63 protein-coding genes and 1 pseudogene (1 of these 64 only partly in view) are annotated in these 55,191 nt (G+C 61.4%); 48 read left to right on the plus strand and 16 right to left on the minus strand.

All coding sequences use genetic code 11. The features are described from left to right. The first annotated feature begins 382 nt into the window (after positions 1–382). From rplJ to HMPREF3145_RS07925, 5 genes are all read left to right on the plus strand, one after another. Complete coding sequence (rplJ, locus tag HMPREF3145_RS07905; protein ID WP_070422696.1) at positions 383–904, plus strand: 50S ribosomal protein L10; 522 nt, start codon at positions 383–385, stop codon at positions 902–904. Positions 905–956: 52 nt separating this feature from the next. Continuing rightward, the gene (gene rplL, locus HMPREF3145_RS07910; protein WP_070422697.1) at positions 957–1,343 is read left to right on the plus strand and encodes a 50S ribosomal protein L7/L12; all 387 of its coding nucleotides are present in this window, start codon (positions 957–959) and stop codon (positions 1,341–1,343) included. Between the two features lie 90 nt (positions 1,344–1,433). Next, positions 1,434–2,348: a cell envelope lipid trafficking protein PgfA gene (locus HMPREF3145_RS07915; protein ID WP_070422698.1), complete on the plus strand. Its 915-nt coding sequence runs from the start codon at positions 1,434–1,436 to the stop codon at positions 2,346–2,348. Positions 2,349–2,682: 334 nt separating this feature from the next. Next, positions 2,683–6,180 (plus strand): DNA-directed RNA polymerase subunit beta, encoded by a 3,498-nt coding sequence (locus HMPREF3145_RS07920; RefSeq protein ID WP_070422699.1) that lies wholly within the window; start codon positions 2,683–2,685, stop codon positions 6,178–6,180. An 86-nt stretch (positions 6,181–6,266) separates the two neighbouring features. Beyond that, positions 6,267–10,265 carry a DNA-directed RNA polymerase subunit beta' gene (locus HMPREF3145_RS07925; protein ID WP_070422700.1) on the plus strand — a complete coding sequence of 1,333 codons (3,999 nt, stop codon included), beginning with the start codon at positions 6,267–6,269 and terminating at the stop codon, positions 10,263–10,265. A gap of 89 nt (positions 10,266–10,354) precedes the next feature. Here the strand turns inward: HMPREF3145_RS07925 and HMPREF3145_RS07930 are convergent, their stop codons facing one another. Beyond that, entirely contained in the window at positions 10,355–10,984 is a 630-nt protein-coding gene (locus tag HMPREF3145_RS07930) for a DUF1707 SHOCT-like domain-containing protein (RefSeq protein WP_070422701.1), read from the minus strand. A 211-nt stretch (positions 10,985–11,195) separates the two neighbouring features. Here HMPREF3145_RS07930 and rpsL point away from each other — a divergent pair, with 211 nt between their 5' ends. From rpsL to HMPREF3145_RS07955, 5 genes are all read left to right on the plus strand, one after another. Further along, positions 11,196–11,567, plus strand: a complete 372-nt coding sequence (rpsL, locus tag HMPREF3145_RS07935; protein WP_070422702.1) for a 30S ribosomal protein S12 — start codon at positions 11,196–11,198, stop codon at positions 11,565–11,567. 3 nt (positions 11,568–11,570) lie between these two features. After that, on the plus strand, positions 11,571–12,038 hold the full coding sequence (rpsG, locus tag HMPREF3145_RS07940; RefSeq protein ID WP_070422703.1) for a 30S ribosomal protein S7: 468 nt from the start codon (positions 11,571–11,573) through the stop codon (positions 12,036–12,038). Positions 12,039–12,236: 198 nt separating this feature from the next. After that, complete coding sequence (gene fusA / locus HMPREF3145_RS07945) at positions 12,237–14,357, plus strand: elongation factor G (protein ID WP_070422704.1); 2,121 nt, start codon at positions 12,237–12,239, stop codon at positions 14,355–14,357. A 305-nt stretch (positions 14,358–14,662) separates the two neighbouring features. After that, complete coding sequence (gene tuf, locus HMPREF3145_RS07950; RefSeq protein ID WP_070422705.1) at positions 14,663–15,853, plus strand: elongation factor Tu; 1,191 nt, start codon at positions 14,663–14,665, stop codon at positions 15,851–15,853. 104 nt (positions 15,854–15,957) lie between these two features. After that, positions 15,958–16,653, plus strand: coding sequence for a hypothetical protein (locus HMPREF3145_RS07955; RefSeq protein ID WP_070422706.1), 696 nt, complete (start codon positions 15,958–15,960; stop codon positions 16,651–16,653). 18 nt (positions 16,654–16,671) lie between these two features. On the opposite strand, the gene HMPREF3145_RS07960 is transcribed toward HMPREF3145_RS07955, so the two are convergent. Genes HMPREF3145_RS07960 through HMPREF3145_RS07985 form a run of 6 tightly spaced genes read right to left on the minus strand, consistent with a single transcriptional unit; the run spans position 16,672 to position 19,867 of the window. Then, positions 16,672–17,232, minus strand: a complete 561-nt coding sequence (locus tag HMPREF3145_RS07960; RefSeq protein ID WP_070422707.1) for a hypothetical protein — start codon at positions 17,230–17,232, stop codon at positions 16,672–16,674. Beyond that, positions 17,229–17,870, minus strand: coding sequence for an Asp23/Gls24 family envelope stress response protein (locus tag HMPREF3145_RS07965; protein WP_070422708.1), 642 nt, complete (start codon positions 17,868–17,870; stop codon positions 17,229–17,231). The genes HMPREF3145_RS07960 and HMPREF3145_RS07965 overlap by 4 nt, the downstream gene beginning before the upstream one ends. Beyond that, entirely contained in the window at positions 17,854–18,741 is an 888-nt protein-coding gene (locus HMPREF3145_RS07970; RefSeq protein WP_070422709.1) for an Asp23/Gls24 family envelope stress response protein, read from the minus strand. The genes HMPREF3145_RS07965 and HMPREF3145_RS07970 overlap by 17 nt, the downstream gene beginning before the upstream one ends. Beyond that, positions 18,741–18,941: a hypothetical protein gene (locus tag HMPREF3145_RS07975; RefSeq protein ID WP_070422710.1), complete on the minus strand. Its 201-nt coding sequence runs from the start codon at positions 18,939–18,941 to the stop codon at positions 18,741–18,743. Before HMPREF3145_RS07975 ends, HMPREF3145_RS07970 begins: the two co-directional genes overlap by 1 nt. 57 nt (positions 18,942–18,998) lie before the next feature. After that, on the minus strand, positions 18,999–19,301 hold the full coding sequence (locus HMPREF3145_RS07980) for a hypothetical protein (protein ID WP_070422711.1): 303 nt from the start codon (positions 19,299–19,301) through the stop codon (positions 18,999–19,001). A 2-nt stretch (positions 19,302–19,303) separates the two neighbouring features. Next, the gene (locus HMPREF3145_RS07985; protein WP_246817556.1) at positions 19,304–19,867 is read right to left on the minus strand and encodes an Asp23/Gls24 family envelope stress response protein; all 564 of its coding nucleotides are present in this window, start codon (positions 19,865–19,867) and stop codon (positions 19,304–19,306) included. Positions 19,868–20,387: 520 nt separating this feature from the next. Here HMPREF3145_RS07985 and rpsJ point away from each other — a divergent pair. From rpsJ to glmS, 12 genes are all read left to right on the plus strand, one after another. Next, the gene (gene rpsJ / locus HMPREF3145_RS07990) at positions 20,388–20,693 is read left to right on the plus strand and encodes a 30S ribosomal protein S10 (RefSeq protein ID WP_034997227.1); all 306 of its coding nucleotides are present in this window, start codon (positions 20,388–20,390) and stop codon (positions 20,691–20,693) included. A 35-nt stretch (positions 20,694–20,728) separates the two neighbouring features. Then, positions 20,729–21,385, plus strand: a complete 657-nt coding sequence (gene rplC, locus HMPREF3145_RS07995) for a 50S ribosomal protein L3 (RefSeq protein ID WP_070422712.1) — start codon at positions 20,729–20,731, stop codon at positions 21,383–21,385. Continuing rightward, positions 21,382–22,044, plus strand: coding sequence for a 50S ribosomal protein L4 (rplD, locus tag HMPREF3145_RS08000; protein ID WP_070422713.1), 663 nt, complete (start codon positions 21,382–21,384; stop codon positions 22,042–22,044). The genes rplC and rplD overlap by 4 nt, the downstream gene beginning before the upstream one ends. Then, positions 22,045–22,350 (plus strand): 50S ribosomal protein L23, encoded by a 306-nt coding sequence (gene rplW / locus HMPREF3145_RS08005; RefSeq protein ID WP_070422714.1) that lies wholly within the window; start codon positions 22,045–22,047, stop codon positions 22,348–22,350. It begins immediately after the preceding gene. A gap of 39 nt (positions 22,351–22,389) precedes the next feature. Then, positions 22,390–23,223, plus strand: coding sequence for a 50S ribosomal protein L2 (gene rplB / locus HMPREF3145_RS08010; protein WP_070422715.1), 834 nt, complete (start codon positions 22,390–22,392; stop codon positions 23,221–23,223). A 16-nt stretch (positions 23,224–23,239) separates the two neighbouring features. After that, positions 23,240–23,515: a 30S ribosomal protein S19 gene (rpsS, locus tag HMPREF3145_RS08015; RefSeq protein WP_018017481.1), complete on the plus strand. Its 276-nt coding sequence runs from the start codon at positions 23,240–23,242 to the stop codon at positions 23,513–23,515. 3 nt (positions 23,516–23,518) lie between these two features. Then, complete coding sequence (gene rplV / locus HMPREF3145_RS08020) at positions 23,519–23,878, plus strand: 50S ribosomal protein L22 (protein ID WP_070422716.1); 360 nt, start codon at positions 23,519–23,521, stop codon at positions 23,876–23,878. Continuing rightward, positions 23,878–24,621: a 30S ribosomal protein S3 gene (gene rpsC / locus HMPREF3145_RS08025; protein ID WP_070422717.1), complete on the plus strand. Its 744-nt coding sequence runs from the start codon at positions 23,878–23,880 to the stop codon at positions 24,619–24,621. Before rplV ends, rpsC begins: the two co-directional genes overlap by 1 nt. Positions 24,622–24,624: 3 nt before the next feature. After that, positions 24,625–25,041, plus strand: a complete 417-nt coding sequence (gene rplP / locus HMPREF3145_RS08030) for a 50S ribosomal protein L16 (protein ID WP_070422718.1) — start codon at positions 24,625–24,627, stop codon at positions 25,039–25,041. Next, on the plus strand, positions 25,041–25,280 hold the full coding sequence (rpmC, locus tag HMPREF3145_RS08035; RefSeq protein WP_070422719.1) for a 50S ribosomal protein L29: 240 nt from the start codon (positions 25,041–25,043) through the stop codon (positions 25,278–25,280). The genes rplP and rpmC overlap by 1 nt, the downstream gene beginning before the upstream one ends. Positions 25,281–25,282: 2 nt before the next feature. Further along, complete coding sequence (gene rpsQ, locus HMPREF3145_RS08040) at positions 25,283–25,567, plus strand: 30S ribosomal protein S17 (protein ID WP_070422720.1); 285 nt, start codon at positions 25,283–25,285, stop codon at positions 25,565–25,567. Between the two features lie 110 nt (positions 25,568–25,677). Further along, complete coding sequence (gene glmS / locus HMPREF3145_RS08045; RefSeq protein WP_070422721.1) at positions 25,678–27,543, plus strand: glutamine--fructose-6-phosphate transaminase (isomerizing); 1,866 nt, start codon at positions 25,678–25,680, stop codon at positions 27,541–27,543. 164 nt (positions 27,544–27,707) lie between these two features. On the opposite strand, the gene HMPREF3145_RS12040 is transcribed toward glmS, so the two are convergent. From HMPREF3145_RS12040 to HMPREF3145_RS08075, 7 genes and pseudogenes are all read right to left on the minus strand, one after another. Next, the gene (locus HMPREF3145_RS12040; protein ID WP_371325705.1) at positions 27,708–28,055 is read right to left on the minus strand and encodes a Fic family protein; all 348 of its coding nucleotides are present in this window, start codon (positions 28,053–28,055) and stop codon (positions 27,708–27,710) included. A 3-nt stretch (positions 28,056–28,058) separates the two neighbouring features. After that, complete coding sequence (locus tag HMPREF3145_RS12045; RefSeq protein ID WP_246817559.1) at positions 28,059–28,235, minus strand: hypothetical protein; 177 nt, start codon at positions 28,233–28,235, stop codon at positions 28,059–28,061. 5 nt (positions 28,236–28,240) lie between these two features. Then, positions 28,241–28,462 carry an antitoxin VbhA family protein gene (locus HMPREF3145_RS08055; RefSeq protein WP_070422723.1) on the minus strand — a complete coding sequence of 74 codons (222 nt, stop codon included), beginning with the start codon at positions 28,460–28,462 and terminating at the stop codon, positions 28,241–28,243. A gap of 5 nt (positions 28,463–28,467) precedes the next feature. Then, positions 28,468–29,292 (minus strand): annotated as a pseudogene (gene thiD, locus HMPREF3145_RS08060) (bifunctional hydroxymethylpyrimidine kinase/phosphomethylpyrimidine kinase); the annotation flags it as partial. 21 nt (positions 29,293–29,313) lie between these two features. After that, positions 29,314–30,912: a GTPase gene (locus tag HMPREF3145_RS08065; protein WP_210384180.1), complete on the minus strand. Its 1,599-nt coding sequence runs from the start codon at positions 30,910–30,912 to the stop codon at positions 29,314–29,316. Continuing rightward, entirely contained in the window at positions 30,899–32,737 is a 1,839-nt protein-coding gene (locus HMPREF3145_RS08070; protein ID WP_246817561.1) for a GTPase, read from the minus strand. Before HMPREF3145_RS08070 ends, HMPREF3145_RS08065 begins: the two co-directional genes overlap by 14 nt. A 52-nt stretch (positions 32,738–32,789) precedes the next feature. Further along, positions 32,790–33,581: a formate/nitrite transporter family protein gene (locus HMPREF3145_RS08075; RefSeq protein ID WP_070422867.1), complete on the minus strand. Its 792-nt coding sequence runs from the start codon at positions 33,579–33,581 to the stop codon at positions 32,790–32,792. Between the two features lie 197 nt (positions 33,582–33,778). Between HMPREF3145_RS08075 and HMPREF3145_RS08080 the strand changes: the two genes are divergently transcribed. From HMPREF3145_RS08080 to HMPREF3145_RS08105, 6 genes are all read left to right on the plus strand, one after another. Next, a complete protein-coding gene (locus HMPREF3145_RS08080; RefSeq protein ID WP_070422725.1) occupies positions 33,779–34,006 on the plus strand; it encodes a hypothetical protein in 228 nt (75 codons plus the stop codon). Positions 34,007–34,045: 39 nt separating this feature from the next. Continuing rightward, positions 34,046–34,300, plus strand: coding sequence for a hypothetical protein (locus tag HMPREF3145_RS08085; protein WP_070422726.1), 255 nt, complete (start codon positions 34,046–34,048; stop codon positions 34,298–34,300). 326 nt (positions 34,301–34,626) lie between these two features. Continuing rightward, on the plus strand, positions 34,627–34,995 hold the full coding sequence (rplN, locus tag HMPREF3145_RS08090) for a 50S ribosomal protein L14 (protein ID WP_070422727.1): 369 nt from the start codon (positions 34,627–34,629) through the stop codon (positions 34,993–34,995). Between the two features lie 2 nt (positions 34,996–34,997). After that, positions 34,998–35,312, plus strand: coding sequence for a 50S ribosomal protein L24 (rplX, locus tag HMPREF3145_RS08095; protein ID WP_070422728.1), 315 nt, complete (start codon positions 34,998–35,000; stop codon positions 35,310–35,312). Beyond that, positions 35,312–35,899 (plus strand): 50S ribosomal protein L5, encoded by a 588-nt coding sequence (gene rplE, locus HMPREF3145_RS08100; RefSeq protein WP_070422729.1) that lies wholly within the window; start codon positions 35,312–35,314, stop codon positions 35,897–35,899. The genes rplX and rplE overlap by 1 nt, the downstream gene beginning before the upstream one ends. A 168-nt stretch (positions 35,900–36,067) precedes the next feature. Beyond that, entirely contained in the window at positions 36,068–37,591 is a 1,524-nt protein-coding gene (locus tag HMPREF3145_RS08105) for an L-lactate MFS transporter (RefSeq protein ID WP_070422730.1), read from the plus strand. On the opposite strand, the gene HMPREF3145_RS08110 is transcribed toward HMPREF3145_RS08105, so the two are convergent. Beyond that, the gene (locus tag HMPREF3145_RS08110) at positions 37,588–38,346 is read right to left on the minus strand and encodes a formate dehydrogenase accessory sulfurtransferase FdhD (RefSeq protein WP_070422731.1); all 759 of its coding nucleotides are present in this window, start codon (positions 38,344–38,346) and stop codon (positions 37,588–37,590) included. The genes HMPREF3145_RS08105 and HMPREF3145_RS08110 overlap by 4 nt on opposite strands. 192 nt (positions 38,347–38,538) lie before the next feature. Here HMPREF3145_RS08110 and HMPREF3145_RS08115 point away from each other — a divergent pair, with 192 nt between their 5' ends. The 20 genes from HMPREF3145_RS08115 to eccB all read left to right on the plus strand — a co-directional run bounded on the left by HMPREF3145_RS08115 (position 38,539) and on the right by eccB (position 54,155). Continuing rightward, entirely contained in the window at positions 38,539–39,255 is a 717-nt protein-coding gene (locus HMPREF3145_RS08115) for a DUF2786 domain-containing protein (protein ID WP_141740849.1), read from the plus strand. Between the two features lie 324 nt (positions 39,256–39,579). Then, the gene (rpsH, locus tag HMPREF3145_RS08120) at positions 39,580–39,978 is read left to right on the plus strand and encodes a 30S ribosomal protein S8 (protein WP_070422733.1); all 399 of its coding nucleotides are present in this window, start codon (positions 39,580–39,582) and stop codon (positions 39,976–39,978) included. Positions 39,979–39,996: 18 nt separating this feature from the next. Beyond that, a complete protein-coding gene (gene rplF, locus HMPREF3145_RS08125) occupies positions 39,997–40,533 on the plus strand; it encodes a 50S ribosomal protein L6 (protein ID WP_070422734.1) in 537 nt (178 codons plus the stop codon). 2 nt (positions 40,534–40,535) lie between these two features. Next, on the plus strand, positions 40,536–40,940 hold the full coding sequence (gene rplR, locus HMPREF3145_RS08130) for a 50S ribosomal protein L18 (protein ID WP_070422735.1): 405 nt from the start codon (positions 40,536–40,538) through the stop codon (positions 40,938–40,940). Positions 40,941–40,980: 40 nt separating this feature from the next. Then, complete coding sequence (gene rpsE, locus HMPREF3145_RS08135; RefSeq protein ID WP_070422736.1) at positions 40,981–41,613, plus strand: 30S ribosomal protein S5; 633 nt, start codon at positions 40,981–40,983, stop codon at positions 41,611–41,613. 5 nt (positions 41,614–41,618) lie between these two features. Next, positions 41,619–41,804 (plus strand): 50S ribosomal protein L30, encoded by a 186-nt coding sequence (gene rpmD / locus HMPREF3145_RS08140; RefSeq protein ID WP_034997282.1) that lies wholly within the window; start codon positions 41,619–41,621, stop codon positions 41,802–41,804. Positions 41,805–41,811: 7 nt separating this feature from the next. Further along, on the plus strand, positions 41,812–42,288 hold the full coding sequence (rplO, locus tag HMPREF3145_RS08145) for a 50S ribosomal protein L15 (RefSeq protein WP_070422737.1): 477 nt from the start codon (positions 41,812–41,814) through the stop codon (positions 42,286–42,288). 246 nt (positions 42,289–42,534) lie between these two features. After that, the gene (gene secY, locus HMPREF3145_RS08150) at positions 42,535–43,863 is read left to right on the plus strand and encodes a preprotein translocase subunit SecY (RefSeq protein WP_070422738.1); all 1,329 of its coding nucleotides are present in this window, start codon (positions 42,535–42,537) and stop codon (positions 43,861–43,863) included. Next, positions 43,863–44,408 (plus strand): adenylate kinase, encoded by a 546-nt coding sequence (locus tag HMPREF3145_RS08155; protein ID WP_070422739.1) that lies wholly within the window; start codon positions 43,863–43,865, stop codon positions 44,406–44,408. Before secY ends, HMPREF3145_RS08155 begins: the two co-directional genes overlap by 1 nt. Positions 44,409–44,488: 80 nt before the next feature. Next, entirely contained in the window at positions 44,489–45,280 is a 792-nt protein-coding gene (gene map, locus HMPREF3145_RS08160) for a type I methionyl aminopeptidase (protein WP_070422740.1), read from the plus strand. 51 nt (positions 45,281–45,331) lie between these two features. Next, a complete protein-coding gene (locus HMPREF3145_RS08165) occupies positions 45,332–46,129 on the plus strand; it encodes a L,D-transpeptidase (protein ID WP_070422741.1) in 798 nt (265 codons plus the stop codon). Between the two features lie 172 nt (positions 46,130–46,301). Then, complete coding sequence (gene infA, locus HMPREF3145_RS08170) at positions 46,302–46,520, plus strand: translation initiation factor IF-1 (protein WP_070422742.1); 219 nt, start codon at positions 46,302–46,304, stop codon at positions 46,518–46,520. Positions 46,521–46,693: 173 nt separating this feature from the next. Beyond that, positions 46,694–47,062, plus strand: a complete 369-nt coding sequence (rpsM, locus tag HMPREF3145_RS08175) for a 30S ribosomal protein S13 (protein ID WP_070422743.1) — start codon at positions 46,694–46,696, stop codon at positions 47,060–47,062. A 3-nt stretch (positions 47,063–47,065) separates the two neighbouring features. Continuing rightward, on the plus strand, positions 47,066–47,467 hold the full coding sequence (gene rpsK, locus HMPREF3145_RS08180; RefSeq protein WP_070422744.1) for a 30S ribosomal protein S11: 402 nt from the start codon (positions 47,066–47,068) through the stop codon (positions 47,465–47,467). 27 nt (positions 47,468–47,494) lie between these two features. Beyond that, positions 47,495–48,100, plus strand: a complete 606-nt coding sequence (gene rpsD / locus HMPREF3145_RS08185) for a 30S ribosomal protein S4 (protein WP_070422745.1) — start codon at positions 47,495–47,497, stop codon at positions 48,098–48,100. Between the two features lie 102 nt (positions 48,101–48,202). After that, entirely contained in the window at positions 48,203–49,216 is a 1,014-nt protein-coding gene (locus HMPREF3145_RS08190; RefSeq protein WP_070422746.1) for a DNA-directed RNA polymerase subunit alpha, read from the plus strand. Positions 49,217–49,262: 46 nt separating this feature from the next. After that, entirely contained in the window at positions 49,263–49,757 is a 495-nt protein-coding gene (gene rplQ, locus HMPREF3145_RS08195; protein WP_070422747.1) for a 50S ribosomal protein L17, read from the plus strand. Between the two features lie 79 nt (positions 49,758–49,836). Further along, positions 49,837–50,667, plus strand: coding sequence for a tRNA pseudouridine(38-40) synthase TruA (truA, locus tag HMPREF3145_RS08200; RefSeq protein WP_070422748.1), 831 nt, complete (start codon positions 49,837–49,839; stop codon positions 50,665–50,667). Between the two features lie 33 nt (positions 50,668–50,700). Next, positions 50,701–52,806, plus strand: a complete 2,106-nt coding sequence (locus tag HMPREF3145_RS08205) for a DUF6541 family protein (protein ID WP_070422749.1) — start codon at positions 50,701–50,703, stop codon at positions 52,804–52,806. A gap of 71 nt (positions 52,807–52,877) precedes the next feature. Continuing rightward, positions 52,878–54,155 carry a type VII secretion protein EccB gene (eccB, locus tag HMPREF3145_RS08210; protein WP_246817564.1) on the plus strand — a complete coding sequence of 426 codons (1,278 nt, stop codon included), beginning with the start codon at positions 52,878–52,880 and terminating at the stop codon, positions 54,153–54,155. On the opposite strand, the gene HMPREF3145_RS08215 is transcribed toward eccB, so the two are convergent. Continuing rightward, positions 54,094–55,191, minus strand: partial view of a S8 family serine peptidase gene (locus tag HMPREF3145_RS08215; RefSeq protein ID WP_141740850.1) — the 3' portion only. 99 nt of this gene lie beyond the right edge of the window; 1,098 of the gene's 1,197 nt are visible here — the last part of the coding sequence; the start codon falls outside the window, past its right edge; its stop codon occupies positions 54,094–54,096. The two genes, eccB and HMPREF3145_RS08215, sit on opposite strands and share 62 nt — an antisense overlap.

The raw sequence follows: 55,191 nt of genomic DNA on the forward strand, positions 1-55,191 counted from the left end.
CACTAACACCTCGAACGAATTCATACCCAAAACGCTAAACGCCCGGCGCAGAAATTGCACCTGGCCTGTGGATAACTGGGCGTGGAATCGTCGAAAAGCAGTCGAAAAGCAATGGCTTATCCACAGGCAATTTGACCTCGCGGCGAAACCCGCTAAGATACCCAACCGAAGTTTGAGCGATCCGTAAGGGGCGCGCTCAAGTTTCACCGAAGACCGTCGGTCACTTCCGTAAGGGAGTCGAAGGTATCCCATTCCAGGGATCGACCCACGCAGGAGAAACGAGGCTGGACTTGCGTCTGCCCCGTGCCTTCTGCACGGGGCATTTTTCATTGGTGCTCCGGGCGGATTGAAGGACATGAAGTATCGGAAGGAGGCGTGTGTCATGGCAAACCCGAAGAATGTTGCGGAACTTGCAGCTCTGAAGGAGAAGTTCGCTGAGGCGGACTCCATCGTGCTGACTGAGTACCGTGGCCTGACCGTCGGCCAGCTCCAGCAGCTGCGCGGCGATATGGGCTTTGATGTCGAGTACCACGTCGCCAAGAACACTCTCATCAAGATCGCTGCTAATGAGCAGGGCATTGAGGGTCTCGACGATCTTCTCACCGGCCCGACCGCTGTTGCGTTCATCAAGGGCGACGCGGCTGTTGATGCTGCGAAGGTGATGAAGAAGTTCAACAAGGACCACGACGCGTTCGTGATCAAGGGCGGCTTCATGGACGGTAACGTCCTGGACGCTTCCCAGATCGACGCTCTGGCTGAGATGGACAACCGCGAGACCACCCTTGCGAAGCTCGCTGGTGCGTTCGAGGGTTCTCTGGCAAAGGCTGCCGGCCTGTTCCAGGCTCCGGCCTCCAAGACGGCTCGTCTTGTCGCTGCGCTGCAGGACAAGCAGGAAGCCGCGTAAGCAAACTTTTACATCTGGGCTGCAGACGCCCACCTAAAGAAAGGAAGCCATCATGGCTAAGCTCACCAAGGACGAGCTCATTGAGCAGTTCAAGGAAATGACCCTCATCGAACTTTCCGAGTTCCTGAAGGAATTCGAGGAGGTCTTCGACGTGACCGCTGCTGCTCCGGTTGCAGTTGCTGCTGCTCCGGGCGCTGCTGGCGATGCTCCGGCTGCTGAGGAGAAGGACGAGTTCGACGTTGTTCTCGAGGACGCTGGCGACAAGAAGATCGGTGTCATTAAGGCTGTCCGCGAGCTCGTTCCGGGCCTGGGCCTGAAGGACGCTAAGGAAATGGTTGAGGGCACCCCGAAGGCCATCTTGGAAGGCGCTTCCAAGGACGATGCTGAGGCTGCTAAGGCTAAGCTCGAGGAGGCTGGCGCAAAGGTCACCCTCAAGTAAGAGCCTTTCGCTTTTCGACGACACCCCCGCCCACCGGTACGTTTACCGGCTGGCGGGGGTTTCGCTTGTCCTGCGCTAAGATTTCGGACCATGCTGCGTTTTTCCCGTTCCTTGGCCGCGTTGGTTGCTGGTGTGGGTATTGCGCTGGTGGTTGCTGGGATGTTGGCGCCGCGGGTGTTGTTGTCAGGGGAGCGGTTGCCGTTGGCGTTGGGGGATGCGACGTGGACGATTACGGATCCGGATGGCATGCGTGCGGGGGAGTCGGCGCCGGTGACGCGTCAGTTGCATTTGGAGGTGATGGAGCCTTCGGGGGATGAGCGGGCGGCTATTCGTGTGGGGGATTCGGTGCGAGCGGGTGAGGCTCCGGGGGATTTTGAGAATTTGGTGTCTGCGACGACGTGGTCGTATGAGTTGGATCGGGTGTCGGGTGAGGCGTTGTCGCCGGCGCAGGCGCAGGTAATTTTTGCGATGCCTGCTGCTCAGGTGGCGGTGAATGGTGTGTGGCTGAAATTCCCGTCGCCCGCGCCTGCGTCGGACGTGGACGTGTTTGATCCGGTGTTGCGTGGTTCGGCGGTGGCGCGGTTCGTCGATACGCAAGAGATCGGCGGACGCACCGTCAACCGCTACCAGCAGACGGTCGCGCCGACGAATATCGCGCAGCGCTACGCCGATCCGCGTAACACGCTCACGATCGACGGTGAACGTACGTTCTTTACTCATGCGGCGGAGCGCGAGTTGCTTGTCGACGAGCAAACGGGCGTTGTTGTGGGCATCAACGAGCGTGTCGACGACTACTATGCCGACGCCGAGGGTAACGGCGTGCAGAACGTGCTGACCTATGACGGACGTATGGACGAGGCGCAGGTCACGGAACTTGTGCAGCGGGTTGGTCAGGCGCAGCCGAAGGCGGCCAATCCGTTGTTGTGGTGGATTGTCACCGGTGTCGGTGCGGTGTTGGCCCTGGTGGGGCTGATTGGTTCGGTTGTTTCGGCGCGTCGCAATTGACGAGTCGCGCGGGTGGGGTGGTAGGCTGCCCTCCAGCAACTTGGACAACGGCACCAGACGGCACGGGTGCGTGAGGGTTGTAACGCGGGGGGTTGAGTGCCCGATAGGGCCCTTTACAATTTGTTAGCTTTTGTATAAGCTCGCTCGTTGCGCTGGAAGCCGTCTCCAGTACGTCATTGAAGCCTTGTGCATACGGATGAGAATTTCCTATTTGACAAGGTGATTTTGTTGTCTCTGGGGGCGGGTCTTCCGAAGCAGACCAAATGCTAACTTATCCTGCGGAAATGCCGCTGGACCGCGAAGCCAGACGCGGGCCGGTGAGCATCCGCCAGAGGTGCTGGAAGGACCCAACTTGGCAGTCTCAGACCAGACCATGAATATGGCTGAAATCCCGGGGGCTCCGGAACGTTATTCGTTCGCGAAGATTAACGAGCCCATTACCGTCCCGGGCTTGCTCGATGTGCAGCTCGAATCGTTCGCGTGGCTCGTCGGTACGTCGGAGTGGCGTGAGAATGAGCAGGCGAGCCGTGGCGACGATGCACGCGTCACCTCGGGCCTTGAGGACATTCTTGAGGAGATCTCCCCGATCGAGGACTACTCGGGCAACATGAGCCTGACGTTGTCCGAGCCGCGCTTCGAAGACGTGAAGTACACGATCGACGAGTGCAAGGACAAGGACATCAACTACTCCGCGCCGCTCTATGTGACCGCGGAGTTCATTAACAACGACACGCAGGAGATTAAGTCCCAGACCGTGTTCATTGGCGATTTCCCGCTGATGACCGACAAGGGCACCTTCATTGTCAACGGCACCGAGCGTGTCGTTGTCTCCCAGCTGGTGCGCTCCCCGGGCGTGTACTTCGACGAGTCGATTGATAAGTCCACGGAGCGCCCGCTGCACTCCGTGAAGGTTATCCCGTCTCGCGGCGCTTGGCTCGAGTTCGACGTGGACAAGCGTGACACCGTTGGTGTGCGTATTGACCGTAAGCGTCGCCAGCCGGTTACCGTCCTGCTGAAGGCTCTGGGTTGGACCACGGAACAGATCACGGAGCGCTTCGGCTTCTCCGAGATCATGATGTCCACCCTGGAAAACGACGGTGTGAACAACACCGACGAGGCTCTGCTGGAGATTTACCGCAAGCAGCGTCCGGGCGAGCAGCCGACGCGTGACCTTGCGCAGTCCCTGCTGGAGAACTCGTTCTTCAAGGCGAAGCGTTACGACCTGGCTCGCGTGGGCCGTTACAAGGTCAACCGCAAGCTTGGTCTCGGCGGCGATCACGACGGTTTGATGACGCTGACCGAAGAGGACATTGCTACCACCCTCGAGTACCTGGTGCGTCTGCACGCAGGTGAGTCGGAGATGACCTCCCCGTCGGGCGAGATCATCCCGATCAGCACTGATGACATTGACCACTTTGGTAACCGTCGTCTGCGTACCGTGGGTGAGCTGATCCAAAACCAGGTCCGCGTGGGTCTGTCCCGTATGGAGCGTGTTGTGCGTGAGCGTATGACCACGCAGGATGCTGAGTCGATTACGCCGACGTCGCTGATTAACGTGCGTCCGGTCTCCGCTGCGATTCGCGAGTTCTTCGGTACCTCGCAGCTGTCGCAGTTCATGGACCAGAACAACTCTCTGTCTGGCCTGACCCACAAGCGTCGTCTGTCTGCGCTTGGCCCGGGTGGTCTGTCGCGTGAGCGCGCCGGCATCGAGGTGCGAGATGTGCACCCGTCGCACTACGGCCGTATGTGCCCGATTGAGACCCCGGAAGGCCCGAACATTGGTCTGATTGGTGCGCTGTCCTCGTACGCGCGCGTCAACCCGTTCGGTTTCATTGAGACGCCGTACCAGAAGGTCAATGACGGCAAGCTGACCGACCAGATTGATTACCTCACCGCTGACGAGGAGGACCGCTACGCCATTGCGCAGGCGGCCACCCCGATGGATAAGGACGGCAACCTCACCGGTGAGCGTATCGAGGTCCGCCTCAAGGAAGGCGACATCGGCGTCGTCGGCCCGAAGGGTGTTGACTACCTGGATATTTCTCCGCGTCAGATGGTGTCTGTGGCAACGGCGATGATTCCGTTCCTCGAGCACGACGATGCGAACCGTGCCCTCATGGGTGCGAACATGCAGAAGCAGGCTGTGCCGCTGCTGCGCGCCGAGTCCGCGTACGTGGCTACCGGTATGGAGCAGCGTGCTGCGTACGACGCCGGCGATACCGTCATTTCCAAGAAGGCCGGCGTGATTGAGAACGTCACGGGCGACTACATCACCGTCATGGATGATGAGGGTGGCCGCGACACCTACATGCTGCGCACCTTCGAGCGTACGAACCAGGGCACCTGCTACAACCAGACCCCGATCGTGAACGCGGGCGACCGCGTCGAGGCTGGTCAGGTTATCGCTGACGGCCCGGGCACCAAGGACGGCGAGATGGCTCTCGGCCGTAACCTGCTGGTTGCGTTCATGCCGTGGGAAGGCCACAACTACGAGGACGCCATCATCCTCAACCAGCGCGTGGTGGAGGAGGACATCCTCACCTCCGTGCACATCGAGGAGCACGAGATTGATGCCCGCGACACCAAGCTCGGTGCCGAGGAGATCACTCGTGAGATCCCGAACGTGTCCGAGGATGTGCTGAAGGATCTGGACGAGCGCGGCATCATCCGTATCGGTGCTGACGTGCGTGACGGCGACATCCTCGTCGGTAAGGTCACCCCGAAGGGTGAGACTGAGCTGACCCCGGAGGAGCGCCTGCTGCGTGCCATCTTCGGTGAGAAGGCCCGCGAGGTCCGCGACACCTCCCTGAAGGTGCCCCACGGTGAGCAGGGCAAGGTCATTGCTGTGCGTCGCTTCTCCCGTGAGGACGACGACGATCTGTCCCCGGGCGTGAACGAGATGATCCGCGTGTACGTGGCTCAGAAGCGCAAGATCCAGGACGGCGACAAGATGGCTGGCCGCCACGGCAACAAGGGTGTCGTGGGCAAGATCCTGCCTCAGGAAGACATGCCGTTCATGGCTGACGGCACCCCGGTGGACATCATCCTGAACACCCACGGTGTGCCGCGTCGTATGAACATTGGTCAGGTGCTTGAGGTTCACTTGGGCTGGCTGGCGAAGGCCGGTTGGACGGTGAACCCGGACGATCCGGCGAACGCCAAGTTGCTGGAGACCCTGCCGGAGCACCTGTATGACGTCCCGCCGGAGTCGCTGACCGCAACCCCGGTGTTCGACGGTGCGACCAACGACGAGATCGCTGGCCTGCTTGCGAACTCCAAGCCGAACCGCGACGGTGACGTCATGGTGGACGGCGACGGTAAGACCGTCCTGTTCGACGGCCGTTCCGGTGAGCCGTACAAGTACCCGATTTCGGTCGGTTACATGTACATGCTGAAGCTGCACCACCTGGTGGACGAGAAGATTCACGCTCGTTCCACTGGTCCGTACTCGATGATTACGCAGCAGCCGCTGGGCGGTAAGGCTCAGTTCGGTGGCCAGCGTTTCGGCGAGATGGAGGTGTGGGCAATGCAGGCTTACGGCGCTGCCTACACGCTGCAGGAGCTGCTGACCATTAAGTCGGATGACGTGGTCGGCCGTGTGAAGGTTTACGAGGCGATTGTCAAGGGCGACAACATCCCGGATCCGGGTATTCCGGAGTCTTTCAAGGTGTTGCTCAAGGAGTTGCAGTCCCTGTGCTTGAACGTGGAGGTTCTCTCTACTGATGGCACGCCGATGGAGCTCGACGGCGATGACGACGAGTTTGATCAGGCTGGCTCCTCGCTCGGCATTAACCTGTCCCGCGATGAGGGTGCAGCGGCGGATACCGCTTAGGCGCCAGGTGGTCGTCGTCAAGCAATTGCTTGTCGACGATCAAACGAACGCAATAGCCAACCACTTAAAAGAAAAGGAATTTTTACGTGTTTGACGTAAACCTCTTCGATGAGCTTCGCATCGGCCTGGCCACCGCCGACGACATTCGCCGTTGGTCCCACGGCGAGGTGAAGAAGCCTGAAACCATTAACTACCGCACGCTCAAGCCGGAAAAGGACGGCCTGTTCTGCGAGCGCATCTTCGGTCCGACCCGCGACTGGGAGTGTGCCTGCGGTAAGTACAAGCGTGTCCGCTACAAGGGCATCATCTGCGAGCGCTGCGGCGTCGAGGTGACCAAGTCCAAGGTGCGCCGTGAGCGCATGGGCCACATTGAGCTGGCTGCTCCGGTGACGCACATCTGGTACTTCAAGGGTGTGCCGTCGCGTCTGGGCTACCTGCTCGACCTGGCGCCGAAGGACCTTGAGCGCATCATTTACTTCGCGGCGAACATCATCACCTCTGTTGATGACGAGGCTCGCCACAACGACATGTCCACCCTCGAGGCGGAGATGTTGATGGAGAAGAAGGATGTCGAGGACGACACCAACTCCGAGATCGCCGACCGTGCGCAGAAGTTGGAGGAGGACCTCGCTGAGCTCGAGGCTTCCGGTGCGACTGCTGCTGCCCGCAAGAAGGTGCAGAACGCTGCCGATAAGGAAATGCAGCACCTGCGCGAGGCTGGCGAGCGCGAGGTTGAGCGCCTCGACGAGATCTGGACCACCTTCCAGAAGCTCGCTCCGAAGCAGATGATTATCGACGAAAACCTCTACGAGGAACTCGTCGACCGTTACGAGGATTACTTCACCGGCGGCATGGGCGCCGAGGCAATCCAGACCCTGATCCGCAACTTCGACCTCGACGCCGAGGCTGAGGAGCTGCGCGGCATCATCGCCGAGGGCAAGGGCCAGAAGAAGGTCCGCGCCCTGAAGCGTCTGCGCGTTGTCGCTGCGTTCCAGCGCTCGGGCAACGACCCGGCCGGCATGATCCTCGACGCCATCCCGGTGATCCCGCCGGAACTGCGTCCGATGGTCCAGCTCGACGGTGGCCGTTTTGCTACCTCCGACCTGAACGACCTGTACCGCCGCGTGATCAACCGCAACAACCGTTTGAAGCGCATGATCGACCTGGGTGCACCAGAGATCATCGTGAACAACGAGAAGCGCATGCTGCAGGAGTCCGTTGACGCCCTGTTCGACAACGGTCGTCGTGGCCGTCCGGTCACCGGCCCGGGCACCCGTCCGCTGAAGTCCCTGTCTGATCTGCTCAAGGGCAAGCAGGGCCGCTTCCGCCAGAACCTGCTGGGTAAGCGTGTGGACTACTCCGGCCGTTCCGTGATTATCGTCGGCCCGCAGCTGAAGCTGCACGAGTGTGGTCTGCCGAAGCGTATGGCGCTCGAGCTGTTTAAGCCGTTTGTGATGAAGCGTCTCGTCGATAATGACTACGCGCAGAACATCAAGTCCGCCAAGCGCATGGTGGAGCGTCAGCGCCCTGAGGTGTGGGACGTCCTCGAGGAGGCGATTTCCGAGCACCCAGTGCTGCTCAACCGTGCACCGACCCTGCACCGTCTGGGTATCCAGGCGTTCGAGCCGAAGCTGGTCGAGGGTAAGGCAATTCAGCTGCACCCGCTGGCCTGTGAAGCATTCAACGCCGACTTCGACGGTGACCAGATGGCAGTCCACCTGCCGCTGTCCGCAGAGGCGCAGGCTGAGGCCCGCATCCTGATGCTGTCCTCCAACAACATCCTGTCCCCGGCATCCGGCAAGCCGCTGGCAATGCCGCGCCTGGACATGGTGACCGGCCTGTACTTCCTGACCATGCTCAAGGGCCCGCAGGAGATCGGCGGCGAGGGCGCATATGCACCTGCCGACGAAAACGGCCCGGAGCGCGGCGTCTACTCGTCCTACCGCGAGGCCATCATGGCCTACGACCTGGGCGTGCTTGGCCTGCAGGCACCGATCAAGGTGCGCATCGATCACCTGCGTCCGACGGAGGAGATCGAGGCAGAGCAGTTCCCGGATGGTTGGACGAAGGGTCAGCCGTGGATGATGGAGACCACCCTTGGTCGCATCATGTTCAACGAGCTCATGCCGTTTAACTTCCCGTACCAGGAAGGCGCCATGGTCCGTAAGGGCGGTGGCGGCGGCAAGGTGCTGCTCGGCGACATCATCCAGTCCATGGTTGAGCAGTACCCGATGATCACCGTCGCTCAGGTGCTGGACAAGATGAAGGACGCTGGCTTCTACTGGTCCACCCGTTCCGGCGTCACCATCTCCATGTCCGACGTGCTGATTCTCCCGAACAAGAACGAAGTCCTCGAGCAGTACGAGAAGGAAGCCGAGGCCATCGAGCGCAAGTTCTGGGAGAAGGGCGCGCTTACGGAGGAGAACCGTTACGACCGTCTGGTCGAGCTGTGGCAGGATGCCACCAACAAGGTTGGTCAGGCCGTCGAGGACCTGTACCCGGACGACAACCCGATTCCGATGATCGTGAAGTCCGGTGCTGCAGGTAACATGCGTCAGATCTGGACCCTGGCCGGCATGAAGGGCATGGTCGTGAACTCGCGTGGTGAGTACATCACGCGCCCGATCAAGACCTCTTTCCGCGAAGGCCTGTCCGTGATGGAGTACTTCAACAACTCCCACGGTTCCCGTAAGGGTCTTGCCGATACCGCTCTGCGTACCGCTGACTCGGGCTACCTCACCCGTCGTCTGGTGGACGTGGCGCAGGACGTCATCGTCCGCGAGGAGGACTGTGGCACCCGTCAGGGCGTCAAGGTTCCTGTTGCCGTGGAAAACGCTGGCGTTTTCCACCGCCACGACCTGGTCGAGACCTCTGTCTCCGGCCGCGTTCTGGCTGCGGATGCCACCGACGCTGATGGCAAGGTCATCGCCGAGGCTGGTACCGAGTTGAGCGAGCAGCGTATCGACGACCTCGTGGCCGCCGGCATCACCGAGGTCAAGGTTCGCTCCGTGCTGACCTGCCAGACCCCGACCGGTGTCTGCGCGAAGTGCTACGGCAAGTCCATGGCCTCCGGTCACCTCGTCGACATCGGCGAAGCCGTCGGCATCGTGGCTGCACAGTCCATTGGTGAGCCGGGTACTCAGCTGACCATGCGTACCTTCCACCAGGGTGGTGTCGGTGGCGACATTACCGGTGGTCTGCCGCGTGTCCAGGAGCTCTTCGAGGCCCGCGTTCCGAAGAACCGCGCCCCGATCGCTTCCGTGGCCGGCACGATCACTCTCGAGGACGAGGGCAACTTCTGGACGCTGACCATCCACCCGGATGACGGTTCCGACGTGGTGGTCTACGAGAAGCTGTCCAAGCGCCAGGGCCTGGCCCAGGTTCGCCGCCCGATGGAGTCCAACCCGGACGCCATGATCGAGCGTGGCCTGCGCGAGGGTGACCACGTCGAGGTGGGCGAGCGCCTGCTTCGCGGTGCTGCTGACCCGCACGACGTGCTCGAGGTTCTCGGCCGTCGCGGTGTGGAGAAGCACCTTATCGACGAGGTCCAGGCCGTGTACCGCACCCAGGGTGTGTCCATCCACGACAAGCACATCGAGATCATCATCCGCCAGATGCTGCGTCGCGGCACCGTGATCGACTCGGGTACCACCGAGTTCCTCCCGGGCACGCTCGTGGACCTGTCGGAGGCACGCCAGGTCAACGCCGCTGCTGTGGCAGACGGTGGCGAGCCGGCCGAGATGCGCTCCGAGATCATGGGCATCACCAAGGCATCGCTGGCTACCGAGTCCTGGCTGTCGGCCGCGTCCTTCCAAGAGACCACCCGTGTGCTCACGGACGCTGCGATTAACAAGCGTTCCGACAAGCTCATCGGCCTGAAGGAGAACGTGATCATCGGTAAGTTGATCCCGGCTGGTACCGGTATCTCCCGCTACCGCAACATCCAGGTCAAGCCGACCGAGGCGGCACGCTCCGCGGCGTACGCCATCCCGACCTTCGGCGATTCCATCTACGGCGACGAAGGCTACGGCGAATTCACCGGCGCTTCGGTGCCGATGGAAGAGTTCGGCTACGAGGAGCTCTAAAGGCAGCCCCAGCATTCTGGCTTAGCTAGGTCTGCTTCAAAGCCCGGCCTCCCCGCTGAGGGGAGGCCGGGCTTTTTGTTGTGCTGAGACTAAATGCGAGCACCGCGGGCTGCGCGCACGATTCCTACGCCACCCATGAGTGCGAGCCCGCGGACATGGATGACCGGAGCATCGGCGGGAATCTCAGCGAGAGAAAACCTGCACGACGAGTGGGTTTCCACCCCGAAACCACCCATGATTCCAATTCCTGCATCGACGACTCGGACATCGTCTGGCACGATGATCTCGATGCCACCCATGATGGCGAATGCGTTGATCTCGGTCTCGTGAGAACTCAACCTCGCCTCGCGCAGATCGATTGAGCTTCCGCCCATCACGGTGAAGGAGGTGTGCGTCGGAGCTACCAACCAGTCGCCGCCTCGCTCGCTGCCTCCCATGACTGCAAGGCTGAAGCCGGAGCCGCCGGATTCGCCGGTGACGTAGTTTCTCACTCCTGAAGGGCGCTGGGCCGGAGGATGGGGTTGGGCGGTGACGGGGGAGAGATCGTCGATAAGCGCAGGAAGCTCATCGACAAAGGTTGCCTCGTAGAGCATGCGGGAGCGTTCGTCGAACTCGTTGACGGTGAGCTGTCCATCGACGAATGCATCGTGAAGGAAGGCGGCGGCACGGTCGCGTTCCGCGCTGCTCAGTCGCTTACGGGGGAGGTTCGCATCGCTCATGCCACGAAAGCTAGCACGGATTTGCCGTCATGCCTTGGCGTGTTGTAAATTATCTGAGGTTTCGCCCGTGTGAATCGGTGCGAAGTTAAACGAACTCCATGCGACTCGTTCACTAGGTAGTTCATGCAAACGGCAGGGCCCCGGAAGAAGAGCCCCTATTTTTGCATGTATGGCCATGTGTGAGCGGGACGCGCGAACAGAAAGGGCTTGAATGCCTACTATTCAGCAGCTGGTCCGCAAGGGCCGCCACTCCAAGAGCGCGAAGGTGGCTACTGCTGCGCTGAAGGGCTCCCCGCAGCGCCGCGGCGTGTGCACCCGCGTGTACACCACCACCCCGAAGAAGCCGAACTCTGCACTGCGTAAGGTCGCCCGTGTGCGCCTGACCTCCGGTGTCGAGGTTTCCGCTTACATTCCGGGCGAGGGCCACAACCTGCAGGAGCACTCCATGGTGCTCGTGCGCGGCGGCCGTGTGAAGGACCTCCCGGGTGTGCGCTACAAGATCGTTCGTGGCGCCCTCGATACCCAGGCAGTGAAGGACCGTAAGCAGGCACGTTCCCGCTACGGCGCGAAGAAGGGACAGTAATCAATGCGTAAGCAGCAAGCACCGAAGCGTCCCATCGTTAAGGATCCGGTATACGAGTCCGAGCTGGTCACCCAGCTTGTGAACAAGATCCTGCAGGACGGCAAGAAGTCCACCGCCGAGCGCATCGTCTACGGCGCACTCGAGATCTGCCGCGAGAAGACCGGCACCGATCCGGTGGGCACCCTGGAAAAGGCTATCGGCAACGTTCGCCCGGACCTCGAGGTTCGCTCCCGCCGTGTTGGTGGCGCAACCTACCAGGTCCCGGTTGACGTCAAGCCGGAGCGCTCCACCACTCTCGCCCTGCGTTGGCTGGTCACCTTTACCCGCCAGCGTCGTGAGAACTCGATGATCGAGCGTCTCGCCAACGAGATCCTGGATGCTTCCAACGGTCTCGGCGCATCCGTGAAGCGTCGCGAGGATGTCCACAAGATGGCAGAGGCCAACCGCGCCTTCGCCCACTACCGCTGGTAAGAGCTGGAAGCGAGATGATCGTCGGCAGACCCCGAAACTGCATATGTGTCCCCTCGTGGGGCCCGCGTTTTCGGGGTTTTCGTCGATAAGCACAAGCTCGCGCTGCCATTTGAGCAACAAAGTGGCAGAATTGACTAACGACAACTAACCGACAAAGACGCTTCACCGCGTCGACGACATTAAGTTGGGGTAACAAACGTGGCACAAGAAGTGCTTAAGGACCTGCACAAGGTCCGCAACATCGGCATCATGGCCCACATTGACGCCGGTAAGACCACCACCACCGAGCGCATCCTGTTCTACACGGGCATCAACCGCAAGGTCGGCGAAACCCACGACGGTGGCGCAACCACCGACTGGATGGATCAGGAGAAAGAGCGCGGCATCACCATTACGTCCGCAGCTGTGACCTGTTTCTGGAACAACAACCAGATCAACATCATTGACACCCCGGGTCACGTGGACTTCACCGTTGAGGTGGAGCGCTCCCTGCGCGTGCTCGATGGTGCTGTCGCCGTGTTCGACGGCAAGGAAGGTGTTGAGCCGCAGTCCGAGCAGGTGTGGCGTCAGGCTGCGAAGTACGACGTACCGCGTATCTGCTTCGTCAACAAGATGGACAAGCTGGGTGCAGACTTCTTCTACACCGTCGGCACCATTGTCGACCGCCTCGGCGCTAAGCCGTTGGTAATGCAGATTCCGATCGGCGCTGAGGACGACTTCGACGGCGTCGTCGATCTGCTCGAGATGAAGGCTCTGCAGTGGCCGGGCAAGGTCGAGACCGGCACGCCGCCTCAGATCACCGAGATCCCGGAGGACCTCAAGGAGCTCGCAGAAGAGTACCGCGAGAAGCTTCTCGAGACCGTTGCTGAGTCCGACGAAGAGCTCATGGAGAAGTACTTCGGTGGCGAAGAACTCACCATCGAGGAAATCAAGGGCGCCATCCGCAAGCTCACCGTGAACTCCGAGATCTACCCGGTGTTCTGCGGTACCGCATACCGCAACAAGGGCATCGAGCCGATCCTCGACGCTGTTGTTGACTACCTGCCGAGCCCGCTGGACATCGGCGAGGTGCGTGGCACCTCCGTCGACGGCTCCGAGGAACTCTTCCGTAAGCCGTCCGTCGAAGAGCCGTTCTCCGCACTGGCCTTCAAGATCGCCGTGCACCCGTTCTTCGGCAAGCTCACCTACGTGCGCGTCTACTCCGGCCAGGCTATTCCGGGCGAGCAGATGCTCAACTCCACGAAGTCCAAGAAGGAGCGCGTGGGCAAGCTCTTCCAGATGCACGCGAACAAGGAGAACCCGGTCGAGCACGCAGACGCCGGCAACATCTACGCGTTTATCGGGCTGAAGGAAACCACGACCGGCGACACGCTGTGCAACCCGGATCACCCGATCATCCTCGAGTCCATGGACTTCCCGGACCCGGTTATCCAGGTGGCCATCGAGCCGAAGACCAAGGCTGACCAGGAGAAGCTCGGTACCGCTATTCAGAAGCTTGCTGAAGAGGACCCGACCTTCACCGTCCAGCTCGACGAAGAGACCGGCCAGACCGTCATCGGCGGCATGGGCGAGCTCCACCTCGACGTGCTGGTGGACCGCATGAAGCGCGAGTTCAAGGTTGAGGCAAACATCGGTTCCCCGCAGGTTGCTTACCGCGAGACCATTCGCAAGAAGGTCGAGTCCCTCGACTTCACCCACAAGAAGCAGACCGGTGGTTCGGGCCAGTTCGCAAAGGTCATCGTCACCATCGAGCCGTACAACCCGGATCCGGAGACCCTGGAAGAGGGCGAGTCCGCAACCTACAAGTTCGAGAACGCCGTCACCGGTGGTCGCGTGCCGAAGGAATACATCCCGTCCGTCGACGCTGGTATCCAGGACGCAATGCAGTACGGCTACCTCGCTGGCTACCCGCTGGTGAACATCAAGGCCACCCTCGAGGACGGCGCTTACCACGACGTCGACTCTTCGGAAATGGCGTTTAAGATCGCTGGCTCCCAGGTCCTCAAGGAAGCTGTTGCTAAGGCGAAGCCGGTTCTGCTTGAGCCGGTCATGGCTGTTGAGGTCGTGACCCCGGAGGAGTACATGGGCACCGTTAACGGTGACATCAGCTCCCGCCGTGGCCAAGTCTACGCCATGGAAGATCGCTCCGGCGCAAAGGTCGTCCGTGCGAAGGTGCCGCTGTCCGAGATGTTCGGCTACATCGGCGACCTGCGTTCCTCGACCGCTGGCCGTGCAAACTTCACCATGGTGTTCGACTCCTACGCTGAGGTTCCGCAGAGCGTCGCGCAGGAGATCATCGAGAAGCGCAACGGCAACTAAGCCGCCCTCTCCCGCCAGCTGCGTGCCAGCAGCTGGCGTACAAGGGAGAACCCCTAGCGGGGTAGCGGTCGCGCTGAGGCAACGCAACAACGGGCGTTGTCTGAGCCGGCCGTTACCCTCTAGGTTGGTCCGGGGAATCGGATCGGCCAGTTTGAAAAACGGCCTTTTTGAACCTAGGATCTTGTAACTGGCACATTGTGAAATGGCTCCCGTCGCTATATCCGTTTTGGGCTGTAGCGGTTGGGCGTAAGCAAACCACGTGGCTGCGAAGGTCGTAGCCACCATGAAGTCCAGGAGGACAATCAGTGGCAAAGGAAAAGTTCGAGCGCACTAAGCCGCACGTGAACATCGGCACCATTGGTCACGTCGACCACGGCAAGACCACCACCACCGCTGCGATCACCAAGGTACTGGCAGACCAGTACCCGGAGGAGAACAAGGCCTTCGACTACGCGATGATCGATAAGGCCCCGGAGGAGCGCGAGCGCGGCATTACCATCAACATCTCCCACGTGGAGTACAACACCCCGAAGCGTCACTACGCACACGTCGACGCCCCGGGCCACGCCGACTACATCAAGAACATGATTACCGGCGCTGCTCAGATGGACGGCGCAATCCTCGTGGTTGCTGCTACCGACGGCCCGATGCCGCAGACCCGTGAGCACGTTCTGCTCGCTCGCCAGGTTGGCGTTCCGTACATCCTCGTTGCACTGAACAAGTGCGACATGGTCGACGACGAAGAGATCATCGAGCTCGTCGAGATGGAGGTCCGCGAGCTGCTGGCTGAGCAGGACTACGACGAGGAAGCACCGATCGTCCACATCTCCGCTCTCAAGGCTCTCGAGGGCGATGAGAAGTGGGTTCAGTCCATCGTCGACCTCATGCAGGCTTGCGATGACTCCATCCCGGATCCGGAGCGCGAGACCGACAAGCCGTTCCTGATGCCGATCGAGGACATCTTCACCATTTCCGGCCGCGGCACCGTGGTTACCGGTCGTGTGGAGCGTGGCGTCCTCAACCTCAACGACGAGGTCGAGATCATCGGTATCCGCGAGAAGTCCCAGAAGACCACCGTCACCTCCATCGAGATGTTCAACAAGCTTCTCGACACCGCTGAGGCTGGCGACAACGCTGCACTGCTGCTGCGTGGTCTGAAGCGCGAGGACGTCGAGCGCGGCCAGGTCATCATTAAGCCGGGCGCTTACACCCCGCACACCAAGTTCGAGGGCTCCGTCTACGTGCTGTCCAAGGACGAGGGCGGCCGTCACACCCCGTTCTTCGACAACTACCGTCCGCAGTTCTACTTCCGCACCACCGACGTGACCGGTGTTGTGAAGCTGCCGGAGGGCACCGAGATGGTTATGCCGGGCGACAACGTCGACATGACCGTCGAGCTCATCCAGCCGGTCGCTATGGACGAGGGTCTGCGCTTCGCTATCCGCGAGGGCTCCCGCACCGTCGGCGCTGGCCGCGTTACCAAGATCCTCGACTAATTCGAGTCGATCTGACGTAACCGTCGGATAAACGCCAAAGCCGCCTCTCCCGTTTGGGAGGGGCGGCCTTTTGCATGCCCTGAGGGGGGTTTATGGTCTGAGGTGTGCAGGACCCAACACGTATCCCGAAGATTCTGGCCGCGCTTCAAGAGGTTTGGGAGGGGCAACCAGATTTGAGCCTCGGCCAATTATTTGGGGTATTGGGCAATCGTGGGCTGGGGTGGGACTCAACTGACGCAGAGGCGCTCGCAGTTCTTCAGCAGCTCTCTCAGGAGCATCCTTCGCTTGTCGACAACACCTCCGCCCCCATTACCTTCACCACCGTCGAACCGCACCTTCAGGTTACCTTGGTGGACGGAAAAGTGGTGGTGCGAAGCGCGGCGCACCCAGGGCGAATGCCGTCGGTGTGGCGGTATGCGTCGATGCGACGTACCGGTCCGGGGTTACCGCTCGTGTTAACTGATGTGGAGGGGGTGGAACATCGGCTGGGGATTGTCCGTCATTTGAAGCTTTTTACGCCGGGGGAGAGTCGCTCGTTGGCGGGATTGCTGCAAGATAGCGTAGGAGCGAACCGGTGGTTGGTGGCGCTGGAAGATGGCGCAAGGGCTGTGGTCGGCAGCCGGATCCGTCGTTGGGTACAGGCGCGTCGTGATGTTGACGTGGATACCTTCGCCTGGGCACGCATTCTTCAATGCGAGGCGGGGGCGGACATGACAATCGCCCCAGCCTCCGGTGGGGAGCCGGTGGTGCTGGGGCGAGTTACCGCGGTGTTGCCGCTGGAAGTTCAGGAGGAAGCCTAGACAGCCGCGAAGCCGCGTTTAGGCGGAGATCCTATCGAATTGCAGCTTCCATACGGTATCGATGTCCATGGTGTGGCTTGCGAGCCGGAAATCGTCGTCTGCGGCCTCGATAGCGCGGATGGCGCTTTCCAACGGGTAGTTCGGGTTCGCGGTGACGGTGAACGTGACGGTCGGGCGTTGGCCGACCATAGCGACGCGGCTGTCGGCGCGTTGGACTTCGTCGAGACGCTGGATGGTGTTGCAGGCTGCCTCGGCGACGCGCTGAACGTTGATTACCGTGTCACCGTGCGCGGCATCGGCTGGCACGATGTTGCCGTTGGAGAACGCGCGGGAGCGTAGATTTGCAAGCAAGATCCACAATCCCAACACGGCCAGGACAATAGCGGCGGCGATAAGCGCCTTGGTATACCAGTCCTCGTAGGCGAGGTACGTCACGCGGCTGCGGTCGATGTCGCGGAGGAAATCGCTCAGGTACGGGATTTCCCAGTACTCCGCAATGGGGAATAGGGCCACAACGACCATCAACAGGCCGAGCAGGAACGTGACCAGACGGTTGAAGAAGCTCAGTGTTTTGGTCATCGGTGCACCTCCGGGGGACGGACGTCGGACACTTCGGGCGTCGACTGCGCCGTGGTGGTGACTTGTGCCTGAGGCGTTTCCTTAGGCAACACCTTCACGGACACCGCAGGAGGCGCGGCGAGGCTCTTGAGCTCGCTGTTGAGCGATCGCGTGATGCGTTCTTGCATTGCGGGGCCGGAGCCGTCGTCGACAACCTGTACCTTGACCGACTTGCGGGTCGCCTTGGAGCGTACTTGCTCGCCACCGAGGTCGCTGTGAACCGTGTTGGTGGACTTTCGTGCCACATCGACGGGACGGGTCCAGATAGACACTGGGGAGTTCACTCGGACAAACCGGTGCGGGCGGGGTTTGAGCGCAACCACGATGAGCACAAGGCCGACCAAGGCCAGCAGGCACGCAATGATGACGGCGGGGATCTCTGTGGTGAACGAGCCGAGGAACTCAAACGCGCGACCAAACCAGGACTGCTCGGGTGATTCCGACTCGTAGGTGTAGTACCAGAGGTCACGCGCGCCGACACCCGCTAAAACGATGAGGAGCAGGCTGATGAGGACTGCGATCCAGCGCGATGCAGGGGTGCCTAGCGGTTCGTCGCCGGGGTGTGGCCCGACTGGGCGGGCGCTAGTTGGTTCGGTCATAGTACTTCACCACCGGTTCTATCGTGATCTGCTGAAGTGGCTTCGGCTGTGGGGCCTGGGGGGTGACCACGGGCTTCGGAGCCGGGCCGCGCGGGCTTGTTGGGCGCGCACTGGGCTGAATTGTCACCGGCTTGAGCGGCTGCCTATCTACGGTGATATCGCGCAACGGTCGCTGCCACGGCACCTCAACCGGCCGCATGTGCCCGAACGCCTTGACAGCGATCGGGGCGAGGGGCTGCAACGCTGGCAGCGACGGGGCGCGCAGAGCCACGGGCATGGGCGTCTCTGGGGCGAACGGCTCGAGTGGCTCGGGCACGTCAACGCCAGAAACGGTGACCGGTTGGGGCTGCTTCGGTGTTCGTACGCTTGGGGGAGTTGGTGTGGTGACGGCACGCATGTCGTCGACAAGCGATCGCGCTTCGATCGGCGCCAGTTCCTCGCGCTCGTTGGTCACGGGGTGCGTGATCTCGGAGGGAGAAACCTGGATGGGCTCTGGGATGATGAAAGCATCGTGGGTCGCAACATCGTCCCAGGTCACACGGGAACCATCCTCGATCGATTCGACGTTGGCAACGGTGACGTTGACGCGGGAGACATCCATCCCTGTGAGGGTGCGGATGTGGGCGATGATGGTGGCGCGCACAGCGTCCGTAATCGCCGCGACGGGCGCGGGATAGGACGTGGCAATCTCGGCATCGATGGCGACAAGGCCCGTCGTGCGGTCGATGTGTGCCTCGATGCGCGGAAGGCTGCGGCCCGCCAGGCCCGCCAATTTCGCGTCGATGTTGCGGGATCCCGGCACTGTTGAGGCCGCCACTTCCGCCACGCGCTCGATGGTGCGTTCGCTGACGTGGTAGAAGGAAGTGTCCATCAGCTATTGCTCCGGCCGGTTCCGTTGCCGATGATGCTGGCTAGGTCGAGGCGGCCGTCGAGTTGGGCGCCTACTACGCCGCCGAGGATGGTAAACAGCAGCAGCCAGAGTAGGCCGGCCCAGCCACCGAATGTGACGAAGAAGGCAACGATGACGCCGATGATGACGCCGGTCAGTGCCTTGTTGGCAAAGAGATTCATTGTTAAACCACGTTTCGGGTTGTTGTGTGAGGTGCGGGGGCGTAGCCCGTGTTGCTGCTATTGCGCATCGCCGGCGATGACGTCCACGAACTCGGCGTCCGAAGCGCTCAGTGCTGCGGCGCGTACGTCTTCGGCGACCTCGTGGACGTTGCGTCCTGAGGCGACGTCGAAGGTGAAGTGGACTTCGAGGCCTGCTTTGCCGTTGCGTGAGACAGATCGGATGCCTTCGATGCGTTGGTGCGGCAAGTAGGTTGCGATTTCGCCGAGTCGGCCGCCGTAGAGTTTTGCTACTCCGTTGACGGCGAGTGTGGCGTCGCGGACGCCCTCCGCAACCTCTTGGGTAACGGGGGTGTTGGCCATGATTACTGGATCTGCTGGTTTACAGACTGGTTGACTGCCTGGTAGTTGCCGTCGTCGTAGTTCTCACCTGCGGTCTCCTGCTCCGGCAGGTTGACGTCGTGGACGGTGACATCGACGCGGTCGACGATCAGGCCGGTCATGCGGGTGATGGCGACGGTGATGTTTTCGCGAATGGCGTTTGCCAGCTCGTGGATGGCGACACCGTACTCGGCGATGATGGCAACTGCGGCGGATGCGTGGCCGTCCTCGACTGCCACGTTGACGCCCTGCTGGACGTTGGTGGAGGAGGTCAGGGACTCGCGGACTGCGCCCCACATGCGGGCTGCGCCGCCGCCGAGGTTGTGGACGCCGGAGACTTCGCGTGCTGCGATGCCGGCGATCTTGCCAACAACGTTGTCGTCGATAACAGTGCTGCCGTGCTCGGTTTCGAGGTTTTCGTTGCGCGGGCGCTGCTTCTCGGTCTCGGTTGCGGTCGAGGTGGTTGCTGGGGTGTTCTTTGCAGTGTTGTTTGCAGCGTTGTTTGCGTTCTGGTCGGCCATGACGGTCCTTTCAACTGTGATGTTCATGTTCCGAGTGCGCCTATATAGATGACGCGCACGGTATGGGAACAAGGGTACACAGGTTGTCGTCGTCAAGCGGGCTTGCGTTGGTGGCAACCTTGTGTTTTAATACGCAGGTTGCCTTGACATGGGTTGACGGAAGTCGGCCGGTGGCTCGGCAAACATGACACCTTCCAGTCGGAAGACCGGTGAAGGGGCCATGGCAAATAAACAGCGGCAGTACGCGAGGGTCACGCACCCTTCCGTGTCTGATACCCGGGCATATTGCTTGTCGACGATGACGTGTCGGCCAACAACGTGCCTTGGCGGAAGCACTGAGCGTCGGCGCGTTTATTGCGCAGGTCTCAACTTCCGGATGTGTCATGACAGTCAGAAAAGACACTGGCGTTGAGCCAAGGGCCCAGCCCGGACAACGTTATAGAGAAACTAGAAGCTACAAACCCCACCGCTTCGGCCCGTTTCTCACTCCGTTCGAAACGAGCGGGAGAGAGAAGGACGAACGTGGGGATGCGAGGAAGAGGTAAGCGTGGCGGGACAGAAGATCCGCATCAGGCTGAAGGCCTACGATCACGAGGCGATCGACGCATCCGCGAAGAAGATCGTCGAGACGGTCACCCGTACGGGTGCCCGCGTCGTCGGCCCGGTGCCGTTGCCAACCCAGAAGAACGTGTACGCCGTGATTCGTTCTCCCCACAAGTACAAGGATTCTCGCGAGCACTTCGAGATGCGCACTCACAAGCGCCTCATCGACATTCTCGACCCGACGCCGAAGACGGTAGACGCGCTTATGCGCATTGATCTGCCGGCCAGCGTCGACGTGAACATCCAGTAGAGCAATCCCCAACGTAAGTAGTGGAGAACTAACACATGTCTGACAACCAGATCAAGGGCATTCTGGGCAAGAAGCTCGGCATGACCCAGATCTTCGACGAGGAGAACCGCGTTATCCCGGTTACCGTCGTCGAGGCTGGGCCGTGCGTTGTCACCCAGATCCGTACCCCTGAGACCGATGGCTACTCCGCCATCCAGATCGCTTACGGCGACATCGATCCCCGTAAGGCTAAGAAGCCGCAGGCTGGCCACTTCAAGAAGGCTGGCGTCAACCCGCGTCGCTACGTTGCTGAGATCCGCATGGACGACACCTCGGGCTACGAGCTCGGCCAGGAGTTCAATGCAACGATCTTCGAAGGCGACACCTTCGTCGACGTCGCAGGCACCACCAAGGGCCACGGCTACGCCGGTGCCATGAAGCGCCACGGCTTTGCCGGCCAGGGTGCTTCCCACGGTAACCAGGCTGCCCACCGTCGTGTGGGTTCCATCGGCGCCTGCGCGACCCCGGGTCGCGTGTTCAAGGGCACCCGTATGGCTGGCCGCATGGGCGGTAACCGCGTTACCACCCAGAACCTGAAGATTCAACGCATCGACGGCGACAACAACCTCATCCTGATCAAGGGCGCCATCCCTGGCGCAAAGGGTTCCGTTGTTACCGTCAAGACCGCAGTGAAGGGCGGTGCTCACGCATGACGAAGCTGACGCTTGACGTCCACACCGCAGACGGAGCTACCAAGGGTTCCGTCGACCTGCCGGCCGAGTACTTCGACCGCGAGGTATCCGTGGCACTCATGCACCAGGTTGTGAATGCACAGCTTGCTGCTAAGCGCCAGGGCACCCACGCAACGAAGACCCGCGGCATGGTTTCCGGCGGCGGCAAGAAGCCGTTCCGCCAGAAGGGCACCGGTCGCGCCCGTCAGGGTTCGATCCGTGCTCCGCACTACACCGGTGGTGGCATTGTGCATGGTCCGCAGCCGCGTTCCTACGCACAGCGCACCCCAAAGAAGATGATCAAGGCTGCCCTCGCCGGCGCTTTGACCAACCGTGCGCAGAACGAGCGCATCCACATCGTGGAGGATCTCGTCCCGGGCCAGACCCCGTCGACGAAGTCCGCTCGTGCATTCATCGAGCGCCTCACCGACCGCAAGTTGGTCCTGCTGGTGATCGGCCGTGATGATCAGAATTCCCGTCTCTCCGCAAGGAACCTGCCGGGCGTCCAGATCATTGAGCCGGCTCAGCTGAACACCTACGACGTCCTCAACGCTGATGACGTTGTGTTCTCGGTCGAGGCACTCCACACCTTCATCAACCGCGGCGCAGCTGTTGCCGCCGCTGCGGAGGAGGAGAAGTAAATGGCAAAGATCGCTAACCCGCGCGACATCATCATCGCCCCGGTGCTCTCTGAGAAGAGCTACGGCCTGATGGAGCAGAACACGTACACCTTCTACGTGTCCCCGTCCGCGAACAAGACCCAGATCAAGATTGCCGTGGAAGAGATTTTCGGCGTCGACGTCGCTTCGGTGAACACCGTCAACCGTGAGGGCAAGCGCAAGCGCTCCCGCACCGGTTTCGGTAAGCGTAAGGACACCAAGCGCGCCTACGTCACTCTCCGCGAGGGCAGCGACTCCATCGACATCTTCGGCGGTGCGACCGCGTAACCCGCGGCTCGCTGAAGAGACGATAGAAAAGGAACCACTATGGCTATTCGTAAGTACAAGCCGACAACTCCGGGTCGCCGTGCCAGCTCCGTGTCCGCGTTCGACGAGATCACTCGTTCGACCCCGGAAAAGACGCTGCTGCGCCCGCTCCCGAAGAAGGGTGGCCGTAACACCCACGGCCACATCACCACTCGTCACCGCGGCGGCGGCCACAAGCGTCGCTACCGTGTGATCGACTTCCGCCGCTCCGACAAGGACGGCGTGCTGGCAAAGGTTGCTCACATCGAGTACGACCCGAACCGCACCGCGAACATCGCACTGCTGCACTACTACGACGGTGAGAAGCGCTACATCATCGCCCCGAAGGGCCTGAAGCAGGGCACCATCGTCGAGGCTGGTCCGAACGCGGACATCAAGGTTGGCAACAACCTGCCGCTGCGCAACATCCCGACCGGTACGACCATCCACGCTGTGGAGCTCAAGCCGGGCGCAGGCGCAAAGCTGGCCCGTTCCGCTGGCGCGTCCATCCAGCTGCTGGGTAAGGAAGGCAACTACGCAGTTTTGCGTATGCCGTCTTCCGAAATCCGCCGCGTGGACATCCGCTGCCGTGCAACTGTTGGTGAGGTCGGCAACGCTGACCAGATCAACATCCGTTGGGGCAAGGCTGGTCGTATGCGCTGGAAGGGCTGGCGCCCGACCGTGCGTGGTGTGGTTATGAACCCGGTCGACCACCCGCACGGTGGTGGCGAGGGCAAGACCTCCGGTGGTCGTCACCCGGTCTCGCCGTGGGGCCAGAAGGAAGGCCGCACCCGCAACCCGAACCGCTATTCCAACAACATGATCGTGCGACGTCGTCGCTCGAAGAAGCGCTAAGAGGAGGTAAACAGACATGCCACGTAGCCTTAAGAAGGGCCCGTTCGTCGACGAGCACCTCCTCAACAAGGTGGATGCTCAGAACGAGGCAGGCACCAAGCAGGTCATCAAGACCTGGTCGCGCCGTTCGACCATTCTCCCCGATTTCATCGGTCACACTTTCGCCGTCCACGACGGTCGTAAGCACGTGCCGGTGTTCGTGGACGAGTCCATGGTTGGCCACAAGCTCGGCGAGTTTGCACCGACCAAGACCTTTAAGGGTCACGTCAAGGAACAGAAGGGACGTCGATAAGCAATGGCTGACACCATCACCACTGCATCCGCGACTGCCAAGTTCGTTCGCGTCTCTCCGATGAAGGCACGCCGCGTGCTTGCTCTCATCCGCAACAAGTCGGTTGCTGAGGCACTCGCTATCCTGAAGTACGCCCCGCAGGGTGCGTCCAAGGACGTTGCAAAGGTTGTTGCTTCCGCAGCAGCCAACGCGGAGAACAACTTCGGCCTGGATCCGCGCACGCTCGTCATTGCCGAGTGCTACGCAAACGAGGGCCCGACCATGCGTCGTTTCCAGCCGCGTGCACAGGGTCGCGCATTCCAGATCCGGAAGCGCACCTCTCACATCACCGTTGTTGTCGAGTCCAAGGAAGGGGCCAAGTAATGGGCCAGAAGATTCACCCACACGGCCTGCGCCTGGGTATCACTTCCGACTGGAAGTCCCACTGGTACGCCGACAAGAACTACGCCGAGTACGTCGCTGAGGACATCAAGGTCCGCGAGTGGCTCGAGAAGAACCTCGAGCGCGCTGGCATCTCCGATGTTGTCATCGAGCGCACCCGCGACCGCGTCCGTGTGGACATCCACACCGCACGTCCGGGCATTGTCATCGGCCGTCGCGGCGCTGAGGCTGACCGTATTCGCCGTGAGCTGGAGAAGCTGACCGGCAAGATGGTTGCACTGAACATCCTCGAGGTGAAGAACGTCGATGCAGACGCCACCCTGGTTGCTCAGTCCATCGCCGAGCAGCTGGTCAACCGTGTCGCGTTCCGTCGCGCCATGCGTAAGGCCATCCAGTCCGCTATGCGTAACCCGCAGGTCAAGGGCATCAAGGTTATGACGTCCGGCCGTCTCGGCGGCGCGGAAATGTCCCGTGTCGAGCGCTACCACGAGGGTCGCGTTCCGCTGCACACGCTGCGCGCGGAGATCGACTACGGCACTGCAGAAGCACACACCACCTTCGGCGTCATTGGCGTCAAGGTGTGGATCTACAAGGGCGACGTCGTCGGTGGCGTCCGCGAGTCTGAGCTCAATGCACCGAGCAACGATCGTCGTGGACGTGGCGACCGTCGCCCGCGCCGCGGCGGCCAGCGTCGCCGGGCGGCAGAGCAGAAGAAGGAGGGCTAATTCATGCTCATCCCTAAGCGCGTGAAATACCGCCGCCAGCACCGCCCGACCCGTTCTGGCGTGTCCAAGGGTGGCAACCAGATCAACTTCGGCGACTACGGCCTGCAGGCCCTCGAGCCGGCGTACATCACGAACCGCCAGATCGAGTCTGCCCGTATTGCTATCAACCGCCACGTCAAGCGTGGTGGCAAGGTCTGGATCAACATCTTCCCGGATCGTCCGCTGACCCAGAAGCCGCTCGGCGTGCGTATGGGTTCCGGTAAGGGCCCGGTGGAGAAGTGGGTGGCCAACGTCAAGCCTGGCCGCATCCTGTTCGAAATGTCCTACCCCAACGAGGAAACTGCCATTGAGGCGCTGCGCCGTGCAGGCGCGAAGCTGCCGTGCAAGGTCCGCGTCATCAAGAAGGAGGACCAGTTCTAATGGCTAACGGTACCCCCGCATCTGAGTTCCGCGAGCTCAACGACGACGAGCTGAAGGGCCGCCTCAACGAGGCGAAGGAAGAGCTGTTCAACCTGCGCTTCCAGCTTGCAACCGGCCAGCTGACCAACAACCGCCGCATCTCCACCGTGAAGCGCGACATCGCTCGCATCTACACGGTGCTGCGCGAGCGTGAGCTTGGTCTGTCCGTCGTCCCGGAGTCCACGGGAGCTGAGGCATAACCATGAGTGAGGCAAACGTGACTGAGAACACCAAGGACAAGGCCGTGCAGAAGCGCCGCCGTGGCTACGTCGTGTCCGACAAGATGGACAAGACGATCGTCGTCGAGGTTGAGGACCGCAAGTCCCACGCCCTCTACGGCAAGATCGTGCGTACCACGAAGCGCGTCAAGGCTCACGACGAGAACAACACCGCTGGTGTTGGCGATCTCGTCCACATCGAGGAGACGCGTCCGCTGTCGAAGGACAAGCACTTCCGTCTCGTCGACATCATCGAGAAGGCTCGCTAAAAGCTAGTCGCTTCTCGACGACTCCACCGCCCCGGGTTGGCTACCAACCCGGGGCGGTTTTTGCGTTTTCAACTTTTTCTGCGCCCTTACACAAGGGTACGATTTCCCGCATGTGTGGAATCGTTGGATATGTAGGCGCAAACGCGACAACGCGTGACGCGAAAGACGTAATCATCGATGGTCTTCGCCGCCTCGAATACCGCGGGTACGACTCCGCAGGTGTTGCGGTGGTGAACGACCAGTCGATCGAATGCCGGAAGAAGGCCGGCAAGGTAGCGGATCTCGAAGCGGAGATTGCTAACAACCCCATCGCAGCATCGAACCTGGGCATCGGGCATACCCGGTGGGCGACCCACGGCGGTCCGACGGATGCGAATGCTCACCCGCATGTGGTGGGAGATGGCCGTATGGCAGTGGTGCACAACGGCATCATCGAAAACTTTTCGCATTTGAAGGCTGAGCTCGCAGAGAAGGGCTACACCTTCAAGTCTGAAACCGATACTGAGGTTGCTGGCACGCTGCTGCTGGATATCTACAACACGGAAGCGGACGGGGATCTGACCCGTGCGATGCAGTTGGCAGCGAACCGTCTGGAGGGCGCGTTCACCCTGCTCGCCATCCACCCGGACCATCCAGACCGCATTGTTGCGGCGCGTTGGAACTCCCCGCTGGTGATCGGTGTAGGCGAGGGCGAGAACTTCCTGAGCTCCGACGTCGCTGGCTTCATTGAGTTCACCCGTGACGCGGTGGAGATGGACAACGGCCAGATTGTGACGTTGACGGCTGATGGCTACGACGTGATTGACTTCGACGGCACCCCCGCCGAGGCGAAGCCGTTCAAGGTTGAGTGGGATGTCACCGCTGCGGAGAAGGGTGGCTACAACTCCTTCATGGAGAAGGAGATCCATGATCAGCCGGGTGCCGTCCGCGACACGCTTTACGGTCGCTTCGACGAAGATGGCAAGTTGATGTTGGACGAGTTGCGTATCGACGAATCCGTGCTGCGCTCCATCAACAAAATCATCATCGTCGCTTGCGGTACTGCGTCGTACGCGGGCCAGGTGGCGCGTTACGCCATCGAACACTGGTGCCGTATCCCGACGGAAGTGGAGCTCGCCCACGAGTTCCGCTACCGCGACCCGATTGTCAACGAGCAGACTCTCGTCGTTGCCGTTTCCCAGTCCGGAGAGACCATGGACACGCTGATGGCTGTCCGTCACGCACGTGAGCAGGGCGCGAAGGTCGTCGCTATCTGCAACACCGTGGGCTCCTCGATCCCGCGTGAGGCGGATGCGTCGCTGTACACCTACGCAGGCCCGGAGATCGCTGTGGCGTCGACGAAGGCGTTCATCTCCCAGATCGTCGCCGCATACCTGCTGGCGCTGTACCTGGCGCAGGTGCGTGGCAACAAGTATGCCGACGAGATCCGCCAGATCATCGGCGAGCTGGAGCTGATGCCGGAGAAGATCCAGCGCGTGCTGGACAACGAAGACCAGGTCAAGCAGTTGGGCCAGGATATGGCGGATGCAAAGTCCGTGCTCTTCCTTGGCCGCCACGTCGGCTTCCCGGTCGCACTCGAGGGCGCGCTGAAGCTCAAGGAGGTTGCTTATTTGCACTCCGAGGGCTTCGCTGCAGGCGAGTTGAAGCACGGTCCGATCGCGCTGGTCGAAGAAGGCCAGCCGGTGTTCGTCATCGTGCCGTCGAAGAAGTCGCGCCACAACCTGCACGCCAAGGTCGTCTCCAACATCCAAGAGGTGCGCGCCCGTGGTGCCGTGACCATCGTGATCGCGGAAGAGGGCGACACGGATGTGGAGCAGTTTGCCAACCACATCATCCGCATCCCGGAGTCCCCGGGTTTGCTGCAGCCACTCTTGGCGACGATCCCGTTGCAGATCTTCGCCTGCGCCGTCGCAGAAGCACGCGGCCTGAACGTGGACCAGCCGCGTAACCTGGCCAAGTCCGTCACGGTGGAGTAGAAGCTACCGACCGCGCCAGGGCGCCCCGGGATTGGCGCTGCGGTATTTCATCATCTGGTGGAAGATCTCCGCAGCACCAGCCCGCTGCCCCTGTGTCGCGCTGAGCGTACCCGTGTTGTCAGGCAATGCGTCAAGCGCGAATACTCCCGGGGTGAGAACCTCTGCTAGAAATGAGGGGCAGCCGTCGCTGCGCCGACGTAGCGGGCGGCGTGGGCTTCTGCGGCGTCGATGCGTGTCCAGTCGACTGCCCAACCGGAGGTGCGCAGCATCTGATCGAAGAAAAAGCGTTGGGTCCGCGAATTACCGTCCCGGAACGGATGCACGATTGTCAATTCGCTCCAGTGATCCGCGATGGTGTTTACTGCAGCAGACTTGTCATCGGAGGAGACCGGCAGTTTCGCGATCCGGCCCATCACTCGGTCGAGTTCAGCCTCAACGTATTGCGCTCGGCACATCGCCATGCCCATCGCACTAACTTCCTCGGTGCGGATCTGGCCCGCCCAGGGGTAAATGTCCTACATGAGGTAATGGTGTGTGGACTGCAGAGATTCACGTGTGAATTCGGTCAGCAGTGGACCGTTTTCGAGCTCGCCGAGTCGTTGAGGCGCGAGGTTGCCAGCGATGCGGTCCAGCACAACCGGGTCTGTTAGCCCGAATAGGTTTTCCGGGGCCTCGTTGCTTCGTCGTGTCATGGTGTTTAGGCAGCTCCGGTGATACGTTGCCGCAGTTCACGTGCACGAGGCGTGTTTCCCAGGCCTTCCCTTTCGAGCACCTGTAGCACGGCCTCGTCGGCCGAGATATCTCCTCGCAGCTGTCGTCGCAGAAGCGCCTCGTCCTCTGCGGACATGGGTTGGCCCGCCATGATCATCGAGGCATTCACGGCGGCGACCTTCTGATCTTCGTTGCGCGGGTCAGTCATGCAGGTGATTCTAGCGGTTCGGCGAGGCGGTAGAGCTGGTGGAAGTGGTGCACCGGCCCGTGACCCTGGCCCACCTCGAGGTCGTCGGCGTGGGCGATGGCTTCGTGGAGCCAGGCGGAAGCCCACTCGACGGCGGCGGGGGCGTCGTCGAGCACAAGCCGGGTTGCAAGGGCTGCGGAGAGGGAACAGCCGGTGCCGTGGGTGTTTTTTGTGCGCACGCGGGGCACGTCCGCGATGTGGGTGTCGCCGTCGGGGGTGATCAGCGCGTTGGAGGCGTGGTCGCCGGTGAGGTGCCCGCCTTTGACCAGGACGGACACGTTCGCATCTGCTGCGTATCGACGACCCTGGGAAACCGCTTCGTCGAATGTGGTGGCGGGGGTGTCGTCGCAAAGCACTGCGAGCTCGGGGATGTTCGGGGTGACCACGGTGGCGTGCTCGCGCACGAGGGCGCGCAGAGCTTCTTCGGCGTCTTCGGTGAGGAGGCGGTCGCCGGAGGTGGCGACCATGACGGGATCGACAACAACGACGGGGACGGAGTGCTGGGCGAGGAATTCGGAGACCGTGCGGGTGGTGTCCGCATCGCCCAGCATCCCGATCTTGACGGCGTCGACTGTGACGTCGTCGAACACGGAATCCAACTGCGCGCGCAGGAATGACTGGGGTGGGGTGTGGATCTCGCGCACACCTTGTGTGTTCTGGGCGACCAGCGCGGTGACCACGCACATGCCGTAGCCACCTGCGGCGGCGATGGACTTCAGATCAGCTTGAATGCCGGCACCGCCTGTGGGGTCGGTGCCGGCAATGGAGAGAACTCTTGGGATGCGTGCCATAGGCACTGACGCTACCCGGAACTACCCAGCGGCGAGGGCGATGCGCTCGGCAAAACGGGAATAGTCTTCGCGGATAGCCAACAGCGGCTGGGACACAGCAGTTTCGGAGGCCGCGGCCACCTCTTTTTGGATGGCGTAGCGCGTTCGGCGTTTCACCCCGGATCCCAACATGCCGCCGAATGCTGCGGATATCAATCCGATGATTACACCGGTGAGTAAGCCAGCCATGATCAGCAGGGTAGGAATCGGCCAGCCTTCTACATCCGGTACCAGATCGGTGCCGAGCAGCGGTGTGAGCACGCCCGGCACGAAGGCGACCAGCAGGTACCACAGCACGCCGATCAGGGCGGCGAGCAGCGCAAACCACTGGAAGATGGTCAGCACTGCCCAGCCCTTGGACGGCTCCGCGGGCAGTTTCGCACGGGCCACAGCGCGGTCCAGTTCGGCGGGAAGGCCGGTGGAGATCTCCTCGGACCGGTCCGCCACGGCCGCAGCCCACTCGTGTGGCAGCCCTTCGCCAACGGCGGTGGCGTAATCGCGAAGACCCGAGTTGGCTACGGCTTTGGAGGCGGCGTCGAGTTCCGGCATGGAGGTGCGGTGCACGCCCAGTTCGTCGGGATCCTCGCGCAGCCCTAAGCGACGAAGCGGGTCGGGTTTGAAGCGGGTGATCCAGGAGGTCAGCAGCCAGCCGGTGCGTTGGCGCAGGCGTTTGCGGTAGGCGGCAGCGGTGATGCCCGCGATGCGTTCTGCACCCGCGGCCTTGGTCAGTGCGGTGTCGAGGTCACGCTTGGCGTGCTTGTCCACACCACCGGCCCCCTTCGTTCCAGCGTAGGGGGCGGCAACGGAAGCAATGTCGGCCTCGATGCGGGCAGTCTGCGCATTGTGGGCCTTTGCCACGCGCGCGATCGCGCCGCGCAGGTCTTCGATACCAGCGCCGGTCAGGGTGGAGGTGGGGATGACGTGGACGTTGGTCAGGCCGTCGTCGAGAAGCAGGCCCGCATAAGAGCCAGCTACGGTGTCCACGTCGCGCTCCGCCAAAAGGTCGGCTTTGTTCAGCACTGCCAGTGTGACCGCGGAGTGGTTCGCGTGCGGGCGGATGAACTGGTCATGGATGACACTGTCGGCGTACTTCTCGGGGTCGGACACCCACACGAGCACGTCGACCTGGCCGGCGAGGCGTTCGGCGATGACGCGGTTGGAGGCCTCTACCGAGTCGAAGTCGGGAAGATCCAGCAGGATCAGCGGGCCAGCATTTTTGGTAAACTCGCCTTGGCGCTCGCGGCGGTCTTCCACGCCGAGCCAGTCCAGGAGTTCCTCAGAGCCTTCCGGCTGCCAGATTGCGGCCAGGGGAGAGGACGTGGTTGGGCGGCGCGCCGCTGCTTTGCCCAGGTCCTCGCCGACAACGGCGTTGAACAGCGAGGTTTTACCGGAACCGGTCGCGCCGAAAAAGCCCACGACGGTGTGCTCGGCGGACAGGGCGCGACGCTCGGCGCCAGCCTTGGCCACGCGTTCTAGGCGTTCGCGTTGCTCGCCGGACAGGTACGGTGCACCAATTTCGGCAGCGTCCTCGAGCGCGCTCAGCCGTTTGCTCAGCCCAATCTTTTTGCTAAACAGCGCCATTGTCGGACCCCTTTCGGAAGTTGCCGCGAAGCTGGTCAAACAGGCCACGCAGGGCGCTGTTGTTCAGGTCGTCGTTGGGGGTGTCGTCGATACGCGCGGGCACTTGCTTGTCGACGACCCCCAGCAGCTTCGCATCCACCGCCCGGCGAGCCTGCTGGGAGGCATCGCGGATCTGCTCGGCCGTTGCGCCTTCGAGCAACGGGTCGGTGAACACGTGGTAGCGGTCGCGCTCGGCAGCAAAGAGTTCGCCAAGGCGCTCGTTGAGGTCGTTGCGGGCCTGAGTGACCATGCGGCGCACCGTGTCTTCGCCGAAGATGGTCTCCAAAAGCTTCTGGCCAAGTACCGCAGAACCGCCCGCGATGGCCACCTCGCCGCCAGTCAAACCTGCGGTGGAGGCGAACACTGTAAGCATGAGTGCCACGGTGACCACGTTGAGCCCAAAGGACATGAGACGGGCGCGCTGACGCTTATCGCCAGCAGTGTCCTGGATGTGTCCGACGAGTTCTTGCTGCCAGTCTCGCACCAGTTTCGCCGCCTGATCGGAAATGTCGGCGCTGGCGCGTGCGAGAGCTGGATCGGCGTCGGTGCGCAGCTCAGGCGCGACCGCACCGGTATGCGCCCAGGCGCGCGATGCTGCGGATTCGGCAGCATCGACGATGACTGCGTGCAGACCAGACTCGATCTCGGTCTCCACCTCACGCAGCGGAGCGGGCTGACCGGTGAAGAAACTGCCCACCTTATCTATTGCGCTGCTGAACCAGCGCTCGAATCCACGGAACACGTCAGAGGTACCGATGACGTCCTGCCAGCGGTCCATGACCTCGGAGCGCAGCAACTGTCCGTCGGAAGTCGCGTCGATGACCTGACGGTTGGCGGTGGTGTAAAACTCGTGGATCGATGCGTCGAGCTGGTTGGCAAACGCCTCCTGACGCTCACGGCGGCCGACCAAGGTATCCACTCGATCAAGCGCAGTCTGAACCGCGCCGGCCACAGTCTTGCCAGCCACGTCGCGCCGGGCGACGGTGTCCTCGGCGAGTGTGGTCAGGTAATCGCGCAGTGAAGCGACAAGGCCTTCGGCGAGAAACTCCCCGGACTCTCCAGACTTCTCCGCGCCAAGGTCCGCGACGAACGGCACAGTAAAGACTGTTGCGTCGTGCAAGCCAGCCTCATTCATCATGCGGCGCAGATCGTCCGGCACGGTTTCGGCTGCCTTCTCGTCCAGGCGGTTGAGTACCACCACAACTTCGATGCCGCGGCCAGCGGCGTCGTGGAGGAAGTTCCACACAAGTTGATCGGCGTAGCGCGCCGGGGTGGTGACGAACACCCACAGATCCGCAGCCGCAAGGAGCTGACTTGCCAGGGCTCGGTTTTTGTCGTCGATGGAGTCGAAATCGGGGGCGTCGAGAAGCGCAAGGCCCTCGGGCACGCTTTGCGTATCTACGACTCGCAGCGTCGTCGATTGCTCGTTGCCCGCGCCGTGCGAGCGCGTCAGGCCTGGCAGTACCTGTGGGGAGTTAAACCAATCAGCATCTGCTGGGTTTGCCACTAGCACTGGCTGCCGGGTGGTGGGACGGATGACGCCTGGGTTGGAGACCCGCTCGCGCAGCAATGCATTGACAAGCGTGGACTTACCAGAGCCGGTGGAGCCGCCGATCACGGCGAGCAGCGGCGCGTCCAGGTTGGCGAGGCGGGGCAGGACATAGTCGTCGAGCTGGTTGACAATTGCGCGGGCCTCTGGGGCTGCATCAATAGGTAAGGCAGTGTCCGCGAGGGCATCGCGAACACTGCGAACAGCTTCGAGGACGTCAGGTGTCTGGGTACTCACCCGTCTCATTTTGGCAGAGACGCCCAAGGTGAGGGGAGTTAGTCCTTGTTGGTTAGTCCTTGTAACCGGTCTTGGTCAGGTTCAGCCATCCGTAGAGGCCGCCCATGATGAACCCGCCGCCGACGAAGTTGCCCAGCCAAACGACCACCCAGTTGCGGATGACGTTCCAGTTGGTGAAGCCTTCGATGGTTTCAGGGCCGAGCGTAAACCCGCCCAGGCTGGTGAGGATGAAGTTCGCGATGGAGTGCTCGTAGCTCATGGTGGCAAACGACGGGATGATCAGGATGACACCCCACAGCTTCGCGCTGAAGTCCTTGCCGGCCTGGGTGGCCAGCATGAAGGCGATGTTGACCACGACGTTTGCCAGGATCGCTTCAACGAACAGGGTGGAACTGGATTTTTGCAGCTTGGCGACGAGCAAATCGTGGAGGAATCCGTCCACCTCGACCATCTGGCCCATGGTGGTCCGGGAAATCAGCCATGAAATCGCCACTGCACCAATGAGGTTGAACACGGTGACAAAGAAGACGAGGAGGAACCCGCGGGTGATGGTGTTGAGCCTATGGATGGCGCCATAGGTCATGAACATCATGTCACCTGTGGCGAGTTCGCCTTGCAAGACGATGATGATGTACAGCGTTGACGCGAAGATGGCGCCGAAGGCGTATTTGCCCCAGCCGGGGGCGTAGCCGTCGAGTAGTTGTGCCGTGGATGCGGCGAATGCCGTCATGATGCCCAGGTACACGCCCGCGAGCACGGAGCGCGTGGCAAATCGGGCAGGTTCTGTCGAGAACAGATCGACCTTATTCTTGATTGCCTCGGGGGCAGCTTCGTAGAAACTCACGCCCTCCAATGTACAAGAGGTACTACCTTAAAAGGAAATGTGGTAATACCTATTCGGCGATTGGAAAGCTTTGGGAAATCGTGAAAGAAAATGAGAATTCTGCCAAAAACCGTAAAACGTCACGGTAATGTTCGGTGAGCAAGGTCGTTCAAGCTGCGGCCGATGCCTACCGTTCATTAAGAAAATTGGAGACTCACATGAAGCTTCGTCGTCTTGTTGCTGCGGCGGCCGTCGCAACCACCGTTGCTGTTGCTGCTCCGGCTGCTACCGCTCAGCCTGCTCCGGAACCGCTGAACCGTGTTCTGTACGAGATTTACAAGGTCGGTGGCTGGGAAGCCCAGAACATCATTCTGCTGCCGGCAGCGCTCTCTTCGCTGAGCGTTGTCATCTCGATCATTCAGTCCATCGTCTCTGCTGCTAAGTAAGCCGCGACACGTACACACCTCCCCTGAAAGGAAAAGAACATGAAGTTCCGTCGTCTCGCCGCTGTTGCTCTTGCGGCATCTGTTGCTATCGGTGCTGGTGCTCCTGTCGCTGAGGCTGCGACCTACCCGGAGCCGCTCAACCAGGTTCTTAATGAGATGCGTGCCCTCGGTGGCCCGCTGGCCCCGAACCTGCTGCTGGTCCCAGCTGCACTGTCCTCTGTGGGCTGGATCATCACCATCCTGTCGATTACCAGCGTGCTCGGCCTCGGCACTATTGCCGCAAGCACTGTCTAATGTTGCGCTAACGCTGCGACACCCTCATCGCCTCGCCCCTAACTTTCGGGGTGGGGCGATTTTTGTTTCTTCAGACGACACGATTTAGCGGCAATTTGGGGGATCGGCGCTGCTCATGGTTAAATACTCCAGTTGTCTACTGCTGGTCGGGCGTGACACGCGTTTCCGAGTGAAGCGTCCGAGACCCTTCGACCAGACTGCGCTCTCCTCGTGTGCGAGGGACGAGCGCACGAGGTTCGTCGATAAGCAATAGGCCGCAAGAACATTGACCACGTGCGTTCAGGACGGAAATCTGGCGCACATTGACCCAGGTCAGGAGACCAACTGTGATTCAGAAGGAATCGCGTCTGAAGGTCGCCGACAACACGGGTGCACGCGAACTGCTGTGCATCCGCGTTCTCGGCGGTTCCGTTCGACGCTTCGCCGGCATCGGCGACACGATCGTCGCCACCGTGAAGGAAGCTGCCCCGGGCGGCAACGTCAAGGAAGGCGAGGTCGTTAAGGCTGTCATCGTCCGTGCGAAGAAGGAGACCCGTCGTCCGGACGGCTCCTACATCTCGTTCGACGAGAACGCTGCTGTCGTCATCAAGAACGACACCGAGCCGCGCGGTACCCGCATCTTCGGCCCGGTTGCTCGTGAGCTCCGCGACAAGCGCTTCATGAAGATTGTGTCTCTCGCACCGGAGGTGATCTAAGTATGAAGATCAAGAAGGGCGATATGGTGCAGGTCATCGCCGGCAAGGATAAGGGTGCTCAGGGTCGCGTCATTGAGGCGTACCCGCAGCGCGACAAGGTCCTCGTCGAGGGTGTTAACCGCATCAAGAAGCACGTCGCAAACTCCTACAACGAGCGCGGCGCCGAGTCCGGCGGCATCGTCAGCCAGGAAGCACCGATCCACGTGTCCAACGTGATGATCCTGGACTCCGACGGCAAGCCGACCCGCGTGGGCTACCGCTTCGACGAGAACGGCAAGAAGGTCCGCGTGGCTAAGTCGAACGGGAAGGACATCTAATGGCTGAGAACATTCAGAACTACACCCCGCGCCTGAAGTCCCGCTACCAGGACGAGATCCGCACCAAGCTGAACGAGCAGTTCAACTACGACAACGTCATGCAGATCCCGGGCCTGACCAAGATTGTTGTGAACATGGGTGTGGGCGACGCTGCCCGCGACTCCAAGGTGATCAACGGCGCACTCGAGGACCTCACCGCGATCACCGGCCAGAAGCCGCAGCTGCGTCGCGCGAAGAAGTCCATCGCTAACTTCAAGCTCCGTGAGGGCATGCCGATCGGCGCAAAGGTCACCCTGCGCGGCGACCGTATGTGGGAGTTCCTCGACCGTATGCTGACGGTTGCTCTCCCGCGTATTCGCGACTTCCGTGGCCTGAACGACAAGCAGTTCGACGGCAACGGTAACTACACCTTCGGCCTGTCCGAGCAGACCATGTTCTACGAAATCGACATCGACAAGATCGATCGCGTTCGCGGCATGGACATCACGCTCGTGACCACCGCTGGTAGCGACGACGAGGGTCGCGCACTGCTGACGCACCTCGGCTTCCCGTTCGCTGACAAGGACGGCAAGATGAAGCGCGCATAAGCGTTCACTTGACGACGACACCCCTGCACCCGGTTTTTATACTGCGGTCGCAGGGGTTTTGTCGTATTGGAAAAGCATGAAAGAAAGCTTGCGTGAAGCTGGCTATGGGTGGTTATGATGTCCGCTGTATTAAATACATTGTTTGGCATCCATAATAGGGGAACCCCCATGAGTTACTTCTCCCGAAGCGCAATTATCGCGCCTAGGGAATTCAATCGCTGGCTAATTGTCCCTGCGGCACTCGCCATCCACCTCTCTATCGGCCAGGTCTACGGGTTCTCCGTGTTCAAGAAGCCAATGATGGAGCACTTCGGTGTCGGCGAAGTTGCTGTGGGCTGGATCTTCTCGTTGGCAATCGGCATGCTCGGCATCTCGTCCGCACTGTTCGGTTCCTGGGTCGAGCGAGTCGGCCCACGCGCGTCCATGGCAGTTTCCGGCGTGCTATGGGTGACAGGCTTCCTCGTTGCCACCCTGGGTGTCACCACCGGAAACTTGTGGCTGGTGTACTTCGGCTACGGCTTTATCGGCGGCATCGGTTTGGGCATCGGATACATCTCGCCGGTGTCCACGCTGATGAAGTGGTTCCCGGATCGCCCCGGTCTGGCTACGGGCCTTGCGATCATGGGCTTTGGCGGCGGCGCACTGATTGCCTCGCCGGCGTCGAACCGCCTCATGGAGTTCTACGGCGGCGGTGTGGATATCGCCAACCGCGCCGCGGGCATCCAGCCCACCTTTGTCACCCTTGGCGTCGTGTATCTCGTCGTCATCGCTATGGGCGCGTACTGCATCCGCATGCCGCACCCGGATTGGACCCCGTCGGGCGAAGCGAAGCAGGGGCGCAAACCTTCCAAGGTTGCCATCGTCGGTGCAAATGTTAGCGCCAACAACGCGATTCGAACCCCGCAGTTCTGGTGCCTGTGGGTGATCCTGTTCTGCAACATCACCGCGGGTATCGGCGTGCTGGAGAATGCGGCACCGATGATTCAGGACTACTTCCCGGCACTGACCGCGGCGGCCGCCGCAGGCTTTGTTGGCTTGCTGTCGCTGGCGAACATGGCTGGCCGTTTCGTCTGGTCGTCGGTTTCTGACGTCATTGGCCGCAAGAACATCTACATGGTGTACCTGGGTATCGGGTTGGCTTTCTACTTCATCTTCGCCAGGTTCGGCCACGCCAACATCGCGCTGTTTGTGATCTGCGCGCTGGTGTTGCTGTCCTTCTACGGGGGTGGCTTTGCCAGTATCCCGGCCTACCTGCGCGACCTATTCGGTGTTTACCAGGTCGGCGCTATTCACGGCCGTCTGCTTACCGCATGGTCGGCTGCAGGTGTAGCTGGCCCGCTGATCATCAACATGGTCGTGGAGCGCCAGGCAGCCAACGGCGGCGAAGGCCCGGACCTTTACCGCCTGTCGCTGTACGTCATGTGCTGCCTGCTTGCTGTTGGCCTGATCGCCAACATCCTTGTACGCCCGGTGGCGTCGAAGTGGTTCGAAGACCAAGACACCGTTCAGGCGAAGATCGAGGCAGATCGCGCCTCCGCGCTTGAAGGTGCTGGTGCCGGTCAGGCGCGTGGGGCTTCCGCGGGCCAGGCCCACAAGATTGTCGCGATCATTCTGGCGGCAATCATCGCTGGACTGCTTATCTACGGTCTGTGGGCCACTGCCGCGAAGGCTGCTGGCATGTTCATTGGCTAAGCGCCCGAGTACACGCTGAAGCGCTCGTCGGTAATTGCGCCGACGAGCGCTGTATTTGTTTCGCGGGCCAATTCCACCGCCATCGACGTGACGTCGCGTGTGGTGGCGACAATGCTGAAGCCGGCCGCTGCTGCAGCACGCATCATTTCAAACGTCACGCGCGTATCCACTGCGAGGGTGAGGTTGTGGGCGGGCAGGGTGTCGTCGAGAAGCAAGCGCCCAGCGATCTTCTGTACCGCGTTGACGGCGTCGATATCTTGACGCGCGGTCTCGCCAGCGAGCGCGGTGGGCAGGTCGCGACGACGCGCCTGGTTGAGACGTTCTGGGAAGGCGAAGATCGCATCCTGATCAATAGGGGCGAACTCGCTGCGCACGTTCAGGCGGACCGCCAACTCCCGTACGCGCTGCTCGGCGGAAATACCACAGGACTGGGATGGGATTGGGTCGATGAACTGCGGTGCAGCAGGGTAGGAAAGCTCGATATCGAGCAGGTTGTAGGTGTTTTCGCCGCCGATGGCACCTTCGCAATAGCGAGCGGTAATGACGTCTTTAGGGGTGGTAATGAGGCCCTGCGTCAGGAGCACACCGTGGGCGAGTTCGATGTCGTGGCCCGGGGTGCGAAACAACTGAGCGACCTCTCGGCCACCGGCGCGCACCTCGAGTGGTTCTTCCACTTCCACTTGGCCCGCGCGCGTGTCGCGGGTGCCGCTAGCGGAAATCTTTGTGACGGCGAAACTGCGCTTGGTCCTGCTCATTGCAACGATGCTAGCGCTTAGGGTGCAAGCGGGACGGAGGGGTGTCGTCGCAGCGCTACAACCTGCGCAAAGAGAAGTTATCCACAGGGCGGAAATTGCAAATTCCACAAGCTGAAACGGACATGTCGTGCGAGTTCGTTATAACTACAGGCACACATCCAAACAGCAATGGGGAAGGGGTGGGTGCGTCAGATGCGTACCGAAGAAAAGATCAAACAACGAGTACAAAAACTACTCAACCAAGCCAACGACAGGGAAGGGACACCGGAGGGTGACGCGTTCTATGCCCGAGCATTCGAGCTGATGGCACAGTACGGCTACGACGAGCGCGATCTTGCAAGTCCCGATGCTGGCGACAACGTAGGCCACCGCGCCTACACGTTCCGTGGCGCCTACACCGATATGCAGGCAACGCTGCTGCACTCCATCGCGAGGTCGTTGCACTGCACGGGCTTTACGCAGCGGGTGTATAACTCCACGCGCGTCAAGGACGCAGACATTTTTGGCCTTCAGCGACACCTCGACCGGGTGGACATGCTCTACGCGCTGTTGTTGCCGGTGATGCTTGCAGAATCACAAAAGATCCGCGCCACCAACTTCGGGGAATCGGTCGTGGTGATGCGTCGGTCGTTTATGCAGGGGTTCGCGACAAGCATCGGCAAACGTCTGATGAAAGCTGAAGAGGGCGCAGCAAAGGGGGATAGCGAATATGCGCTTGTGCTTGTCGACGACGCCGCAAAGGCCGAGCAAGCCCGCTCCAAATTCGCCGAAGAGCAGGGCTTTGTGCTCTCCGCGCACCAAACCAACCGCTCGTTCGACCCAGGTGCGTACCTCAGCGGACACGCCGCGGGAGAGAATTCAGACCTCGGCCAAACACGGGTGAAGTCCAGGGCGGCGCTGCCGTTCTGATCAATTCGGTGTCGGGAGATGCTGACGGGGGCAAGGTGTCGTCGTTAAGCAATTTGGTTCTGAGCGAACAAGCAGGTAACTTGGTCGATCGGACTTGTGCGCCGAGATTTCGGCGTGCCAAGCCGAGAGAAACATTTGAACATCCAACTTTGTTGCAGGCCCCTCGCCAAGATGCGGACCGCGTGCAAGGGAGGCGGCGAGCGGCCCACGCTACTGAGTGTGGGCAGCGTTGAGTAGCCCCCGATAGACCATGCGGAAAACGCGACCTTGAAAAGGGTCAGGTGGGTTTAGGGAACCGCAACGAGAAAGGAAACGGTCACCACAATGACCATGACAGATCCGATTGCGGACATGCTGTCGCGCGTGCGCAACGCAACAACTGCGCAGCACGACACCGTGTCTATGCCGTCCTCCAAGCTCAAGGCAGCTATTGCTGAGATCTTGAAGCAGGAAGGCTACATCGAAGATTACAAAGTTGAGGACGAGAAGGTTGGCAAATCGCTGACGCTCAACCTCAAGTACGGCCCGACCCGCGAGGCTTCCATCGCTGGTCTGCGCCGCGTGTCCAAGCCGGGCCTGCGCGTGTACGCCAAGTCCAACGACCTGCCTCAGGTGCTCGGTGGCCTGGGCGTGGCAATCATCTCCACGTCCCACGGCCTGCTGACCGACCGCCAGGCTCAAGAGAAGGGTGTAGGCGGGGAAGTCCTCGCTTACGTCTGGTAAGGGGAGGTTGAAAAGACTATGTCGCGTGTAGGTAATGCACCCATCGCAATCCCGAACAACGTCGAGGTGAAGATCGACGGCCAGCGTGTTGAGGTCAAGGGCCCGAAGGCCACCATGGACCTCGAGATGCCGGAGCCGATCACCGCTTCCGTCGAAGACAACGAAGTCGTGGTGTCCCGTCCGGACGATCACCGTGACAGCCGTTCGCTGCACGGCCTGACCCGCTCGCTGATCAACAACCTGATCATCGGCGTGACTGAGGGCTACAAGATCAACATGGAGATCTTCGGCGTCGGTTACCGCGTGCAGCAGAAGGGCAAGGACCTTGAGTTCTCCCTCGGCTACTCGCACCCGATCCTGATTGAGGCGCCGGAAGGCGTCACGTTCTCCGTCGATGGCAACACCAAGTTCGCCATCGAAGGCACTGACAAGCAGCAGGTTGGCCAGATTGCGGCAAACATCCGCCGTCTGCGTAAGGATGACCCGTACAAGGGTAAGGGCATCCGCTACGCCGGCGAGCAGGTCCGCCGCAAGGTCGGAAAGACGGGTAAGTAATCATGAGCAATACTGCAGAGAACACCAAGCGCACCCCGGTGGGCAAGGACATCTCGTCCCGCCGCCGCGAGGCTCGCGCACGTCGCCACTACCGCATCCGCAAGACCCTGCGTGGCACCCCGGAGACCCCGCGTCTCGTTGTGCACCGCTCGTCTCGCCACATCCACGTCCAGGTCATCGACGACCTCGCAGGCCACACCCTGGTTTCTGCGTCGTCCATCGAGGCAGACGTGCGCAACCTGGAGGGCGACAAGAAGGAGAAGGCCGCAAAGGTTGGCCAGCTCGTCGCTGAGCGTGCCAAAGCAGCAGGCATCGAGCAGATCGTCTTCGACCGTGGTGGCTACAAGTACCACGGCCGCGTTGCGGCCCTGGCTGAAGCTGCTCGTGAAGGTGGTCTGAAGTTCTAATGATCACGGCAAACATCACCATCAACGGAAGGATCGCGTAATGGCCGAACGTGAACGGCGTGACGGCGGGCGCTCCGCCGACAACCAGAACAACAACGACCGCGGTAACCGCGGCGGCCGTGGCCGTCGCGACGACCGTCGCAACCAGAACGACGAGCGCGATAAGTACATCGAGCGCGTCATCACCATCAACCGTGTTGCCAAGACCGTTAAGGGTGGCCGCAACATGTCCTTCACCGCTCTCGTCGTCGTCGGCGACGGTGAAGGCATGGTCGGCGTTGGCTACGGCAAGGCGAAGGAAGTTCCTGCCGCAATTCAGAAGGGTGCAGAAGAGGCTCGCAAGAACTTCTTCCGCGTCCCGATGATCGGTGGCACCATTCCTCACCCGGTTCAGGCTGAAGAAGCCGCCGGTATCGTCATGCTCCGCCCGGCTGCTCCGGGTACCGGTGTGATCGCCGGTGGCGCAGTCCGCCCGGTGCTCGAGGCCGCTGGTGTCCAGGACATCCTGGCCAAGTCCCTCGGCTCTGACAACGCCCTCAACGTGGTTCAGGCCACCGTTGCAGGCCTGAAGCAGCTCGTGCGTCCGGAAGAGGTCGCAGCGAAGCGCGGTAAGGCTGTCGAGGACGTTGCCCCGGCACGTATGCTGCGCGCTCGCGCAGGACAGGAGGCCTAAGAACAATGGCACTGAAGATTACGTTGCACCACGGCAAGATCGGTGAGAAGCCGGTGACCCGCAAGAACCTCGAGGCTCTCGGTCTGCGCAAGATCGGTCAGTCCGTGGTGAAGAAGGACAACGCTGCTACCCGCGGCCAGATCCTCAAGGTGCGTCACCTCGTCACCGTCGAAGAAGTTGCAGGGGAGTAGATAAAACATGGCTGACATCATCAAGCTCCATGATCTGCGCCCGGCAGAGGGCGCAAACAAGGCCAAGACCCGCGTTGGTCGCGGTGAGGCCTCCAAGGGCAAGACCGCTGGCCGCGGTACCAAGGGCACCAAGGCTCGTAAGCAGGTTTCCGCTGCTTTCGAGGGTGGCCAGATGCCGCTGCACATGCGTCTGCCGAAGCTCAAGGGCTTCAAGAACCCGAACCGCGTCGAGTACCAGGTGGTCAACGTCGCGGACCTCGCGGAAGCATTCCCGCAGGGTGGCGACATTGCAGTTGCCGACATCGTCGCTAAGGGCCTCGTTCGCCCGAAGCAGCCGGTGAAGGTGCTGGCAGAGGGCGACATCAACGTCGCACTCAACGTCACCGCAAACAAGTTCTCCAAGTCCGCTGAGGAGAAGCTCAAGGCTGCTGGCGGTTCCGCCACCGTCGTCGAGTTCTCCAAGCGCGCTCCGAAGGACGCGTAAAGAGCCGAAAGCGTAACGCTTTCCGCGCTTGAGATAACCCCCATACTGGACAATCACTGTCCGGTGTGGGGGTTTTCGCTGTGCTGTAGCGGTAAAGTCGACCGTGAGTATCAACTTTTTAAGCACAGCTGCTAGGGTAGTGGGGTCAAACACGGCGACGGCCCGTTTTGTGTGCCTTCATGCACGAGTCGGCGCTGCACTATCCACTACCTTCCGCCGCGGTTCAGGTGGAAGCCAGGAGGCTATGTGTCCGCAATTGCTCAGGCGTTTAAGGATCCTGACCTTCGCAAGAAGATCTTGATCACCCTTGCGCTGATGATTCTGTACCGCGTAGGTGCCCAGATCCCGTCCCCGGGCGTTGATTACGCGTTGATCAACCAGCGACTCGAAGAGGTTGCCCAGGGTGACCGTGCCACGATGTTCTCCATCATTGGCCTGTTCTCCGGTGGTGCACTGCTGCAGTTGTCGATCTTCGCGATCGGCATCATGCCGTACATTACGGCGTCGATTATCGTGCAGCTGCTCACTGTCGTGATCCCGAAGTTCGAGGAGCTGAAGAAGGAAGGCCAGTCCGGCCAGGCGAAGATGACGCAGTACACGCGCTACCTCACGGTCGCGCTGGCGTTGCTGCAGTCCGCAGGTATCGTCGCGCTGGCAGACCGCGAGCAGCTGCTCGGCCAGGGAATGCCGGTGCTGGTGGAAGACCGCAATGTCTGGACCTTGATCATGATGATCCTTGTGATGACCTCCGGTGCGGTGCTCATCATGTGGCTCGGCGAGATCATCACTGAAAAGGGCGTGGGCAACGGTATGTCCCTGCTCATCTTCGCGGGTATCGCAACCCAGATCCCGTCCGAGGGTGCGTTCATCCTCCAGAACTCCGGTGCCTTGACGCTGATCCTCGTCATCCTCGCGCTTGTTGCGCTGGTCGTCGGCATTGTCTTCATTGAGCAGGGCCAGCGTCGTATCCCGGTGCAGTACGCCAAGCGCATGGTGGGCCGTCGCCAGTACGGTGGTTCTTCCACCTACTTGCCGCTGAAGGTCAACCAGGCTGGCGTTATCCCGGTCATCTTCGCCTCGTCGCTGATGTACGTGCCGGTTCTGATCACACAGATCGTGACCATGAATAACCCGACTCCGCCGGACAACTGGTGGATGAACCACGTGATGGCATGGCTGCAGAACCCGGGTTCGTGGCAGTACATCCTCACCTACGTCGTGATGATCATCTTCTTCTCCTACTTCTATGTGTCGATCCAGTATGACCCGGTCGATCAGGCAGAGAACATGAAGAAGTACGGTGGCTTTATCCCGGGTATCCGTCCGGGCCGTCCGACTGCTGAATACCTCGCGTTCGTCATGAACCGCCTGCTGTTCGTCGGCGCGATTTACCTCGCGCTGATCGCAGTGCTGCCGAACCTGGCAATGGACGCCGGTATCACCGGCTCCGGCCGGATGGGTATGAGCGCGTTTGGCGGTACGGCCATCCTGATTATGGTTTCCGTGGCTTTGACCACGGTTAAGCAAATTGAATCCCAGCTTCTGCAATCCAACTACGAAGGACTTCTGCGATAATGCGTCTCGTTCTCCTTGGCCCTCCCGGTGCCGGCAAGGGCACCCAAGCCGCTATCCTTTCCGAAAAGCTCGGTGTTCCGCACATCTCCACCGGTGATCTGTTCCGCGCCAACATTGGCGAGGGCACCCCGCTCGGTGTTGAGGCAAAGAGCTACATCGACGCCGGCAAGCTTGTGCCGACCGATGTCACCGCACGCATGGTTGAGGATCGCCTGAACCAGGACGACGCGAAGGACGGCTTCCTGCTGGACGGCTTCCCGCGCACGGTGGAGCAGGCTGAGATCCTGACCGACCTACTGGCGAAGAAGGGCGAGAAGCTCGACGGCGTGCTCAACTTCGTTGTTGATGAGGACGTTGTCGTGGAGCGCATGCTCGCCCGTGGTCGTGCAGACGACAACGAGGAGACCATCCGCACCCGTCTCGCCGTGTACCGCGATGAGACCGCACCGCTGATCGATCACTACGGTGAGGAGATCATTTCTATCGACGCTGTGGGCGACGTCGACGAGATCAACCAGCGCGCCATGGCGCAGCTGGGCAAGTAGCCCGAATACGCTCAAGGCCGGTGTTCGCACCGGCCTTTCGCTTTTGCTTATCGACGACCACCACAAAGGAGCAACCCGCTATGGCATTCCGCAAACGCAAGATTGCCGCCAAAACCCACGACGAACTCGATGCGATGGAGGCAGCCGGCCGCATTGTCGGTGTCGCGCTGCAGGAGGTCCGTGCTGCGGCAAAGCCGGGTGTCAGCACGCTTGACCTTGACAAGGTGGCGGAAACCGTCATTCGCGACCATGGCGCTGTGCCGACCTTCCTCGGATACCACGGTTTTACTGGCTCAATTTGTGCGTCGGTCAACGATGTGGTGGTCCATGGCATTCCATCCGCTGACGTGGTGCTCAATGAAGGGGACCTGGTTTCCATCGACTGCGGCGCGACGTTCAACGGTTGGGTAGGGGACAGTGCCTGGTCGTTCGGTATCGGTGAACTTGCGCCGGATGTGGACGCGCTCAACCGCGCAACCGAGTGGGTGCTCGCAGAAGGTCTGAAAGCCATGGTTCCGGGCAACAAGCTCACTGACGTGTCTCACGCGTTGGAGTTGGCAACCTACGCCGCCGAGGAGCGTTTCGGCGTTGAGCTCGGCATTGTGGATGGCTACGGCGGGCACGGCATTGGCCGCACGATGCACGAAGACCCGTACCTGGCTAATGAGGGCAAGCCGAATCGGGGTCCTGTGATTCAGGAAGGTTCGGTGTTGGCGATCGAGCCGATGTTGATCCTGGGTGGTGGCTACGACACGCGCGTACTTGACGACGAATGGACGGTTACCACCCTCGATGGTTCACCGGCAGCACACTGGGAACACACCGTGGCAGCGACCGCTCAGGGACCCCGAATTCTTACTCCGCGCGTATAAACGGCTGGCGCGTCGATGCGTAATTCATGGCTATACGGTTATACTTCCGGCATGTCTTACCGTCCTCGCCATGCAAAGCAGTCGCCGTTGAAGCGACGTGCAATTACGTTTGCCGCCGGTTTTGGTGTCGTCGCTACGCTTGCTGCACCTGTGACTGCGCAGGCAGCGCCTGCTCCGGCCCCGAATCCGGTTGCAACCTCCAGCCTTGATGCGCTGTCCTCGTCGGCAAACACCGCGTTTGCAAACCTGGATAAGTCTGCACGGGATGCAGCTTGGGATCTTCGCAACAACCTGCGCTTGCAGGCAGACGGGTTGGCGAATATCAGCCCGGATCTGCCGGCGAAGGCGAAGCAGCGTATCGACGAGATCGTGGAGGTTTTCTTCCCCGGACTCATCGCCGAGAAGACTCCGAAGCCGAAGCCTGCACCGAAGCCGGCTCCCGCTCCGGCACCAGCTCCTGCTCCGGCGCCGGCTCCGAACCCGCGTGCTGGCTTTGACTACGGTCCGTGCCCGGCCGATGCCAAGGCCTGCATTGACATTGATGGTCGCCGTTCCTGGCTGCAGAACAACGGTGTCATGTACTACCAGTCGGGCCTGATTGGTCCGGGCCGACCGGGCTACGAGACGCCGCGCGGCACCTTCTACGTCAACCGTAAGGTCAAGGACGAGATCTCCTGGGAGTTCGGCAACGCACCGATGCCGTACGCCACGTACTTCACCTACAACGGTATTGCGTTCCATGAGGGGGACCCGAGCATTCTGTCTCACGGCTGCATCCGCATGTACCGCGGTGATGCACAGCGCTACTTCAGTGATCTGCAGATCGGTGACAAGGTCTACGTCTACTAGGCATCTTTGTTGCATATTGGCCCCGGCGAAATGCTGGGGCCTTTTGCGTTTTCGCAGGTGAGCGGATAAAGTAGTCCAGCGGTGCTGCCACGAAGTGTTGGCAGGTACCGACTGTCACGGTAAGAAAACGTTTCTGCCTGCACATTTGCGGGCAGTGTAGGAAGTGGAGTGTATGGCAAAAGAAGGCGCAATCGAGGTTGAGGGCCGCATCGTCGAGCCCCTGAAGAACGCCATGTTCCGTGTCGAACTCGACAATGGGCACGAGGTTCTCGCCCACATCAGTGGCAAGATGCGCCAGCACTACATCCGCATCCTCCCTGAGGACCGTGTCGTGGTGGAGCTCTCTCCCTACGACCTGGAACGCGGGCGTATCACTTACCGCTACAAGTAAGCATTTCAGCCTCCTCACCCAGACCTGCTCATAGTGGGTCGTTTACCTCCGGCCACGGTGGCTGGAGCCGCGTGTAATCCCAACCCATCCTCCGGCGCGGTCCGGATAAAGCGTTGGTTGACGTGGACGGGTGGGGAGAAAACCACCGTAACAACCCGAAAGGTACGTACCTCATGGCACGTCTAGCTGGTGTTGATCTCCCGCGCAATAAGCGCATGGAGATCGCTCTCACCTACATCTATGGCATCGGTGCAACCCGATCCAAGGAACTGCTCGAGAAGACGGGCATTTCTCCGGACCTGCGCACGGACGATCTGAGCGATGACCAGCTCTCCGCTCTGCGTGACGCGATTGAGTCCTCCTACACCGTCGAGGGCGACCTGCGCCGCGAGGTTCAGGCAGACATCCGCCGCAAGATCGAAATCGGCTCCTACCAGGGCATGCGCCACCGCCGTGGCCTGCCTGTCCGCGGCCAGCGCACCAAGACCAATGCGCGTACCCGCAAGGGCCCGAAGAAGACCATCGCAGGAAAGAAGAAGTAACCTATGGCTACTCAGACTCGTTCCGGTGCACGTCGCGGACGTCGCATCGTCAAGAAGAACGTGGCCGCAGGCCACGCATACATCAAGTCCACCTTCAACAACACCATCGTGTCCATCACGGACCCGCAGGGCAACGTCATCTCCTGGGCGTCCTCCGGCCACGTTGGCTTCAAGGGCTCCCGTAAGTCCACGCCGTTCGCTGCGCAGATGGCTGCAGAGAACGCTGCCCGCAAGGCAATGGACCATGGCATGAAGAAGGTCGACGTTTTCGTCAAGGGTCCGGGCTCCGGCCGCGAGACCGCTATCCGTTCGCTCCAGGCTGCCGGCCTGGAGGTGTCTTCGATCTCCGACGTGACGCCTCAGCCGTTCAACGGCTGCCGTCCGCCGAAGCGTCGTCGCGTTTAAGGCTGAAAGGAAAAGAGGTAAAGAGACATGGCTCGTTACACCGGCCCTGCTACCCGTAAGTCCCGTCGCCTCCGCGTCGACCTCGTCGGCGGCGACATGTCCTTCGAGCGTCGCCCGTACCCTCCGGGGCAGGCTGGTCGCGCTCGCATCAAGGAATCCGAGTACCTGCTCCAGCTGCAGGAGAAGCAGAAGGCTCGCTTCACCTACGGCGTGATGGAGAAGCAGTTCCGTCGCTACTACGAAGAAGCGAACCGTCGTCCGGGCAAGACCGGCGACAACCTGCTCATCCTGCTGGAGTCCCGTCTGGACAACGTTGTCTACCGTGCTGGTCTGGCTAAGACCCGCCGTCAGGCACGTCAGCTCGTGTCCCACGGCCACTTCACGGTCAACGGCAAGAGCATCGACGTTCCGTCGTTCGCGGTAACGCAGTACGACATCATCGACGTCCGTGAGAAGTCCCGCAACATGCTGTGGTTCGAAGAGGCTCAGGACAACCTCCTGGACGCTGTCGTTCCGGCTTGGCTGCAGGTCGTTCCGGACACCCTGCGCATCCTCGTGCACCAGTTGCCCGAGCGCGCTCAGATCGAGGTGCCGCTGCAGGAGCAGCTCATCGTCGAGCTTTACTCGAAGTAAACTTTCACACGTTTGCTTCACCCCGCGCGCCGTCCACGGTGCACGGAATCTTCCATATCAGTCCCTACCGGCTTCATATAGCGGGAGCCAAAGGAGAAGTTCATGCTCATCTCTCAGCGTCCTGAATTGACCGAGGAGTACATCGATACCAACCGCTCGAAGTTCGTCATCGAGCCGCTCGAGCCTGGTTTCGGTTACACCCTGGGCAACTCCCTGCGTCGCACGCTGCTGTCGTCCATCCCGGGCGCAGCCGTGACGTCCATCAAGATCGACGGTGTGCTCCACGAGTTCACCACGATCAACGGTGTCAAGGAGAATGTCTCCGAGATCATCCTCAACATCAAGGACCTCGTGCTGTCTTCCGACTTTGACGAGCCGGTAGTCATGCAGCTTGCAGTCGAGGGGCCGGGCGACGTCACCGCAGGTGACATCGAGCCACCGGCAGGCGTGGAGATCCACAACCCGGATCTGCACATCGCCTCCCTTAACGAGCAGGCACGCCTGGAGATGGAGCTTGTTGTCGAGCGCGGCCGTGGCTACGTACCGGCTATGCCGAACTCCGGTGGAGAGGCCGGCCGTATCCCGGTCGACCAGATTTACTCGCCGGTGACCCGTGTTGCTTACAAGGTTGAGGCAACTCGTGTTGAGCAGCGCACCGACTTTGACAAGCTCATCATCGACGTTGAGACGAAGAACTCGATGACCGCACGTGACGCGCTCGCGTCGGCTGGTTCCACCCTGGTGGAGCTCTTCGGCCTGGCTCGTGAGCTCAACACCGCTGCAGAGGGCATCGAGATCGGCCCGTCGGCTCAGGAGTCCGAGTACATCGCTGCGTACTCCACGCCGATCGAGGATCTGAACTTCTCTGTTCGTTCCTACAACTGCCTGAAGCGTCAGGAGATCCACACCGTGGGCGAGCTTGCTGAGTACAGCGAGACCGACCTGCTGGACATCCGCAACTTCGGCCAGAAGTCGATCAACGAGGTCAAGATCAAGCTCGCTAACCTGGGCCTGACCTTGAAGGACGCTCCGGAAGATTTCGACCCGACCCAGCTCGAAGGCTACGACGCCGAAACTGGCGATTTCGTGGACGACGGCGCGGACGAGACCGAGTAACACAACAGAGCACGCGCTCAACTAACCGCATACGAGGAGTTCGAATATGCCTACCCCCAAGAAGGGTGCCCGCCTCGGAGGGTCCGCCTCGCACCAGAAGCACATTCTGGCCAACCTGGCGCAGTCCCTCTTCGAGAACGGCGCTATCAAGACGACGGACGCTAAGGCACGCGCCGTGCGTCCGTACGCTGAGAAGCTGATCACCAAGGCGAAGAAGGGCACTGTGGCTGACCGCCGCGCAGTCCTCGCTGAGCTGCCGAACAAGCAGGTTGTTAACTACCTGTTCAACGAGCTCGCGCCGAAGTTCGAGAACCGTGAGGGCGGCTACACCCGCTCCATCAAGCTCCCGAACCGCTCCGGTGACAACGCTCCGATGACCCAGATTTCCCTGGTGCTCGAGGAGACCGTTACCACCGAGGCAACCCGCGCTGCACGCGCAGCTGCATCCCGCCAGGCTGAGGAGGCCAAGGCTGAGGAGGCTCCGGCAGAGGAGACCACCGAGGCTCCGGCAGAGGAGACCGCTGCTGAGGAAGAGAAGTAAACTCACTTCCTTCCTCGCGTAACGCCCAGCTACCCCGTGTAGCTGGGCGTTTTGTATTGCCCAGATAAGATTGATCGCCATGGATGAGACGATGCGGCTGCGTTTGGATATCGCCTACGATGGCACCGGTTTTCACGGTTGGGCGCGCCAGAAAAGCGGCATCCGCACAGTCCAACAGACCATCGAAGAGGCGTTGAGCCTCGTGCTGCGTAGTAGCGTCTCCCTTACCGTCGCTGGACGCACCGACGCAGGAGTCCATGCCTCGGGACAGACCGCCCATGTGGATATTCCTCGCAGCAGCCTTGATCAGCGTTCGATTGAGGGGGACCCGGGACGGTTGGTTCGTCGATTAGCAAAACTGCTCCCGGAAGACGTCCGCGTATTTAATGTCGTGGAAGCGCCAGAGGGGTTTGACGCGCGTTTCTCGGCGTTGGCTCGCACCTACGTATATCGGGTGACTACGCATCCGGCAGGTGCGTTGCCAACACGGGCGCGCGATACGGCGGTGTGGCCAAAACCTATCAACCTTGAGACGACACAGGCGTGTGCCGATGCGCTTGTGGGCTTGAACAACTTTGCGGCGTTTTGCCGCCCGAAGGAGCATGCCACCACGATCCGCGACGTGCATTCTTTCGAGTGGTCGCAGGTCGAGGACACCGTGTACGAAGCGCGCATTGTTGCGGATGCGTTTTGCTGGAATATGGTTCGCGCGCTGACCGCGACGTGTTTAACCGTCGGGGAGGGCCGCCGGGGGAGTGACTGGCCAAAGGAGCTCTTGCTTCGCGACGAACGCGCGCCCGAAGTCCCACTCGCTCCCGCTCGTGGCCTGACGTTGGTCGGCGTCGAGTATCCCGCTGATTCTGAGTTAGCTGCCCGCGCCGAAGCTACCCGCGCGCGTCGCGAGATGTAGCATGCTTGGGTTACTGACAATCTGGGAGGTGCGATGACCACAGCAGCCGCAGCATGGTTTGCAGTTGTGTTTTTCCTGCTTCCCGGATTCCTGATGGCGTGGGTTGCAGGCCTCCGAGTTCCTGCAGCGGTGACCACGGCGCTGCCGGTGACCTTCGGTGTTATCGGAGTGTCGTCGTGGATGTGGGGCGTGACTAGTGCGCCGTTTAACCTGTGGACGTTCGGGGTGAGCATGGTGCTTGCCCTCGCGGTGGCTGGCGGGTGGCGCTATGCGTTTGCGCGCAAGGCCCGCCGCGGTGGTGATGTGCCGTGGCGCCGTGCGCTTTTTCCCGGCAAGGTGGAGTGGACGCACTGGGGCATTCCGTTTGTCGGGGTAGTGGTCGCGGCGTGGATGGCAGTTACGGACCGGCTGTCGTGGTTGGCTCAGATGCCCAACGGTGCGGACAATATCGTCCAGGGGTGGGATTCGCAGTGGCATGCGAATGCGGTGCGGTTTGTGATGGAGACGGGCGTGGCGTCGTCGACACGCATGGGCGAGCTGCAGAACTTCGAAACGCACGCGCGGCTGTTCTACCCGTCGGGATTCCACGCGGGTGTTGCTCTCTTTGCGGAGGCTGCTGGTCTTGAGCCGATTCGAGCGGTCAACATCGCGTCGACGGTGCTGCCAGCGGTGGCACTGCCGCTGACCATGGTGTGTCTGGTGTTCGCGTTTATGCGCTCGACTGGGCTCACCGCGCAGATTGCCGCCGCGTTTGCCGCGATCATGGCGTACGCGGCCCCGCAGCTGCTGTGGGTGCCCGACTACGTGGGGATGTGGCCGTACCTGTTTGCGATGACCCTGACCGGCATCGTGGTTTGGCAGTTCCTTGAAGTTCCGGCACGGCATGCGGGTGCGCTGCCTGCTGCGATCGGGTTCCTTGGCGTGTTGTGCACACACCCGGCTGCGGTGACCGTGGTGGTGCTCGGCGTCATCTTTGCGTGGGCGACGTCGCTGCTGGTTCGCCCGGTGCGCTCGCGTCGCAGCGATACGGTGTGGATGGCACTCCCGGCAGCCGCGGCAACGCTCGTGTTTTTGCCCCAAGTGCTGGCGGGGTCGGACCAGGCGAGTGAGGTTGCCTCGTGGGCGCCGCAGGAGAAACTAGGCCGCGGCGGCGCGTGGGGGAGTGCGTTTCGGATGGACACCCGGCACGTCTCTCAGTTTTTCCCGGACTTCGACCCGACGGTGATGCTGTGGCTCGCCGGTGCAGGCGCGCTGGCGTTAGTGCTGTGGCGTGGCCAGGTGTGGCCTGTGCTGTTGTATGTGGTTTCGCTTGCGGTGACCGCAAATGCGCTCACACCATTCGATAACGCGTGGGGCGATGTACTGGCCATGGTGGGCAACCTGCACTACAGCACGGGGCACCGGCTGATCATGCCGGTGGTGATGTGCGTGTGGGCAGCGGCCGCCATCGGCATTGCTGTGATTATCCGCCTTGTCACCTTCGCTCCACTCGCAGCACGAACCGGTACGGGGCAGCGAGCCACGGTGCTGGCGTCGATCGCGGTGGCGGTGATCGCCGGGTCTGCGGCGGTGCCACAGGTACGCAACCACACTGAGGCTGGTGCACAGGACGCGTTTGCTACCCCGCGCCAAAGCGGACGGATGGTAAGCGCGGATGACCTCCAGGTGTTTGACTGGTTGGCTACCCAGGACGCAGCGTGGGAAGGCACGATCATGGGCGATCCTGCGGATGGATATTCGTGGATGTATGCCTACAACGGGTTGCCGTCGGTTTCCCGCCATTACCTATGGCCGACCGGCGGGATTGGCTCAGCGCACGACACAATTTTCCAGCACGCGGACTTCATCGGAGAAGACAACAGCGAAGTGGTGGAGCAGGCGCTGAAGGACTTGAACGTACGGTTCTTTGTGCTCAGCCCGGGGTCGTTTTGGGCGGACCAGAAACCGCAGTATCCGATGCTGCGATCGTTCTGGGCGTCAAACGGGGTGACGCCGGTGTATCGCAAGGGCACGACGTCGGTGTTTGCGGTCAACAGCGAGTTCTCCACCGCCCAGTTGCGGGCGATGCGCAAAGACGGACAGGACCACGGCTCGGATGAGCTATTCGAGCTTGAAGATGCCGGTGTAGCCGCCTGGTAGATGCGCGCGGGGTGCTAAGGCTGTAGCCTGTTGAGTACTTACTCGGGGGAGGGGGAATTATGGCGAAACTTTTGCCTACTACACGTGCCCAGGTTTCGGGCCACCAGTTCATGCGCCGTCGTATGGAGCATGGGTTGTTGTTCGGGGATATCCGGATGATTCATGACCCGTTGTCGGCACGCCATCGCGCCACGGTGTTTGGTGTTGCTGCGGTGGTGATGATTGCCGGGGTGATGGGGTTGTTTGCGTGGATGCGTCCGAATGCAGATCCGGGGGATGCCCCGATTCTGCGGGCGTCGGATGGCACGCTGTATGTGCGTGTTGATGACACTGTTCATCCGGTGACCAATCTTTCTTCTGCACGCTTGATTGCTGGTGCGGCGGCTGATCCGTCGCGGGTGGGTGATGAGCATTTGGCGGCGATGCCACGTGGCGTTCCGGTGGGCATTGTGGCTGCGCCGGCGATGTTTGCGCCGGAGGGTGCGGTTGATGCTGCATGGTCGGTGTGTGCGGTGCCGGGCCGTGTGACGGTGGTTGCGGGGCAGCGTCCGGAGCCTTTGCTTGGCGACGACACCGTGCTGGCCACCGACGGCACCCGCCAATGGTTGGTGACTGGTGAGGGCAGACAGTTGCTGCCTGATGCGGCGTCCCCGCAGGGGCGTATTGTGCGCCGTGCGTTGGGGGTCGGGTACACCACTCCGATGTGGGAGCCACCGTTGCAGGTGATGACGGCGCTGAAGGAATTGCCACCGGTATCAGTACCTACGCCCGACCGGTTGCCAGAAGTATTGGTCGCTGAGAGCGGTGCGTGGGCGCTGTTCAACGGGAGAATCGAGCCGCTCAGTGAAGTGCAGCAGGCAGTGCTGTTGGATGCTGGCGCGAAGCAACGCAGCATCGGCCGCGAACAGTTAGCCACGTATCAGGACGGGGACTTAGGGCTGACGATTCCAGAGCGTCGCCCGCAGTGGGTTGACCCGGTGCAGCAGACGGTATGCGTGGACCAGGACCGTGGTGGCGCGGTGCAGTCCGGTACAGAACACGACGGTGCAGAACACGCCGGTACAGCACGGTACGGCGCAGTGCGATCCGGTGATGCTTCGGCGATTGCGTTGTCTGGGGCGTCGGTGGCGACACATTTTGTGGGGCTTGCGGATGGCTCGATCGGTGTGGATTCCGGACATGGCTTCCACGTCGTGGCGAGTAACGGGTTGCGCCACCGTGCACCCGATGCGGAAACACTTGCCACGGTGGGTGCGGTGCATGTCGAGCGCGTGCCTTGGGAGATTGTCAGCCTCTTGCCGGAGGGCGAGGAGCTGACCCGGGCTGCGGCTTTGACCGCCACGTACTAACAGCACACAGTACAAGGACACCCAGCAGAGCGAACACAACTGCGCCGAGGCCGACACTGCTGAACCGTTTCGCGGCCAAGGAGGCGGTGCGCTCTGTTGGGGCCACGGTGACGGTGTCCCGGGGCGCGATGTCGTCCGGCGTGAGTTGGCTGATCACGTTGTGCGGGGTGATTGCGCCGCCGCCGTGTTGTGCTGCGGCGGTGATGAGCGTGCGCACGTGGTCTGGCGTGATGCCGGGGTAGCGCTGCATGAGCAACGCGGCCGCACCACTGACTACCGGTGCGGCGAAGCTGGTTCCAACGTACGGGCGTGACCCGTCACGGGTGAGCGTGCCGTCGGCCCAGCCGTTGCCGCTGGATGCGAGCGCGTGTGGGACAAGACCGGCTGCGGAGATTTCCGCTGGCATGGAGTATGACGCGAGCGTGTGGGTGTCCTCGCGAGCCCCCACAGCAAGCACCGTGGGAAACAGAGCCGGGATCACGCTAAAGCCTGGTTCACAATCGGCGCTGGTGTTGCCGGATGCGGCGACGACGACTGCGCCGTCGGCCTCGGCACGGTGCAACGCGCCGCGCAGTCCATTGAGATCAATGCGTGAGGCAAGCCCCGGGTCCACACAGGACACGACAGAGACGTTGAGCACGCGCGCACCTTCGTCGAGCGCGTTGTTGATTGCAGAAGCGAGCGTCTCAAGGTCCCCCGCGACAGATTGGCCGCGGCCACCGCGGTAATGGGCTGACGTTTGACGCACCGCCAGGATCTCCGCATCTGGTGCGATGCCGAGCGTGCGCCCAGCGATGACGCCGGCGACGACGGTGCCGTGGCTGTCGCAGTCCGCAAGCGCGTTGTCGCCGACAAAGTCGGCTCCGGGGCGCAGGTGATTAAGTTCCGAGTGTGGAGCGACGCCAGTGTCGATGACGGCGACGCGCACGCCGGCTCCGGTGGCGAAGCGACGGAGCTCGTGGAGCTCCGCAGGTGTCTCACCTGGTGGTTGTGCTGCCGAAGGCACGGCGCAGGCGATGTCTTGGGCGGAGGCGTA

Source organism: Corynebacterium sp. HMSC05C01, from assembly GCF_001807155.1.
In the GTDB taxonomy this organism is placed as follows: domain Bacteria; phylum Actinomycetota; class Actinomycetes; order Mycobacteriales; family Mycobacteriaceae; genus Corynebacterium; species Corynebacterium coyleae.

Excerpts from the sequence above, each read along its gene's own strand:
- rplV (WP_070422716.1), top strand. The coding sequence starts at position 23,519 with ATGGCTGACACCATCACCACTGCATCCGCGACTGCCAAGTTCGTTCGC.
- rplB (WP_070422715.1), top strand. The coding sequence starts at position 22,390 with ATGGCTATTCGTAAGTACAAGCCGACAACTCCGGGTCGCCGTGCCAGC.
- HMPREF3145_RS08065 (WP_210384180.1), bottom strand. The coding sequence starts at position 30,912 with ATGGCGCTGTTTAGCAAAAAGATTGGGCTGAGCAAACGGCTGAGCGCG.
- rpsL (WP_070422702.1), top strand. The coding sequence starts at position 11,196 with ATGCCTACTATTCAGCAGCTGGTCCGCAAGGGCCGCCACTCCAAGAGC.
- rplO (WP_070422737.1), top strand. The coding sequence starts at position 41,812 with ATGGCTGACATCATCAAGCTCCATGATCTGCGCCCGGCAGAGGGCGCA.
- HMPREF3145_RS08155 (WP_070422739.1), top strand. The coding sequence starts at position 43,863 with ATGCGTCTCGTTCTCCTTGGCCCTCCCGGTGCCGGCAAGGGCACCCAA.
- HMPREF3145_RS08115 (WP_141740849.1), top strand. The coding sequence starts at position 38,539 with ATGCGTACCGAAGAAAAGATCAAACAACGAGTACAAAAACTACTCAAC.
- HMPREF3145_RS08190 (WP_070422746.1), top strand. The coding sequence starts at position 48,203 with ATGCTCATCTCTCAGCGTCCTGAATTGACCGAGGAGTACATCGATACC.
- rpsQ (WP_070422720.1), top strand. The coding sequence starts at position 25,283 with ATGAGTGAGGCAAACGTGACTGAGAACACCAAGGACAAGGCCGTGCAG.
- HMPREF3145_RS08205 (WP_070422749.1), top strand. The coding sequence starts at position 50,701 with ATGACCACAGCAGCCGCAGCATGGTTTGCAGTTGTGTTTTTCCTGCTT.
- HMPREF3145_RS12045 (WP_246817559.1), bottom strand. The coding sequence starts at position 28,235 with ATGACACGACGAAGCAACGAGGCCCCGGAAAACCTATTCGGGCTAACA.
- rpsE (WP_070422736.1), top strand. The coding sequence starts at position 40,981 with ATGGCCGAACGTGAACGGCGTGACGGCGGGCGCTCCGCCGACAACCAG.
- rpmC (WP_070422719.1), top strand. The coding sequence starts at position 25,041 with ATGGCTAACGGTACCCCCGCATCTGAGTTCCGCGAGCTCAACGACGAC.
- truA (WP_070422748.1), top strand. The coding sequence starts at position 49,837 with ATGGATGAGACGATGCGGCTGCGTTTGGATATCGCCTACGATGGCACC.
- HMPREF3145_RS08105 (WP_070422730.1), top strand. The coding sequence starts at position 36,068 with ATGAGTTACTTCTCCCGAAGCGCAATTATCGCGCCTAGGGAATTCAAT.
- HMPREF3145_RS08080 (WP_070422725.1), top strand. The coding sequence starts at position 33,779 with ATGAAGCTTCGTCGTCTTGTTGCTGCGGCGGCCGTCGCAACCACCGTT.
- rplJ (WP_070422696.1), top strand. The coding sequence starts at position 383 with ATGGCAAACCCGAAGAATGTTGCGGAACTTGCAGCTCTGAAGGAGAAG.
- glmS (WP_070422721.1), top strand. The coding sequence starts at position 25,678 with ATGTGTGGAATCGTTGGATATGTAGGCGCAAACGCGACAACGCGTGAC.
- infA (WP_070422742.1), top strand. The coding sequence starts at position 46,302 with ATGGCAAAAGAAGGCGCAATCGAGGTTGAGGGCCGCATCGTCGAGCCC.
- rplE (WP_070422729.1), top strand. The coding sequence starts at position 35,312 with ATGGCTGAGAACATTCAGAACTACACCCCGCGCCTGAAGTCCCGCTAC.
- map (WP_070422740.1), top strand. The coding sequence starts at position 44,489 with ATGGCATTCCGCAAACGCAAGATTGCCGCCAAAACCCACGACGAACTC.
- HMPREF3145_RS08055 (WP_070422723.1), bottom strand. The coding sequence starts at position 28,462 with ATGACTGACCCGCGCAACGAAGATCAGAAGGTCGCCGCCGTGAATGCC.
- HMPREF3145_RS08110 (WP_070422731.1), bottom strand. The coding sequence starts at position 38,346 with ATGAGCAGGACCAAGCGCAGTTTCGCCGTCACAAAGATTTCCGCTAGC.
- rpmD (WP_034997282.1), top strand. The coding sequence starts at position 41,619 with ATGGCACTGAAGATTACGTTGCACCACGGCAAGATCGGTGAGAAGCCG.
- rplR (WP_070422735.1), top strand. The coding sequence starts at position 40,536 with ATGAGCAATACTGCAGAGAACACCAAGCGCACCCCGGTGGGCAAGGAC.
- HMPREF3145_RS07960 (WP_070422707.1), bottom strand. The coding sequence starts at position 17,232 with ATGACCAAAACACTGAGCTTCTTCAACCGTCTGGTCACGTTCCTGCTC.
- rplX (WP_070422728.1), top strand. The coding sequence starts at position 34,998 with ATGAAGATCAAGAAGGGCGATATGGTGCAGGTCATCGCCGGCAAGGAT.
- HMPREF3145_RS07985 (WP_246817556.1), bottom strand. The coding sequence starts at position 19,867 with ATGAACATCACAGTTGAAAGGACCGTCATGGCCGACCAGAACGCAAAC.
- rpsM (WP_070422743.1), top strand. The coding sequence starts at position 46,694 with ATGGCACGTCTAGCTGGTGTTGATCTCCCGCGCAATAAGCGCATGGAG.
- HMPREF3145_RS07915 (WP_070422698.1), top strand. The coding sequence starts at position 1,434 with ATGCTGCGTTTTTCCCGTTCCTTGGCCGCGTTGGTTGCTGGTGTGGGT.
- rplQ (WP_070422747.1), top strand. The coding sequence starts at position 49,263 with ATGCCTACCCCCAAGAAGGGTGCCCGCCTCGGAGGGTCCGCCTCGCAC.
- HMPREF3145_RS07970 (WP_070422709.1), bottom strand. The coding sequence starts at position 18,741 with ATGGACACTTCCTTCTACCACGTCAGCGAACGCACCATCGAGCGCGTG.
- HMPREF3145_RS07965 (WP_070422708.1), bottom strand. The coding sequence starts at position 17,870 with ATGACCGAACCAACTAGCGCCCGCCCAGTCGGGCCACACCCCGGCGAC.
- rplC (WP_070422712.1), top strand. The coding sequence starts at position 20,729 with ATGTCTGACAACCAGATCAAGGGCATTCTGGGCAAGAAGCTCGGCATG.
- HMPREF3145_RS08165 (WP_070422741.1), top strand. The coding sequence starts at position 45,332 with ATGTCTTACCGTCCTCGCCATGCAAAGCAGTCGCCGTTGAAGCGACGT.
- rpsH (WP_070422733.1), top strand. The coding sequence starts at position 39,580 with ATGACCATGACAGATCCGATTGCGGACATGCTGTCGCGCGTGCGCAAC.
- rplP (WP_070422718.1), top strand. The coding sequence starts at position 24,625 with ATGCTCATCCCTAAGCGCGTGAAATACCGCCGCCAGCACCGCCCGACC.
- HMPREF3145_RS07980 (WP_070422711.1), bottom strand. The coding sequence starts at position 19,301 with ATGGCCAACACCCCCGTTACCCAAGAGGTTGCGGAGGGCGTCCGCGAC.
- HMPREF3145_RS08085 (WP_070422726.1), top strand. The coding sequence starts at position 34,046 with ATGAAGTTCCGTCGTCTCGCCGCTGTTGCTCTTGCGGCATCTGTTGCT.
- rplD (WP_070422713.1), top strand. The coding sequence starts at position 21,382 with ATGACGAAGCTGACGCTTGACGTCCACACCGCAGACGGAGCTACCAAG.
- HMPREF3145_RS07930 (WP_070422701.1), bottom strand. The coding sequence starts at position 10,984 with ATGAGCGATGCGAACCTCCCCCGTAAGCGACTGAGCAGCGCGGAACGC.
- rpsS (WP_018017481.1), top strand. The coding sequence starts at position 23,240 with ATGCCACGTAGCCTTAAGAAGGGCCCGTTCGTCGACGAGCACCTCCTC.
- rpsD (WP_070422745.1), top strand. The coding sequence starts at position 47,495 with ATGGCTCGTTACACCGGCCCTGCTACCCGTAAGTCCCGTCGCCTCCGC.
- rplL (WP_070422697.1), top strand. The coding sequence starts at position 957 with ATGGCTAAGCTCACCAAGGACGAGCTCATTGAGCAGTTCAAGGAAATG.
- rpsK (WP_070422744.1), top strand. The coding sequence starts at position 47,066 with ATGGCTACTCAGACTCGTTCCGGTGCACGTCGCGGACGTCGCATCGTC.
- rpsC (WP_070422717.1), top strand. The coding sequence starts at position 23,878 with ATGGGCCAGAAGATTCACCCACACGGCCTGCGCCTGGGTATCACTTCC.
- rplF (WP_070422734.1), top strand. The coding sequence starts at position 39,997 with ATGTCGCGTGTAGGTAATGCACCCATCGCAATCCCGAACAACGTCGAG.
- rpsG (WP_070422703.1), top strand. The coding sequence starts at position 11,571 with ATGCGTAAGCAGCAAGCACCGAAGCGTCCCATCGTTAAGGATCCGGTA.
- HMPREF3145_RS07975 (WP_070422710.1), bottom strand. The coding sequence starts at position 18,941 with ATGAATCTCTTTGCCAACAAGGCACTGACCGGCGTCATCATCGGCGTC.
- rplW (WP_070422714.1), top strand. The coding sequence starts at position 22,045 with ATGGCAAAGATCGCTAACCCGCGCGACATCATCATCGCCCCGGTGCTC.